At 41.6% G+C, this 57,671-nt stretch carries 58 protein-coding genes, 11 pseudogenes and 1 other annotated feature; of the genes and pseudogenes, 12 read left to right on the top strand and 57 right to left on the bottom strand.

Annotated elements, in window-relative coordinates:
- Positions 1 to 7: 7 nt before the first annotated feature.
- The 19 genes from JCM14505_RS04300 to JCM14505_RS04215 all read right to left on the bottom strand — a co-directional run bounded on the left by JCM14505_RS04300 (position 8) and on the right by JCM14505_RS04215 (position 13,400).
- Positions 8 to 622: a DUF4176 domain-containing protein gene (locus JCM14505_RS04300; protein WP_054653201.1), complete on the bottom strand. Its 615-nt coding sequence runs from the start codon at positions 620 to 622 to the stop codon at positions 8 to 10.
- Between the two features lie 592 nt (positions 623 to 1,214).
- The gene (locus JCM14505_RS04290) at positions 1,215 to 1,529 is read right to left on the bottom strand and encodes a hypothetical protein (protein ID WP_054653197.1); all 315 of its coding nucleotides are present in this window, start codon (positions 1,527 to 1,529) and stop codon (positions 1,215 to 1,217) included.
- 4 nt (positions 1,530 to 1,533) lie between these two features.
- A complete protein-coding gene (locus tag JCM14505_RS04285) occupies positions 1,534 to 1,920 on the bottom strand; it encodes a hypothetical protein (protein WP_054653195.1) in 387 nt (128 codons plus the stop codon).
- A complete protein-coding gene (locus tag JCM14505_RS04280) occupies positions 1,901 to 2,131 on the bottom strand; it encodes a hypothetical protein (RefSeq protein WP_054653193.1) in 231 nt (76 codons plus the stop codon). Before JCM14505_RS04280 ends, JCM14505_RS04285 begins: the two co-directional genes overlap by 20 nt.
- A complete protein-coding gene (locus JCM14505_RS08975) occupies positions 2,116 to 2,277 on the bottom strand; it encodes a hypothetical protein (protein WP_156249834.1) in 162 nt (53 codons plus the stop codon). Before JCM14505_RS08975 ends, JCM14505_RS04280 begins: the two co-directional genes overlap by 16 nt.
- A gap of 99 nt (positions 2,278 to 2,376) precedes the next feature.
- Positions 2,377 to 3,258 (bottom strand): alpha/beta fold hydrolase, encoded by an 882-nt coding sequence (locus tag JCM14505_RS04275; protein ID WP_054653192.1) that lies wholly within the window; start codon positions 3,256 to 3,258, stop codon positions 2,377 to 2,379.
- Positions 3,258 to 3,701 (bottom strand): hypothetical protein, encoded by a 444-nt coding sequence (locus tag JCM14505_RS04270; protein ID WP_054653190.1) that lies wholly within the window; start codon positions 3,699 to 3,701, stop codon positions 3,258 to 3,260. Before JCM14505_RS04270 ends, JCM14505_RS04275 begins: the two co-directional genes overlap by 1 nt.
- Positions 3,694 to 4,203 (bottom strand): hypothetical protein, encoded by a 510-nt coding sequence (locus JCM14505_RS08970; RefSeq protein ID WP_156249833.1) that lies wholly within the window; start codon positions 4,201 to 4,203, stop codon positions 3,694 to 3,696. Before JCM14505_RS08970 ends, JCM14505_RS04270 begins: the two co-directional genes overlap by 8 nt.
- Positions 4,204 to 4,213: 10 nt before the next feature.
- On the bottom strand, positions 4,214 to 6,049 hold the full coding sequence (locus JCM14505_RS10010) for an FtsK/SpoIIIE domain-containing protein (RefSeq protein WP_054653186.1): 1,836 nt from the start codon (positions 6,047 to 6,049) through the stop codon (positions 4,214 to 4,216).
- Positions 6,007 to 7,026 (bottom strand): FtsK/SpoIIIE domain-containing protein, encoded by a 1,020-nt coding sequence (locus JCM14505_RS10005; RefSeq protein WP_156249832.1) that lies wholly within the window; start codon positions 7,024 to 7,026, stop codon positions 6,007 to 6,009. The genes JCM14505_RS10010 and JCM14505_RS10005 overlap by 43 nt, the downstream gene beginning before the upstream one ends.
- A 115-nt stretch (positions 7,027 to 7,141) precedes the next feature.
- Positions 7,142 to 7,327, bottom strand: coding sequence for a hypothetical protein (locus JCM14505_RS04250; RefSeq protein WP_054653182.1), 186 nt, complete (start codon positions 7,325 to 7,327; stop codon positions 7,142 to 7,144).
- An 87-nt stretch (positions 7,328 to 7,414) separates the two neighbouring features.
- A complete protein-coding gene (locus tag JCM14505_RS04245; protein ID WP_054653180.1) occupies positions 7,415 to 8,185 on the bottom strand; it encodes a hypothetical protein in 771 nt (256 codons plus the stop codon).
- Entirely contained in the window at positions 8,166 to 8,300 is a 135-nt protein-coding gene (locus tag JCM14505_RS10410; protein WP_369395405.1) for a hypothetical protein, read from the bottom strand. The genes JCM14505_RS04245 and JCM14505_RS10410 overlap by 20 nt, the downstream gene beginning before the upstream one ends.
- Positions 8,240 to 9,346, bottom strand: coding sequence for a type VII secretion protein EssB/YukC (locus JCM14505_RS04240; protein WP_054653178.1), 1,107 nt, complete (start codon positions 9,344 to 9,346; stop codon positions 8,240 to 8,242). The genes JCM14505_RS10410 and JCM14505_RS04240 overlap by 61 nt, the downstream gene beginning before the upstream one ends.
- A gap of 1 nt (position 9,347) precedes the next feature.
- Positions 9,348 to 9,608: a hypothetical protein gene (locus JCM14505_RS04235; RefSeq protein ID WP_054653176.1), complete on the bottom strand. Its 261-nt coding sequence runs from the start codon at positions 9,606 to 9,608 to the stop codon at positions 9,348 to 9,350.
- Positions 9,592 to 10,104 carry a hypothetical protein gene (locus JCM14505_RS04230; RefSeq protein WP_054653174.1) on the bottom strand — a complete coding sequence of 171 codons (513 nt, stop codon included), beginning with the start codon at positions 10,102 to 10,104 and terminating at the stop codon, positions 9,592 to 9,594. The genes JCM14505_RS04235 and JCM14505_RS04230 overlap by 17 nt, the downstream gene beginning before the upstream one ends.
- On the bottom strand, positions 10,091 to 12,481 hold the full coding sequence (locus JCM14505_RS04225; RefSeq protein WP_054653172.1) for a polysaccharide biosynthesis protein: 2,391 nt from the start codon (positions 12,479 to 12,481) through the stop codon (positions 10,091 to 10,093). Before JCM14505_RS04225 ends, JCM14505_RS04230 begins: the two co-directional genes overlap by 14 nt.
- Positions 12,463 to 12,975: a YhgE/Pip domain-containing protein gene (locus JCM14505_RS04220; protein WP_054653170.1), complete on the bottom strand. Its 513-nt coding sequence runs from the start codon at positions 12,973 to 12,975 to the stop codon at positions 12,463 to 12,465. The genes JCM14505_RS04225 and JCM14505_RS04220 overlap by 19 nt, the downstream gene beginning before the upstream one ends.
- Positions 12,976 to 13,106: 131 nt before the next feature.
- A complete protein-coding gene (locus JCM14505_RS04215; protein ID WP_054653168.1) occupies positions 13,107 to 13,400 on the bottom strand; it encodes a WXG100 family type VII secretion target in 294 nt (97 codons plus the stop codon).
- Between the two features lie 182 nt (positions 13,401 to 13,582).
- Here JCM14505_RS04215 and JCM14505_RS04210 point away from each other — a divergent pair, with 182 nt between their 5' ends.
- From JCM14505_RS04210 to JCM14505_RS04205, 3 genes are all read left to right on the top strand, one after another.
- Complete coding sequence (locus JCM14505_RS04210) at positions 13,583 to 14,104, top strand: LysM peptidoglycan-binding domain-containing protein (RefSeq protein WP_054653166.1); 522 nt, start codon at positions 13,583 to 13,585, stop codon at positions 14,102 to 14,104.
- A 102-nt stretch (positions 14,105 to 14,206) separates the two neighbouring features.
- A complete protein-coding gene (locus JCM14505_RS10000; protein WP_263848953.1) occupies positions 14,207 to 14,332 on the top strand; it encodes a hypothetical protein in 126 nt (41 codons plus the stop codon).
- A gap of 223 nt (positions 14,333 to 14,555) precedes the next feature.
- Positions 14,556 to 15,005, top strand: coding sequence for a peptidylprolyl isomerase (locus JCM14505_RS04205; protein WP_054653164.1), 450 nt, complete (start codon positions 14,556 to 14,558; stop codon positions 15,003 to 15,005).
- Between the two features lie 532 nt (positions 15,006 to 15,537).
- Here the strand turns inward: JCM14505_RS04205 and recO are convergent.
- The 10 genes and pseudogenes from recO to miaA all read right to left on the bottom strand — a co-directional run bounded on the left by recO (position 15,538) and on the right by miaA (position 23,099).
- On the bottom strand, positions 15,538 to 16,368 hold the full coding sequence (recO, locus tag JCM14505_RS04200; protein ID WP_054653162.1) for a DNA repair protein RecO: 831 nt from the start codon (positions 16,366 to 16,368) through the stop codon (positions 15,538 to 15,540).
- 385 nt (positions 16,369 to 16,753) lie between these two features.
- Positions 16,754 to 17,664: pseudogene (gene era / locus JCM14505_RS04195) on the bottom strand (GTPase Era).
- A gap of 14 nt (positions 17,665 to 17,678) precedes the next feature.
- Complete coding sequence (locus JCM14505_RS09535) at positions 17,679 to 18,053, bottom strand: diacylglycerol kinase family protein (protein WP_056995400.1); 375 nt, start codon at positions 18,051 to 18,053, stop codon at positions 17,679 to 17,681.
- Between the two features lie 3 nt (positions 18,054 to 18,056).
- Positions 18,057 to 18,521 (bottom strand): annotated as a pseudogene (gene ybeY / locus JCM14505_RS09530) (rRNA maturation RNase YbeY); the annotation flags it as partial.
- Positions 18,522 to 19,487: a PhoH family protein gene (locus JCM14505_RS04185; protein ID WP_054653274.1), complete on the bottom strand. Its 966-nt coding sequence runs from the start codon at positions 19,485 to 19,487 to the stop codon at positions 18,522 to 18,524.
- A gap of 96 nt (positions 19,488 to 19,583) precedes the next feature.
- On the bottom strand, positions 19,584 to 19,775 hold the full coding sequence (locus tag JCM14505_RS08960; RefSeq protein WP_156249831.1) for a hypothetical protein: 192 nt from the start codon (positions 19,773 to 19,775) through the stop codon (positions 19,584 to 19,586).
- A 157-nt stretch (positions 19,776 to 19,932) separates the two neighbouring features.
- Positions 19,933 to 20,319 (bottom strand): hypothetical protein, encoded by a 387-nt coding sequence (locus JCM14505_RS04175; protein WP_156249830.1) that lies wholly within the window; start codon positions 20,317 to 20,319, stop codon positions 19,933 to 19,935.
- Positions 20,277 to 20,459 carry a hypothetical protein gene (locus JCM14505_RS04170; protein ID WP_054653157.1) on the bottom strand — a complete coding sequence of 61 codons (183 nt, stop codon included), beginning with the start codon at positions 20,457 to 20,459 and terminating at the stop codon, positions 20,277 to 20,279. The genes JCM14505_RS04175 and JCM14505_RS04170 overlap by 43 nt, the downstream gene beginning before the upstream one ends.
- Before the next feature lie 230 nt (positions 20,460 to 20,689).
- Positions 20,690 to 22,030, bottom strand: a complete 1,341-nt coding sequence (gene glnA / locus JCM14505_RS04165; protein WP_054653155.1) for a type I glutamate--ammonia ligase — start codon at positions 22,028 to 22,030, stop codon at positions 20,690 to 20,692.
- Between the two features lie 144 nt (positions 22,031 to 22,174).
- A pseudogene (gene miaA / locus JCM14505_RS04160) lies at positions 22,175 to 23,099 on the bottom strand (tRNA (adenosine(37)-N6)-dimethylallyltransferase MiaA).
- A 133-nt stretch (positions 23,100 to 23,232) separates the two neighbouring features.
- Between miaA and JCM14505_RS08685 the strand changes: the two are divergent.
- Entirely contained in the window at positions 23,233 to 23,409 is a 177-nt protein-coding gene (locus JCM14505_RS08685) for a DUF3042 family protein (RefSeq protein ID WP_082405619.1), read from the top strand.
- Between the two features lie 40 nt (positions 23,410 to 23,449).
- Here JCM14505_RS08685 and JCM14505_RS10405 read toward each other — a convergent pair whose 3' ends face one another.
- The 13 genes and pseudogenes from JCM14505_RS10405 to JCM14505_RS04100 form a co-directional block, all read right to left on the bottom strand.
- Complete coding sequence (locus JCM14505_RS10405) at positions 23,450 to 23,776, bottom strand: oxidoreductase (RefSeq protein ID WP_306455177.1); 327 nt, start codon at positions 23,774 to 23,776, stop codon at positions 23,450 to 23,452.
- Positions 23,748 to 24,491: an oxidoreductase gene (locus JCM14505_RS04155; protein WP_306455176.1), complete on the bottom strand. Its 744-nt coding sequence runs from the start codon at positions 24,489 to 24,491 to the stop codon at positions 23,748 to 23,750. The genes JCM14505_RS10405 and JCM14505_RS04155 overlap by 29 nt, the downstream gene beginning before the upstream one ends.
- A 63-nt stretch (positions 24,492 to 24,554) precedes the next feature.
- Positions 24,555 to 25,399, bottom strand: a pseudogene (locus JCM14505_RS04150) (MetQ/NlpA family ABC transporter substrate-binding protein).
- 3 nt (positions 25,400 to 25,402) lie between these two features.
- Positions 25,403 to 26,517, bottom strand: a pseudogene (locus tag JCM14505_RS04145) (5-methyltetrahydropteroyltriglutamate--homocysteine S-methyltransferase).
- Positions 26,518 to 26,883: 366 nt separating this feature from the next.
- Positions 26,884 to 28,034 (bottom strand): annotated as a pseudogene (locus tag JCM14505_RS04140) (trans-sulfuration enzyme family protein).
- 16 nt (positions 28,035 to 28,050) lie between these two features.
- The gene (locus JCM14505_RS04135) at positions 28,051 to 28,962 is read right to left on the bottom strand and encodes a PLP-dependent cysteine synthase family protein (RefSeq protein ID WP_054653153.1); all 912 of its coding nucleotides are present in this window, start codon (positions 28,960 to 28,962) and stop codon (positions 28,051 to 28,053) included.
- A gap of 308 nt (positions 28,963 to 29,270) precedes the next feature.
- Entirely contained in the window at positions 29,271 to 29,675 is a 405-nt protein-coding gene (locus JCM14505_RS04130) for a rhodanese-like domain-containing protein (RefSeq protein WP_054653151.1), read from the bottom strand.
- 28 nt (positions 29,676 to 29,703) lie between these two features.
- Positions 29,704 to 30,675 carry an ROK family glucokinase gene (locus tag JCM14505_RS04125; protein ID WP_054653149.1) on the bottom strand — a complete coding sequence of 324 codons (972 nt, stop codon included), beginning with the start codon at positions 30,673 to 30,675 and terminating at the stop codon, positions 29,704 to 29,706.
- A 26-nt stretch (positions 30,676 to 30,701) separates the two neighbouring features.
- Positions 30,702 to 30,920 carry a YqgQ family protein gene (locus tag JCM14505_RS04120; RefSeq protein ID WP_082405618.1) on the bottom strand — a complete coding sequence of 73 codons (219 nt, stop codon included), beginning with the start codon at positions 30,918 to 30,920 and terminating at the stop codon, positions 30,702 to 30,704.
- Between the two features lie 155 nt (positions 30,921 to 31,075).
- Positions 31,076 to 31,582, bottom strand: coding sequence for a rhomboid family intramembrane serine protease (locus JCM14505_RS04115; protein ID WP_054653147.1), 507 nt, complete (start codon positions 31,580 to 31,582; stop codon positions 31,076 to 31,078).
- Positions 31,583 to 31,585: 3 nt separating this feature from the next.
- The gene (locus tag JCM14505_RS04110) at positions 31,586 to 32,131 is read right to left on the bottom strand and encodes a 5-formyltetrahydrofolate cyclo-ligase (RefSeq protein ID WP_054653145.1); all 546 of its coding nucleotides are present in this window, start codon (positions 32,129 to 32,131) and stop codon (positions 31,586 to 31,588) included.
- Positions 32,132 to 32,196: 65 nt separating this feature from the next.
- Positions 32,197 to 32,346, bottom strand: a complete 150-nt coding sequence (rpmG, locus tag JCM14505_RS04105; RefSeq protein ID WP_054653143.1) for a 50S ribosomal protein L33 — start codon at positions 32,344 to 32,346, stop codon at positions 32,197 to 32,199.
- Between the two features lie 139 nt (positions 32,347 to 32,485).
- Positions 32,486 to 34,537, bottom strand: a complete 2,052-nt coding sequence (locus JCM14505_RS04100) for a peptidoglycan D,D-transpeptidase FtsI family protein (protein ID WP_225352263.1) — start codon at positions 34,535 to 34,537, stop codon at positions 32,486 to 32,488.
- Positions 34,538 to 34,680: 143 nt separating this feature from the next.
- Between JCM14505_RS04100 and JCM14505_RS09995 the strand changes: the two genes are divergently transcribed.
- Together JCM14505_RS09995 and JCM14505_RS09990 are read left to right on the top strand one after the other, a co-directional pair.
- On the top strand, positions 34,681 to 35,769 hold the full coding sequence (locus JCM14505_RS09995) for a YfhO family protein (protein WP_263848952.1): 1,089 nt from the start codon (positions 34,681 to 34,683) through the stop codon (positions 35,767 to 35,769).
- Positions 35,770 to 35,783: 14 nt separating this feature from the next.
- Positions 35,784 to 37,256 carry a YfhO family protein gene (locus JCM14505_RS09990; protein ID WP_263848951.1) on the top strand — a complete coding sequence of 491 codons (1,473 nt, stop codon included), beginning with the start codon at positions 35,784 to 35,786 and terminating at the stop codon, positions 37,254 to 37,256.
- Positions 37,257 to 37,309: 53 nt separating this feature from the next.
- On the opposite strand, the gene greA is transcribed toward JCM14505_RS09990, so the two are convergent.
- The 7 genes and pseudogenes from greA to JCM14505_RS04060 all read right to left on the bottom strand — a co-directional run bounded on the left by greA (position 37,310) and on the right by JCM14505_RS04060 (position 43,964).
- Positions 37,310 to 37,786, bottom strand: a complete 477-nt coding sequence (gene greA / locus JCM14505_RS04090; RefSeq protein ID WP_054653141.1) for a transcription elongation factor GreA — start codon at positions 37,784 to 37,786, stop codon at positions 37,310 to 37,312.
- Positions 37,787 to 37,859: 73 nt separating this feature from the next.
- Positions 37,860 to 38,507 (bottom strand): uridine kinase, encoded by a 648-nt coding sequence (gene udk / locus JCM14505_RS04085; protein WP_054653139.1) that lies wholly within the window; start codon positions 38,505 to 38,507, stop codon positions 37,860 to 37,862.
- An 8-nt stretch (positions 38,508 to 38,515) separates the two neighbouring features.
- Positions 38,516 to 40,940 (bottom strand): annotated as a pseudogene (pheT, locus tag JCM14505_RS04080) (phenylalanine--tRNA ligase subunit beta).
- A 5-nt stretch (positions 40,941 to 40,945) separates the two neighbouring features.
- The gene (gene pheS, locus JCM14505_RS04075; protein ID WP_054653137.1) at positions 40,946 to 41,992 is read right to left on the bottom strand and encodes a phenylalanine--tRNA ligase subunit alpha; all 1,047 of its coding nucleotides are present in this window, start codon (positions 41,990 to 41,992) and stop codon (positions 40,946 to 40,948) included.
- Between the two features lie 38 nt (positions 41,993 to 42,030).
- Positions 42,031 to 42,240 (bottom strand) — a binding site (T-box leader).
- 42 nt (positions 42,241 to 42,282) lie between these two features.
- A complete protein-coding gene (locus tag JCM14505_RS04070) occupies positions 42,283 to 42,597 on the bottom strand; it encodes a winged helix-turn-helix transcriptional regulator (protein WP_054653135.1) in 315 nt (104 codons plus the stop codon).
- Between the two features lie 13 nt (positions 42,598 to 42,610).
- Positions 42,611 to 43,102 carry an HD domain-containing protein gene (locus JCM14505_RS04065; protein ID WP_054653133.1) on the bottom strand — a complete coding sequence of 164 codons (492 nt, stop codon included), beginning with the start codon at positions 43,100 to 43,102 and terminating at the stop codon, positions 42,611 to 42,613.
- 97 nt (positions 43,103 to 43,199) lie between these two features.
- Positions 43,200 to 43,964, bottom strand: coding sequence for a TrmH family RNA methyltransferase (locus JCM14505_RS04060; protein ID WP_054653132.1), 765 nt, complete (start codon positions 43,962 to 43,964; stop codon positions 43,200 to 43,202).
- A gap of 63 nt (positions 43,965 to 44,027) precedes the next feature.
- Here JCM14505_RS04060 and JCM14505_RS04055 point away from each other — a divergent pair, with 63 nt between their 5' ends.
- The 3 genes from JCM14505_RS04055 to JCM14505_RS04045 are packed head-to-tail and all read left to right on the top strand — an operon-like array spanning position 44,028 to position 45,721.
- Positions 44,028 to 44,300, top strand: coding sequence for an acylphosphatase (locus tag JCM14505_RS04055; protein WP_054653130.1), 273 nt, complete (start codon positions 44,028 to 44,030; stop codon positions 44,298 to 44,300).
- Between the two features lie 56 nt (positions 44,301 to 44,356).
- The gene (yidC, locus tag JCM14505_RS04050; RefSeq protein WP_054653128.1) at positions 44,357 to 45,253 is read left to right on the top strand and encodes a membrane protein insertase YidC; all 897 of its coding nucleotides are present in this window, start codon (positions 44,357 to 44,359) and stop codon (positions 45,251 to 45,253) included.
- 57 nt (positions 45,254 to 45,310) lie between these two features.
- Complete coding sequence (locus JCM14505_RS04045) at positions 45,311 to 45,721, top strand: peptide deformylase (RefSeq protein WP_054653126.1); 411 nt, start codon at positions 45,311 to 45,313, stop codon at positions 45,719 to 45,721.
- A gap of 51 nt (positions 45,722 to 45,772) precedes the next feature.
- Here the strand turns inward: JCM14505_RS04045 and JCM14505_RS04040 are convergent.
- From JCM14505_RS04040 to JCM14505_RS04030, 3 genes and pseudogenes are all read right to left on the bottom strand, one after another.
- A pseudogene (locus tag JCM14505_RS04040) lies at positions 45,773 to 46,398 on the bottom strand (Pr6Pr family membrane protein).
- 20 nt (positions 46,399 to 46,418) lie between these two features.
- Positions 46,419 to 47,891, bottom strand: a pseudogene (locus JCM14505_RS04035) (HAMP domain-containing sensor histidine kinase).
- A gap of 17 nt (positions 47,892 to 47,908) precedes the next feature.
- Entirely contained in the window at positions 47,909 to 48,595 is a 687-nt protein-coding gene (locus tag JCM14505_RS04030; protein ID WP_054653124.1) for a response regulator transcription factor, read from the bottom strand.
- A 287-nt stretch (positions 48,596 to 48,882) separates the two neighbouring features.
- On the opposite strand from JCM14505_RS04030, the pseudogene JCM14505_RS04025 reads away from it, so the two are divergent.
- Both JCM14505_RS04025 and JCM14505_RS04020 read left to right on the top strand, forming a co-directional pair.
- Positions 48,883 to 49,762, top strand: a pseudogene (locus JCM14505_RS04025) (PPK2 family polyphosphate kinase).
- A gap of 427 nt (positions 49,763 to 50,189) precedes the next feature.
- Entirely contained in the window at positions 50,190 to 50,657 is a 468-nt protein-coding gene (locus tag JCM14505_RS04020) for an SLC13 family permease (protein ID WP_054653122.1), read from the top strand.
- A 1,152-nt stretch (positions 50,658 to 51,809) separates the two neighbouring features.
- On the opposite strand, the gene JCM14505_RS10400 is transcribed toward JCM14505_RS04020, so the two are convergent.
- From JCM14505_RS10400 to JCM14505_RS04000, 5 genes and pseudogenes are all read right to left on the bottom strand, one after another.
- The gene (locus JCM14505_RS10400; protein WP_369395434.1) at positions 51,810 to 51,944 is read right to left on the bottom strand and encodes a hypothetical protein; all 135 of its coding nucleotides are present in this window, start codon (positions 51,942 to 51,944) and stop codon (positions 51,810 to 51,812) included.
- A gap of 19 nt (positions 51,945 to 51,963) precedes the next feature.
- Complete coding sequence (locus JCM14505_RS04015; protein WP_369395388.1) at positions 51,964 to 52,755, bottom strand: Ppx/GppA phosphatase family protein; 792 nt, start codon at positions 52,753 to 52,755, stop codon at positions 51,964 to 51,966.
- Positions 52,755 to 54,899 (bottom strand): annotated as a pseudogene (locus JCM14505_RS04010) (RNA degradosome polyphosphate kinase). Before JCM14505_RS04010 ends, JCM14505_RS04015 begins: the two are co-directional and overlap by 1 nt.
- A gap of 156 nt (positions 54,900 to 55,055) precedes the next feature.
- Entirely contained in the window at positions 55,056 to 55,364 is a 309-nt protein-coding gene (locus JCM14505_RS10395; protein ID WP_369395386.1) for a hypothetical protein, read from the bottom strand.
- A gap of 609 nt (positions 55,365 to 55,973) precedes the next feature.
- The gene (locus tag JCM14505_RS04000; RefSeq protein WP_054653118.1) at positions 55,974 to 56,351 is read right to left on the bottom strand and encodes a hypothetical protein; all 378 of its coding nucleotides are present in this window, start codon (positions 56,349 to 56,351) and stop codon (positions 55,974 to 55,976) included.
- A gap of 650 nt (positions 56,352 to 57,001) precedes the next feature.
- Here JCM14505_RS04000 and JCM14505_RS08680 point away from each other — a divergent pair.
- On the top strand, positions 57,002 to 57,172 hold the full coding sequence (locus JCM14505_RS08680; RefSeq protein WP_082405617.1) for an IS66 family transposase: 171 nt from the start codon (positions 57,002 to 57,004) through the stop codon (positions 57,170 to 57,172).
- Positions 57,173 to 57,671 lie beyond the last annotated feature (499 nt).

Here is a 57,671-nt window from a genome sequence, read left to right as displayed (position 1 = left end):
TCAGTTTCTAAAAAAAATCATCCCAATCTTCAGTTTTATAGCCTTCAAATACTAGTTGATTAATAAATGAATTGCATAAGTAAATTGGATCTATTTCTAATCCAACCCCATCTGGCCATGGATAAGCAATATAATCAACAAACGTCCCGTCTTCAAACGCCACTCGTTGCCCCATAATTACACATAATCGTTCAGAAAAAGGTAATGTCTCATCCCCATTAATTACTGCTGGCTTAATTTCCACTACCGATCCAACTGGATAAATTTCCGTTAACCAAATATTAATCTCATTCAAAAACTGATTAAAAATTTCAGCCATCAGCGTAACTCGATTAATGGTAACTAGTTTTTGACTATTAAATGTCAACTTAAACCGACCAATTACCATCTCTTTGGTTTGATTTATCATTCCTAAAACGACTTCATCAAATAATTCAATTTGTTCTGCAAACAAGTCTGATAATTCATTTAAAATCTCCAATTGATCCTCATTTAAATCGAATCTTGTTAACTTTTCTTTTAGTTGATCTAACATTAATCGTTTCGATAATTGCCCATTAATATTAGATGTATTTGTTATTTGTTCTTCTTGACCATCTACATGACGTTTCGTAATAAACATTATTCACCTCATCTTATTAATTACTAGCTTTAGAATTTTTATACGCTGCTGAGTGAGTATATAACCATATCTTATCGATACTTAGTATTACAACAATCGCATTTAATGTTATTGTTAACCATCTCAAATAAATATTAGTTTGTCCTGCTAAACCCATTTTTTCATCTCCACTAAGCAATAGTAATATCCAAAATATTATTAACCCGGTTGTTATCTTGTAAAACCTTACCCCAGCCCTTGTTTTGGGACCAACTAACAATAATTTTAAATTTGCAAACGGTAAAAATAGAATCACTAATAACAGTCCACAACTACCAATTAAAAACCAAGCAAAAAAAATAAGCGTAATAAACCACTAATTCATAAATCATCATCACAATTGCGAAAAGCGCTAAGAAAAATTCAACCATTTCTATCATGGTATCTAAACGTTCTTTTTTCATTTCATCACCATTTATTTACCCGTAATTCCAAATTATCCCGCCAACTAATAATCACTTACTTACTCATCTGATCTCCCATATACCAAATTAATAATCAAACTATTACAAAATAAGCCACCAGTTTATTGGTGGCTTATTTTATCCTATTCCTAAAAATTACCAAATTCATTCGATAATGACTTAACTTTACTAGACACCCCTTCAGCTAATCCACCACGTAATCCGGCAGCTAAATTATCAAGGTTCCCATCATCCATAATATTTGCTTTTGTTTGAGTGGCAATTACTTGAGCATCTGAAATTGTTTCATCAAAGTTACTAGCAGCTTTCCGTTTATATTTAGGTGCAACGCTACCCGATATTACTGATCTCTGTAAAGATTTCCTTAATTCTTTTAATGCGTGCTGTACGGTCGCATCGGCTCCTTTACCTATGCCATTAAACATGTCAGAAATTAAGCTCATTTAACTACTTCTCCTTTCGTTTTAATGTCATTATTTGGTCTTCTAATTTGGCTTGTTTTCGCCGACTTGTAACCTTAAAGTCTTCCCATTCGTCCATTGTTTTACTAAATGCACTTCGATACCCTTCCATTAATTCCGAGTCAGCTTGTTCATATTTTTGAATGGCTAATTTCCGTAACTCAGCATCTTCTTCATCTGTCAGTAATGCAAGAGTGTTATCTAAAATCCCTTCATAATCATCATGAAGTTGATTTCGAACTGATACCATTTCTTCCAAGACATCTTTAACACGTTGATTTTCTTTTTGATACGCCTCTTTTTCACTCGCTAAGGCTGCTTGAACCTGCTGTAATTCTGATTTATCCATATTTCTATTTAACCGTAATTCCAAATTGTCCCGCTAACTCACGATCTTGTGACAACTTTCCTTCAATTCGGGCACTAAAAGTGCTCCCAAAACTATCAAAATTAGCTTGGATACCACTAATTTGACTTTGTTTATCGTTTAGTAATTCAACGTAATTCGTAACTAACGTTTCCCTAGTTGCACCACCAGCGCTTAAGGCTTCAATACATTCACCGGGGGTTAAATCTTTCCCCACACTATACGCCGCTGATTTGGCCGCTTGCCAAATGCTTCCTGCTTTTCCTTACCTTCATTATAGATTTGGTTAATTGCCGTCAATCCTTCATCGGCATGACTAATAATTGCATTTTTAATGCCATAAGCTGCGGCCGCTTCGAGCATAATAACCTTTGCGCTGCTAATTCCTTTTCCCGAACCATAATAAGCATTTAGTTTCGCTTCTGAAGTTAGTAATTTTTGACGAGTTTGTTGATACTTTTTTTACAAATTCACGATTTGTTTTACTATTAACCGTCTTTCCAGAAACTCGTAAAATATCACCATTTTTGTCAAATTTCCAGCCATCGATACTGTGATATCTAGTGCCGCTTTAACTGCCGCGATATCTAATGAAAAAGATGAAGCAATCGTACTTAACCCTTTATCTTTAAGTGATCCATTCAATAACTTATCGTTTACATCCTCAAGTTGTTTAACCAATTCTGAACCAAAATATGTTTTAGATTTAACATATTTGGCACTTCCAGTAAAATTTCCTGTAATGTTACCAATAATATCTTTTGGATTTCGATAATTCATAAAATCCATTGGGTGCGTTTTAATATATTCACGTTCCTTCTTCGTCAACATACTCCACGCATCCGGACCGTTAAAAGTTGTCGCGGATAAATGATGTTTAGCGGCGATATACATCGCCAACGTGCCACCCAATGAGTGACCACTCGTTGTTGGCGCCTTTACCCCACCATGTTGTTTAATTTGCTTATTAACCCGTTGATAAAATTTGTCTGCCGAAACCGATTGTGATTCACCCTTTATATCTGGTACTGGCCCCAGGCTCGATAACTTAGGTTCAAAAATTACTTTTGAACCCAATCCAACTGTTTCGATATCAGTTAAGATATCCTTCATATCACCTGAGTCCGTCCCGGCATATGATATCACCACATTGTTATAATCTGCTTTACCATTTTTAACCGGCGCCACCGCATAGGCTTGCATTCCGTTAGTAGAGTTATTTTCAATGTCAATGACCTTATAATTGTGGTTACCATACGTTTTAAAATTGTTAGGGACTCGATTACTAGCAATATCGTACGCTTTTTCATCAATATAATTATAATCTTTATCCGTATTAGCCATTAATCTTCTCCCTTAGATTTTTCACTGTCATATGTTACGCTCACGGCAGATAACGATCTATTTGCATCAAATCGCTTGATAATATTATATGATTCAGGAAAATCATCAGGCCATCCCAGCAAATCAGGACCACTTTTATCAAAATTCTTCTTTGAATACTGACCTATTTCAACAGCTTCTTTTTTTCCATTAATCCTTATATCACAACTATATGTTCCACCTCCAATAGAATTAGGTTTATATAATCTACTTACTTCCAAGGTCTTAATTCCTTCATAATGATGAACCAAATATTCCGCACACTTTTGTTGTACCCGCCGTTCTTCGTTGGATTCCTGTACTGCTTGTTGTTCTGCATGTCGTTTTGTAATAAACATTCCACTCACTCCCCAAATAACTACTAATCCAATCAAAATTGACAATATAATTCTACGCTTACTCATCTGACCACCTCGTAATCAATCGAGCTAGACTAATCTTTCGGCCAACAAACATATTTATCCCATCTTCTGGCAAAATTGATTCATTTGGTTGATAGTTAGCCTTTACTAATTGTTGTTCCACAATCCGCGATCCTAGCGATCCAGCCGAAAGATTCTTCTTCAATGCTTTTGCAAAATTGTTAAGTGACCGTGAGAACTCCAATTGATTAGTTTGGAAAATCAAATAAATTCCTACTTGCCAACATTGGCGTAACATCGTTTCAATGGTAGCTTGATCCATCGTTACTTTAGTTGAGAAATATTCAAATTTAGGAATATAGATGAACCATTTTTCTGTATTGCCACTTAATCTTCGTTCATTGATTTCTTTTTGTAATGCATTCATAAAGTTAGTAATTTCTTCCTCACCAACTACTTGCATCCGATCACTATCGTACTGTAATAAACTCCCATCAAAATCAATTAAATTAGCTACTACATCATCATATTGCTGCTGTAACATTTGCAAATCTTTAATAATAATTTTTTTCAGTTGTTGCTTCTTGAATTGGTGTTTCCGTCATTAAGACATAATAATGCATTTGGTCCGGAATAAATCCAATTGCTTCCGTTGTTTCATTCGACAATGCCACTGGCAAGGAGCCATTTTGAAGCATTTTAACTACACTTGATTGAGCCATAAAGAATTCTTCATCCACTACAACCGGTAACATTGGTACCCGTCCAGGTAGTTTACCGTGCCAAGCCTCCGTCATCGTCTCACCTAAGTCATCAATTGCTTTCACTGTTGCTAACGATTCCACTGCTTGCGTTGGACTATAAACTTGGATTGCTAACATTTCACCGTCTACTTCTAGTTGCCCACGTCCCGGAATTGGACTTTGTTTTAACGCGCTTCGTCCTAACATATCCCGCGGCGCATTTTCATCAACCATATAAAGCCCGATTCGTGTCGTGAGATTAGAAGTGATTCCAACCCTAAAGCTACTGTACCGATTAGCCGTTAAGATAGTATACATTCCAACCGCTTGTCCTTCCCGGAATAATTGGGTTAGAACATTATCTATTATTTCACGTTGTTTATCATTTTCGACAACCGTATCATACGCATCAACTGCAATCATAACTACTGGTAGGTGTTCACCAACTAATGCTTCATATTGCGATAAATTGGATACTCCTTTTTCTTGAAAGAGCGTTTTCCGTTGTTCAAGCATTGCCATTAATTGCTTCAGTAATTTATGTAATTTTTCTAAATTATCAAACCCAGCAATGTCACCAACGTGTGGCAATTTAGTTAATGGTAATAATCCATTCGTTCCAAAATCGAGTAGATAGAATTGCACCTGTTCTGGATTATTAAGACGCGCTAAATTGGTCACAATTGTTTGCAGCGCCATTGATTTCCCATATCCAGCTGATCCAATGATGACCGTTGAATTCATCTTAGTTAAATCAAATTTAAGCTCAGCTTGTTTTTGCTGACTAGGAATATCTAACTTTGCAAATGGAACCACTAAATTCCGATTTGCTTGCCATTCTTGTGACCAATCAATCATCGGGCTCACAATATGAGTTGCCAATGGTGGTAACCATGGCTTCATCGGCATCTTCACTTGTGCTTGCTTAGCATCCTTGGCGATTTCATCCACCACCGCTTCAAGTTGGGTTTGGATTTCACTTTCCTTCGGTTCATCAATTTCGGATAAATCCCGGGTTAATAATTCCGCTTGGCCGAGTTGATTAATCAACCAAAGCCGTTGATCCCGTTGGGCGTGCTGATTGTCCGTCGGATTGTATTCCGCACTCGAGTATGCCGATTGGAATAATTCGTAAATTTCGTTGTTCCCGACTTGTAAGTACGCCCGTCCGACTTGGGTAATCGAAGCCGCATCGGGGGTATGGATAATTTCCTTGGAATCAGCTGGATCCGAAACTTTGAGGGCAATCTTAAACCGCGAGTTGGACCAAATTTGTTCACTAACGATCCCGTTTGGTTTTTGGGTTGCCAAAATTAAGTGCACCCCTAATGACCGCCCAATCCGCGCCGTTGAAACCAACTCATCCATAAAGTCCGGTTCATTGGCTTTTAATTCCGCAAATTCATCTGAAATAAGGAATAAGTGGGGTAGCGGTTCGTGGGGGTAACTATCATCAGTTGGGTGTTCCTTTCCCTCCTTATACAGTTTGGTGTAGGCATTAATATTATTTACCCCAAACTGCCGGAAATAGCGTTGCCGCCGTTCAAGTTCAGCGTGGATACTCTTCAACGCCCGATCGGTACTGGCCCCATCTAAGTTCGTAATCATCCCCATAAGGTGCGGTAAGTTCGCAAACAAGTTCGCCATCCCCCACCTTTGTAGTCAATTGGGAGGAACCCAACATCTTCAGGGGCAAAGTTAACCGCTAATGACAACATGTACGATTGCAGTAACTCCGACTTCCCGGACCCCGTTGTCCCAGCGATTAACCCGTGAGGCCCATGGGCTCGTTCATGTAAATTAAGCTCCACCACATCGTCTTTGCCCCGCAAGCCAAGTGGGGCTGCTAAGGTCTTCGAGGTGTCAGCTTGTTGCCACCGTTGCATAATCGCCAATTCTTCCGCCCGCTTCACATGATACAAATCTAAAAACGTCACCGACTCAGGGATTGAATTTTGTTCCACTTCGATATGGTTTAAATTGGCTAAGCGCTTAATCGCATTGACCAGTGAATCCGCCGCTGGTTGTAAATGCGGTTCAAATGCTAAATCCATATAAACTTGATCTACATTCACCAGCGTCGCTAATTTGCTTGAGCGGTATTCAACTAAGGTCGTCACCGTTTCTGGCAATGCGTTGGTCGTTTCCTTCGCCCAAATTACTGTCACGCCGTAAACCGATAAGTCTTGATTTAAAAATTCGTTTAAATTATGCCCATTGAGCCAACTTTCCTCTTCGATAACTAAGACTAAGTGCGGTTTAAAATGATCGCCATCTTTTACCGCTCGTTCTTGTTGCGCTTGGCGGCGTTGCACTAATAACTGATACACGGCATTTAAGACCATGTCCCGCGTTTGGGCATTATGCACTAACCCCCGTAAATTGACTCCATCCAATTGAAAATGTGGTAACCAGCGCCACTCTTGCCAATATTGGTCATATTCTTCTTCATTAATTAGCGCTACCATTTGAACATCATGATAGGAATGCCAGCTCGCAATTTGGAAGAGCAACGTTTGTAAACTCGTCCGTAAACTAGCTTTGGGACCCGCTAACCCTAATGTTGTCTGGGCTAAATTAACTGTAATTGGTGCGTGCGTTAAGGTCTGGGCAGGCGCCAACACCTTTTGGGCCACGCGCCGTTCTAAAGCGGTTTGAACCTGTCCGGCTTTTTGTTGGTAGTCAATTTGGTACGAAGCCGGAATCGTCCCGTGCCCTAAACTAACCGTTAAAAAGTCTTCATGAGCTTAACCGTTCGTAAATTCGGGCATCATATTGGTTTACTAACTCAATTAACTGATCGATGGTTGGAAAATTGTATTGTAAGGCGGCTTGCTGTTGCGCTTTGACTTGTTGTAACTCACCCGCCATCCCAAGTAAATAATCACGATATGCTTGCTTAGCTTCGCGATTTTTATGGGCCACTTCTTTTTTTTCTGCGTAAAGTAATTGCTAACCGAAAAGCCAGCCGTTAAGACCGTCATTGAGCCCATGCCGAGCATCATGAATGAATTATAATTCGTAAATAATGACATCGCTCCATAAACTGCCACCATCTAACGGTGGAATAATCATTTGCATGACCGAATTTTTCGGCATGGTTTGGGCTTGCGGCGGATTTTCGACCTTAATTTTGTGTGTTGGTGGCCGTAAGAAGATGCGGGGACTCCGCCGAAAGTCTGGAAAATCAGGCGGGAATTCCTGCATCTCCCTGACCGGCGTCAAATGCTCCAAATTAACTTGGACTGCAGTTTCGAGTGGGGTCACCTTCCAAAACCGGTCCCGCCGTTCAATTAAGATTCCATCCAAATACAGTTGCGTCCCAATTGTAAATTCGCCATCCCAATCTGTAACTGCTTGCCGATTAACATAGGTCGTCGCCCCGTGCCCGACTAACGTTAATCGCCAAGTTGTGCCATCAAATTTAAATTTGGCCACGCCAGCCGTCGCCAAACTCAGGTCCCCCAAGGTTGCTTGGACCACCAGTTGCTTGGCGGTTGGTTGGACCAAGTACGTATTAATATGAGGTCGTGAAATGACTTTCAGTGCTGGTAAGTCAATCTGCTCCATTGGGGCTGGCTCATCATCTAGAAATAATTGCCCATGGTGCGTCGTTAACTCATGTTGGCCAACTTGTAACTGGTCATCCGCTGTTAAGACCCAATGTTCCAACTGTTGGCCTAACCCAAAGACATCCCAAGCCACCGGGACCGCATCCGTTAATTGATCATCAAAGCGGACCGTTGCGTCGGTATGAAGTTGCTTAATTGCCTTCAAATTCATTCTTGGCCCCTCCTAACTTATGAATGTACTGGTTAATTTGTTTCCGATAGGCATTCAATTGCTTTTGCTTCCTGCCCCCATCCATCGTCGTATCGTTTTTCGTTTCCGTATACAACTTGGCATAGGCATGCAAAATATATTCGTTATCCCCGATATTTTTTTTGCGATTGACAAGGCTTGCTTGTAATTACCACGACCAATCATGATCCAATAATTGAGTTGTAACTTAGATGACGATGGCGATAAGTGCTTTAAGACCACGGCCTTTTGATCCTTCGACAAGGAATCTTGATTGACATATGCCACCGCTAAAGCGTAGCGCGCCCCTTGTGGTAAACTTTGGGGCCGATAACGTTTCAATTTTTGGGTCGTACCATCGTAATCCGCCACTTGAAAATCATTTTGAGCTGCAATAATGGCCTTTTGTTTGGGAATGGTATGTAAACCCCAAACAAGCGTTAAACCTAATAAGATCACGGCTAAACTGCCGGCGACCCAATTCCCATATTTCATGAATTGATATTGCTTTTTCTTAATCGTGATTTCCGTTTGATGACTAATTTGCACTTGCGTATAAATTTGTTCATTCAAACTTTGTTTTAAGTCCAGAAGCGTCGTGGCGTTAGCTAATAGTTCAGCTAACGTATTATCAAGCGCACTCACCCCCGTCACCATTTCCGCATAATCAAGACTGGGATCCACCATCCATAATACTAACGCCCGAAGTTGATTAACTAACTGGTCTTCACTGGCCACTTCCGGTGCAATGGCTTGTTTTAACCCCCGATGCATGGCCACAATTTGATTGCCAATTACGTATAAATTATTCGGGTGGATTAATGGTTGCTGCCCATCCGCCTTCGTTTCAGTTAACCAAAATAATTGTGGCATCAATTCAAAGACGGCCGTCTTCGTTAATGATTTCAAATACCGCTTTAAACTGACTGCTTCTTTGGGAATTGTATAGGTAATTTCCACCTGATCATCACTTTGACTCGTGATTTCTCCGGCCAAATAATGCTCACTCGCTGGCAAAAACAGTGCTAATTCCGATAAATAGGCGCGTTGAAATTGATTATTCGCCAATCGCACCACTTTTTGGCGTTGTTCTGTTAGCTTACTAACTGTAAATGATTGGTATCCGTCATTGTATGTAGGCATGTTATTCTCCTTTTGCATTAATGATTAATTGATCACCATTACCCAATGGATATTGGTTAAGTTGAGCAGTCTCATCAATGACTAATTGCTTATTCAAGACTTGAATCGTAAAGCTGGTTGGTAATTCAACGCGAATACTGGCCAATGCTAAGGGCAGTTGCGTTTTCAATTCTTGGAACGTTAATTCCCGTGAAACTTGCAAATCAAAAATTTGATCCTGCCAGTGAATTCCCAGCCGGATAAATTTAACTTCTGTTGCCATCCTTTCCTCCTCGTTGTCGGTAATGCCCGAACTGGCGGCCAATTAAACTTCCGAGCACTAAACTTAAAATCAGTAACAGCCCGCCACCAAGCCAGCCCATAAGTTCGTGATGTTTTCTAGGCACGCTACTAGTTGCGACTGGTCCAGCTGGCTGAGCATCCTTAGTAAACAAATGCTTGGCTAACACTAATTGAGCTTGGTGCCATGATTGAGTTGGCGACTGATTGTTAGTTTTAAACGTCATCGCATCGGCTTGCTGACCGATTTGCTGCGCGGTTTTCATTTGTTGTTGGTTGGCTTGGTCGCGATCTTTGCCCCATAAGGTTTTGATTTCATAAGCTTGGGTCCCGTCACCATTAGTGCGACCATTATCATAAATCGCTTGATTGTTGACCGTTAATGAACCATCACCATCGGCTAATGCTGGGTTCGCTGGCCAACTAACTAGCACCAGCACCCCGATCAGCAATGCCAAACTGAATTTAATCTTCATCATCAAACTCTGCCTCATCCGTAACTAATTGGGTCGGTAATGGCTTGATAATTAACGCTACCCCGAGTGATACCACCACTAACAAGAACAGCCCGAACAGACTTGCCAACCCGATAATGCCACCGTTATACATCGCTAAGTAACCCGTTTGGATATTTTGTAATGGCGACCACCGATATAACCAGGCAATGATACTACCAGCCCGGGTCAGAATTCCCAAGAATGGCGATAACATTACATATAGGGCCAGTAAAATCGTTACCATGGCCGTCGCTACCATCCGCGAATAACGACTTAAAATCATCACCCATAGACTTAGCGCCATCACAAATAAAATAGTGTAAATCGTCCACGAAATTCGATCCGACAGTCCTGCTAATGAAGCCGTTCCTAAACCAAGAATGGTTCCGACTAAAATCGTCGCTAATAAGGTCACCCCGAGCGCTGGTAAATTCAACCAACCGCGGGAATGAGTAACTAACGCGTTTTCGCGGGTTAAACGCCGACCTGGTAAATACCGACTAATTCCTAAACCAAGTAATAATGAACCAATTGTCCCAATCACCGTCATAAAGAACGGTAAAATTGACGTTTGCCGCGTGGCGCCGAAGTTACCTTCCGCCCGTAATGGGTTCGACAAGAAATTATAGACTTGCGCATTATCAGCTTCACCATTCCGCGCATTTTCCATTACACGATTAAAATTATCCGCAAACGTTTGATTATCGCGGGCTGAATTTTGGGCATCATTCACGTTACCATTTAACGTATTCCGAATTCCATCCGTCGTTTGCTTCAATTGGTTCGTTGCATCCGTAAGGGATTTAACCGTCTCACCTAATGCCCCGTTCTTTTCTTTGGCATTTTGATTAATTTGGTCCGTACTTTGTTGAATTTCATTTTGCAAGTCTTGATATTGTTTGGCTAAATCATTCGTTTTTGCATCTGCATCCGTTGCTTCATCATCATTAGTCACCGGATTAGCTCCGACTAACTGTTGGGCATGTTGATACCATTGCAAAATCTTCGCCACGTTTTGGGAATAACCATCTTCTCCCGCATCTTGTAACTTTTGGTAATATGGTTCATTCTTCAACGCACTAATCTGATTTAACTGATCATTAATTTGTGCATACGCATGGGCAATCTTAGTCGCCTGCTCATCCGGCTTGGCGGTCATCCCAACATTGTTAAAGTTCTGCTTCACTTGGTCAATAATCGTTTGATACGTCGCTAAGTCATCACTACCGGCGTAACGTTGACTAATCATTTTAGCCGCCGCAATCGTATCTTGCATTTCCCGGTCAGCTAACTTCGCTCCGGCATCACCAGCACCAATTGTTCCCGTATTTTGCACCGTGGCCGGTTGGTTTGATTGACTAACGAGCCATTGATAACTCCCCGTCCCACCATAACGGACCTTGATGGTAATTCCTTCAATCTCATTGGACTGATCAAATGTAATCGTATTGCCATCGATGACCGGCGTACTACTACTATCACCATCCGTAATATCAGCCGCTAAAATTTTTGCCGTTGGCTTCCCATCGGTTGCTTTAAATTCAATTTTATTTTGCCCCGTCAAATTCCGGAACGTAATCATTTGAGTCGTATCCGCCACATTTTCCATGGCCGCATTGCCGTTACCAATCCCAAATGAGGTCCCGGCTAACTGATTGAAGGTTTGCAAAATCTTAACTGCTTGTTGATACTCATTCCAATTCACGCTCGTATTTTTCGGTTGAGCGGTATAAACTGGCAAATTCGCCACTTGCGTTTGCACCATTTGAGTTAATTGCGCATTTAACGATCCACTCGCATTGCCACTAGCAATTAACTTGGCATTTTGACTTTCCGAATTATTCTTAGCGACGCCATAAGTATCTTGTAAGGTCGTCGCCATCCCAGCTAAGGCGGTTTCATCCGCATTAATTTCATTTACGACTGCTAATAAATTCCCCGTGTCTTTAACGGGATTCGTGATCTCATTCAACACCGTTAACATGTCATCAGGAATCGTATTTAAATTTAAGGTTTGTTCTAACGTCGCTTGACTATCCTTAACCTGTGACAAGGTTGCTTGTAATGATTTCAATTGAGTTGCCGTCGCTTCACTCGTACTATTCACGCTGTCGCCTAAACTGTTAAGTGTTTGTCCCACTTGGTCGGAAAATTCTTGCATCGATTGCGTATCTTGTTCCCCCGCTTGATTTAAGGAATTAGCGGTTTCAAACAACGAATCATATTGATTGGCTAACCCGTCAAATGGTGCCTGCACTCCGTTCGTTAAACTAGCCACTTCGGCGGACCGACTATTGGCTTGTGATAACATTGCAATTTGAGCATTCCGTAAATTACCAATTAAGCTCGCAAAGTACATTCGCACCACCCGTTGATTAAAGTAAGCGACGAGTTTTGTAATTTGGGCACTAATTTGTTGATTGGTAACTTCATTCTGCCTTTCCGTACTTGATACGTAATTCCGGCTTTGGCAGGCGTGGTTGAATTCAGATTTAATAAGCGCGTCGAAAAATTTTCGGGAATGGTAATCACGACATCAAAACTGCCCTTATCAAATCCATTCTTCGCTTCGTCGGCTGACGCGGTGGTCCAATCCCGTTGGGTATCTTCCTGGATTAACACCGTAAAATCTTTTCCCAAATTATAGAACTTCTGATTAAACGTAGCCCCATTATCATTGTTGACTAAAACATATTTCACATGCTTCGCCTTGGTTTGATCATTTTGGCGGACCACATTTGGATTATGTGGCACCAACCAAATTAACATGGCCATCACAATCCCCACTAACCCAACAATTAAACTCCCACCGAAAAGTGGTTGTCGGATCAATTTAACTACTTTATCTTTCAAACTAAGTTACTCCCCTTTCAAAAAAAGGCCCCTTACCTGGCGCGAAACCACATAAGAGACCTTAATGAATTATGCTATAAATATGATTCGCTTAAACTGGTTATCGACTAAATTAAGCTCAATCGCATTTATTATGACAAACCAAAGGCCGAACGATCTTGGTTATCCCGATCTTCAGTCGTATTGGCGTAATTATTTAATTGTTGATTAATTTGCGTTAACAATTCAATCATTTGTTGGACATTTGGTTTCAATTGTTCAAATTGATCCATGTACCCTTGGAACGCTTGCCCGCGCCATTCGCTGGCCATCGTCCCGTTTTCCGTTGAAATCCGACTCAGTTGGTTTTGGATTTCGTTGGCTGCATTGCTATATACCTGTGCTGATGCCCGTAATTGTTCCGGCGTAACCGAAATTACTCCCATGAATAGTACCTCCAAAAGTTTATTTATTTTCACAAGTTTGATTCTAACATCGTTGTTTTTAAATGTAAACTTTTTTAAAAAAAATGTTTCAATTAATTTCTAATTCCAATTGATAAGTATTAAATGTCTTGTTAAAGTAATAATGTAATTACGTATCTTTAACGATGAAAGGAATCCTACTTATGCGACCAAGTATTTCAATTACTTTGGGGGTCATCAGTTTAGCTTTACCATTTAGCTTCACAACTGCTACCCATGCGGCTACTTATTACACAGCTCAACCTGGTGACACATTATCTTCAATTGCCCAAGAAGCTGACGAAGCTTTAGCTCAATTACTCACTGATAATCATCTAACGGAACAAAGTCCGCTCAAGATTGGTCAACGCATCATTTTAAATACCAGCAATTCCCATCATTCCAATAAAAGTGGCAACAAACAACTCCGAGCTGCTAAATTTATTACCAACCTTAATGATGATGACGAACAAGCGGCTAAGGAATGGATTGCTCAACGAGAATCGGGTGGATCATATACGATTCAAAATGGGCAACAGTACGGTAAATATCAATTAAACCGCGCTTATTTAAAAGGTGATTTGTCACCGGAAAACCAAGATCGTGTGGCTGACGAATACGTTCAACAACGTTATGGGTCTTGGCAACAAGCCAAGCAATTTTTCTTACAAAATAATTGGTACTAATTTAGAGGTGTTTTATGAATAAAAAGCCATTTTTACTTTTAGCAATGATTGGATTTACCACACTTTCATTAGCCGGTTGTTCCAAAACGATTGCCGTTTCGGATGGTCAAAAAAATTACCGAACATGACTATTACGAAGCCGCTAAAACGACTGCTCAAGGGAAACAAACCTTCCAAGAATTAATTCTCAATGCAACATTAGAAAAACAATACGGAAAAAAAGGTTAGTCAAACAAAAGTTGAGCGCCAATTTAAAGCCTATCAGCAACAATATGGTGACAGTTTCAAAACAGTCCTCGCAAGTCAAAATTTAACTGAACACTCACTTAAGCAGCAAATTCGCAACAACTTATTACTGCAAGCGGCTGTTAAGGACCACAGTAATTTTTCAAAAGATAATCTGAAGCAAGCCTGGAAAAATTACCAACCACCAATTAAAACGAAAGCCATCTTGGTTAATAGTCCGGCCCAAGCCCAAGGAATTATCGATAAACTTAACCGGAGTCATGGCAACAAATTAGCCACTTTCAATCATTTAGCTCAATCTAACTCGGCTAACTCACTTTCTACCAACAAAAACACCATTACCGTTGATAATAATCAATCAACTGTCCCTGCTGAATACAAAGCAGTTGCGGGGCAATTAAAAACGGGTGAATATTCTATTAAACCTGTTAAGACTGATAATGGGTATTACGTAATTTACATTCTTAATCACCCAAGCAAAGGTAAGTTAGCTAACCACACTGCCGCATTGAAGCAACAAATTGTGAATGACAACTTTAAAAATCCACGTTTCATGCGAAAAATGACTAAACGACTATTAACCGACGCCAATGTTAAAATTAAGGATCCAGCGTTTAAAAACGCCTTAAATGATTTGACGAATAATTCCAAGTAACTAAAATAACCTCCGAAGTCAGCCTTTCATGCTAACTTTGGAGGTTATTTTTCTCAAAATTATTCTAACTAAAACTGTAGTAAGCTAACATACACAAGGATTTGCGCCAGTTTAGACAGCTTACTATATGTCTTCATTTTCAAAACCGCGCTTAGTATAATCAAGCCAGGACAACGTCGTCCGAGTGACCATGGTCGGGTCCGGATACCACCTCGCAACTAATAAATGAACAAAAGGAGGTGAATCCGTTGAATCTTGATCAAAGGAGGACGCGGTATGTGGTGGCTAATCGGGTTTTGGCTCGTGCAACGCTTGGATGCTATTATCCGCGCGGTTGGACTGTCATACTACCTGATTAAAAAAGCTAACCATGATTTTCGCAATCATGATTAGCTAAACCATCAAAATCCGCGACCAAAGTCACGTTGGGGTAATCATGACTACCACTCATGGTTGCCCTTTTCATTTGCAATTATAGAATAATCAGTTTGAAAAAGTCAATTTAAATTGCGCATCCCTATTAATTTTATAATTAATGCCTTAACTCCTCCGTTTGATCTAATGATTCCTGATTATCAACGGCTTCATTACGTGCTAACTGCAACGATTGACTCCACTGATCCATGGATTGGATGAATCGTTTACTCTTCAATCGCAGCCCGACTTGATCATCATAAATTTTATCTAATGCCCACGAAAGTTGCTTTTTAACGGCCGGTTTCACGTTGATTTCACCTACTGTTTGCAAGTTTAACTGGGCAAAGAACTTTAAGTATCCAACCACACGTTGATCGAGGCGTAAACGATGTTCATCAAGTTCATAGTGTTCAAAACACAACATTCCACCATAACTTTCCGAATAATCGAGGGTTCCTTGTTGACGACCACAAATGACACACCGATCCCAAACTGGGGCGACCCCAAAGAATGGTAATAGTTGCACTTCTAACACATTGGTAATGATCTGCGGATCTTTGCCAGCGTTCATTTGATCGAGCGCTGCTTCAACTTGTTTAAACCAGCCTCCAATTCCGCGTCCCTCATTAAATGCTTGATTAACTAAATCTAGTAAATAAGTCGCATACGCATTGGCATCTAAATCCGCCACAATTCCTTGCCATTGATGGGTTTCGCCGGCACTAACAATGTAGCTTAACCCTTCATCGCTTAATAAACCTACGTATTCTCCACGGGTGAATGGAAGAATATCCGCCGCCATTTTAAACCCTTTTCGTTGGGCGCCCCGGACGAAAAACATTACCGGCCCGCGCGCATCCGTCAAAATTTTCACTAATAAATCCCGTTCCCGAAATGGCTTTCGGCTCATCACGATACCGCGGAAGGGTTGATTAACTTTCGGCATGTTTTCGCCCCCTTTCAGATGATTAAAACTGGGAAGCACTGCTTAGCGTTTCCCAGTTTTATTTTTTTTCGGCAGCTCCGTCATTATGCTCCACCGGCCATTCTATCCGATTAAGTCGGTTTCTAGTGACGATTGCATCGTCCCGGCGGAAACTGTTCCTTCTTCGGCAACCTCGTTGTTATGCTCCGGCAGTTGTCCGTCCGTCTAAGCTTGTTCCCTCGTGATGATTACATCATCACCACGCGAACTATGCTTTGCTAATGCAGCTCCGTTGTTATGCTCCGCCGGCCATTCTGTCCGCTTAAGCCGGTTTCCTGGTGACGATTGCATCGTCCCGGCGGAAACTGTGCTTAATGCTCCGAATGGCTTCGGCTACACATCGTTTTTAGTAATCAGTTTGGCGGTAACCATAATCCTTTAACATCGCGTTTTTATCCCGCCAACCAGGAACCACTTTTACCCAAAGTTTAAGGTAGACCTTATCACCAAGCAAGCGTTGAATATCCATCCGCGCTTCGGTCCCAATTTCTTTCAACATGGCCCCCTTCTTCCCAATGATAATCCTTTTTGGCCGGGCCGTTCAACAATAATATTGGCGTCAACTTCGACCGTTTCTTCGTCATTGCGCTTAATTGAGGTCACATCAATGGCAACAGAATGCGGAACTTCTTGGCGCGTCTTCAAGAAAATCTTTTCCCGAATCATTTCTGCAATCACAAATCGTTCCGGGTGGTCACTAACTTGATCACTAGGGTAATATTGGGGACCTTGTGGTAAGTTAGCGACGAGTTCATTCAATAACCCATTCACATTATTCCCTTGCAAGGCTGAAATTGGAATCACCTTTTTAAAGTTTAAGGTATTGTCATATTGCGCCACAATGTCTGGTAATTCATCCGGATGCACTTGGTCAATCTTGTTAATCACCAAGTAAATTGGTTGCTTGACCTTCTTCAAGCGTTCCATGATGAAATTATCCCCCGCACCCCGGGCTTCCGTGGCACTGACCACAAATAACACCGCATCCACTTCATCCAAGGCTGACAGGGCCGAACGTTCCATAAAGTCCCCTAATTTCGTTTGGGGCTTATGAATCCCTGGCGTATCAATGAAGACAATTTGGGCGTCATCCGTCGTATAAATCCCTTGAATCTTATTCCGGGTCGTTTGGGCAACATGACTCATAATCGCCACTTTTTGGCCCACTACATAATTTAATAGGGTCGACTTTCCAACATTTGGACGACCAATAATCGCCACAAAACCTGAATGATAATTTTCGTTAAATGAATCCATTAAATACTCCTAATTTAAAACTTTGCTACTAGATGCGGGATAAAAATAATTAAACCGCTGATAGCTGCGACGATTGCCAACAGCCAAACCATCCCCGCGGCCATATCTTTAGCCGCTTTGGCTAACGGATGATACTCCTGATTCGTGGTTAAATCAATGACCGCTTCCAAGGCGCTATTCATAATTTCCGCACTAATTACCAGGCCAATTAACAATAAGACCACCACCCATTCCCACCGGGTCAAGTGGCACCACCAACTAGCTATGACCACTAACGTTCCAATTACTAAATCAAAGCGCACGTTCCGTTCATGACGAACTGCATATTGAAGACCGTCACCAGCATGGCGCGCCGCTTGGAACCAATGCTTATTCTTCGTTGTTTGCATCACGGTTAACCCATACGCCGTTAAGATTTCATCTTGCAATTTAAACATGGCTCCATTGTCATCTGGCCGTTCATGATCGTAACCATTTAAATGTAGAAAACCATGCACTAACATATAGCCAAGTTCCCGTTCAATGGAGTGATCTAAAAATAGCGCTTGGTCACGGACTTTATCAACGGAAATAAATAAATCCCCTAATTCTTCTGGTAATTCGGCTTTAATTTCGGCTGGAAGGTCTAACGTTTCATCATCTTCAATCGCAAAACTAATCACATCCGTTGCCCGGTCAATATTCCGATATTCCTTATTAATTTCCCGAATTTCGGGGTTCCGAACATAAGTTACTGACATCTCAGCTTGCTCACTAATTGATAGCTGTTGCGCCGCAAACTGCAACAAATCCAGCGTTTCTTGTTCTTGGGCTTTGGTCAACACACCATCCGTGTGATCGTAAATCATAATTTCCATTTATTTATCCTCATGTGGCGTTTCATACGCCGTAATAATTTTGGCCACGACTGGATGCCGGACAACATCATCAGCCTGAAAGCGAACGAATTCAATTGCATCAATGCCCTTTAAAATTTGTTGCGCACTAATCAAACCACTCTTGGCTCCATGGGGTAAGTCAATTTGCGAAACATCCCCATTAACAACCATCTTGGAGCCAAATCCCAGCCGGGTTAAAAACATCTTCATTTGGGCATTCGTGGTATTTTGAGCTTCATCTAAAATTACAAACGCATTATCTAACGTCCGCCCCCGCATGTAGGCAAGAGGCGCAATTTCAATGACCCCACGATCCATTAAACGTTCAACATGATCCGCCCCTAAAATACTATTCAAAGCATCGTAAATTGGCCGCAAATATGGATCAACCTTTTCCTTCAAGTCACCCGGCAGAAATCCGAGACTTTCCCCGGCTTCAACCGCGGGCCGCGTTAAGACAATTCGGTCAACCTCACCGTGTTTTAAACTTGCCACGGCCATCGCCACAGCCAAGTAGGTCTTCCCCGTCCCAGCCGGACCAATTCCGAAGGTAACATCGCGGTGTTTAATGGCGTGCACATACTGACGTTGTCCAAACGTTTTGACCCGAATCGGATTACCTTTACGATCTTTGACAATCGTTTCCTTATACAAATCGCCAAAGTACTCCAACGTTCCCCGATGGGCCATTTTCATCGCACTCACAACATCGGCACTATTAAGTTTAATTTGTTGATCAATTAAGGCGGTTAATTCTGTTAGAATAGCTTCCGTTAAATGAACCGCTTCGGTTTCCCCCGTAATTTTAATTACGTCCCCAAATGGGTTAATTACGACTTCCATGCCTTCTTCTAACATCGGCACAAACTGATCTTGAATCCCCAACAAACCAACTTGATATTCTGGTCGTGATAACTTGTAGTCAACTGTGATGTTTTCCGCCACCAAACAGGCCTCCTCACACATTATTATGGTTAATATTTTACCGCCTTAAGCCCGTAAAAACAACTAACGACCTAGGCTCACTAGGTCGTTTAAGCATTACTTAATATTATATTTTTGCATCTTTTGATCAAAAATATCTGTTACCGCTTGCCGTAAAACTGACTTTGCATCCGCCGGTAGTTCCCCCGGTTGCTTAGCAATTGCATATAAATCAGGGTGTTCATTGGCAATCCGTTCAATCGTCTTCGTCGTCGCATGCTTCCGGACAATCTTCGGAATCCGTTCCACGTACCATCCGGTAACAATGCCAAAATCTTGTCCATCGCCACTGAATCAACTTGGGTCGTCTTAGGCTTGCCGGTTAAGATTTGCAACTTATCTTTAACACTAAAATCTTTAAAATTCATCATTCATTACCTCTTTCGTTGGTAACTATATTATACCGCTAATCTTGCGGAATTTGTTGCTCACGCACTTGGATATAATTTTCAAAGGCCGTGGTAATTGCTTCGTCACGCATGCCTAAATCAACCCACAAAACTTTCCAAATTAACCGGTACGCATGTTGAAAGTCACTTTGGCGATGGTTGTAATAGGCACTCGCTAAGAATTGTTGCATCACTAAGTATAATTTAGCTTGGTCATCAACGCGCGCTACTGGCTTGGCCGCCTTAATTTTATTCATCCGTTCATCATCCATAACAACGAGGTGGGTCCATTGTTGTTGAGCGCTAAATAACAGGGCCCAATACAACACACGAATCCCTTGGTTAAGTTTTTCATCAGCAGTCACGTGATGGTCAACCGGCCGTAAATCGCCCCACCCCAGCATTTTCGCCAGGTAGCTAAATTAATATTTAATTGCATCATTGTATTCATCTTGCGCGCCGTGGGACCAACCATTACATCATATCCTTCTAATTGCGCGCGGTCTAACCGAATGGTGGCTTGGAGCATCTTTGTAATATCCATCTTCTTATCCCCCTCTAAATTGCAAAAAGCCCGACTAATGCCGAGCTTTGATTGTTTTAAATAAATTGGTCGTTGTCACTGAAGTTAGTCATATTTTCGACGGCAACTTAGTAACTACGTTCACCGAGCAAGCGACTAGGACTAACTGGAAACGAACCTCGACGTATCCTACGTCAAGCCCCGTTTCCAAGTTAGCCTATCGTCGCTTTTAATGCTCGGTTCACGACCTATTAATAATTAGACATATACCGGTTTTGTTCCCAACGTGAAACGGCTTGGCGGTATGAATCATATTCAACCGTCTTGGCTTCCATGAAGTTCTTGTATAAGTGATCCCCTAAGGCTTCCTTAATTACTTCATCCGTGGCCAAGCTCTTCAACGCATTGTGCAACGTGTCTGGTAACGTCTTAATTTCGCGCTTAATCCGTTCTTCTTCCGTCATGTGGTAAATATTTTCATCCACACTTGGCGCTGGCGTCAATTCGCGCTTCAAGCCGTCTAACCCGGCTGCTAAAATGGTGGCAATCGCTAAGTATGGGTTCGCAGCCGGGTCAACCGACCGTAATTCCAACCGCGTTCCCATGCCCCGTTCACTTGGGACCCGTACCATTGGGCTCCGGTTGTGCGCCGACCAAGCAACGTAGACTGGCGCTTCATATCCTGGTACCAAACGCTTGTATGAGTTCACGATTGGGTTGGAGATGGCCGTCACACTGCGCGCATGATCCATCACCCCAGCTAAGAAGTGGTAAGCCGTTTGGGATAATTGCAAGGCGTCATTTTCGTCATAGAATGTATTGCCATCTTGGTTAAATAATGACATGTTCATGTGCATCCCAGAACCATTAATTCCTGATAATGGCTTTGGCATGAACGTGGCGTGGAAGCCATATTGCTTGGCAATATTCTTAACCACTAATTTGAAAATTTGAATATTATCAGCTGCTTCAAGAGCATCTGAGTACTTGAAGTCGACTTCATGTTGACCAGGGGCAACTTCGTGGTGCGCGGCTTCCACGTCAAAGCCTAACTTTTCTAAGGCTAAGACAATGTCCCGCCGACAATCTTCCCCACGGTCGGCTGGTGAAAGGTCAAAGTAATTTTCTTGATCGTTAACTTGGAGCGTTGGTTCACCTTTTTCATCAGTTTCAAATAAGAAGAATTCTGGTTCAGGACCGATGTTAAATGCCGTAAAGCCAGCTTCTTCCATTTGCTTCAAGACCCGCTTCAAGTTGTTCCGTGGATCCCCCATAAATGGTTCCCCATCCGTCTTGTAAACGGAACAAATCACTTGGGCCACTTTCCCATGTTCAGCCCCCCATGGTGAAATCATCCAGGTACTCATTTCTGGATGTAAGTACATGTCACTTTCTTCAATCCGCACAAACCCGTCAATTGATGATCCATCAAACATCACCCGGTTGGCGAGTAACTTATCTAGTTGACTAATTGGTAAATCAACACTCTTCATTGATCCAAACAAATCAGTAAACATTAACCGTAAAAAGCGGACGTTTTCTTGCTCTACTAAAGCGTGCACTTCCGCATCTGTATAAACATGCTTTGTCATAAATTGTACCTTCATCTTCAAATTTTCAAATTTTATTAACCGCGTGACGATTAACAATTGCCTATAACTTTATCAATCAAAGCACTAAAAATCAATTAAATTAAGTAACTTTCATTAGTTAATAAGTAAATTCTAAGCAACTGTTTATTTTCTTAACCAAGATGTTAGATCAGCTTCAATTTCTTTAGTTGTATTTTGACCACTAACCAAGTCGTACCAATGCGTATTAACTTGATTGCGGAACCATGTTAATTGCCGTTTAGCATAATGACGCGAATCAAGTTTAATTTGGTTAATCGCATCAGCTAAGCTCACTTCCCCAGCAAAATAAGGCATTAATTCGCGATAGCCGATTCCCTTGCCACTTTGCCAATCCATGCCCCCTTGCTCATAGAGCCACTTTGCCTCATCCAATAGTCCTTGTTCCATCATCAGATCCACCCGGTGATTAATGCGGTCATATAACACCGAGCGCTCCGTATTCAACCCCACCACATAGTAATCATCGAGGGGGGCTAATTGTGGTTGATCCGAAAATAATTGGCCCGTTTTTTTCAATGACTTCTAACGCCCGAATCACCCGGCGTGTGTTCATCACTGGAATTTTAGCCGCCGCTGTTGGATCAACTTGCTGCAATCGATTCCACATCGCTTCCGGACTTGTGGCTGCTAATTGGTCCCGAAGTCGTTGCCGAATCGCCTCTGATTCCGCATCAAACTGATCATTTCCTAAACTCAAATTTTCCATTAAGGCTTGAAGATAAAAGCCAGTCCCCCCAACAATAATTGGTTGTTTGCCCCGCGCAACAATCTCGTTAATTTTCGCTTGAGCGAGTTCTTTAAACTCAGCAACCGAAAAGCGTTCATGGGGGTCTTTGATATCAATTAAATAATGGGGTGCAACGGCTTGTTCCGCTGGGGTCGCTTTCGCCGTTCCAATATCAAGGTGCCGATAAATTTGCATCGAATCACCCGAAATAATTTCTCCATTTAAATGTTGGGCCAATTCTAACGACAACGCCGTTTTTCCCACTGCCGTTGGCCCGACAATTGCAATTACTTGCGCCATAAATTTATTGCCATCCTTTATTTTACATTCTGTTTCGATTATACCAAGGGCATTGATTTTTTTGACTAGAAACTGGAAATCATTCCTAAAATTTTGCATAATAAAGGTAGCAAATTAAAGGGGGATGTTAATTATGAAGAGTTTTACTAAAGGTTTCTTAACGGGAACGTTAGCTGCCGTCGCCGCCGTTGCTAGCGGAGCACTTACTTTCCACAAGAAAGTTATCGAACCAATCGAACAAGAAGAAGCTAAGTTGGATGAAAACCAACGCAAGGCAACGCGGAAGAATCGTTCTGCTCACCAATTCTAATCAAACAATAAAACGGACTGGGTCATCCAGTCCGTTTTTTTTAGTATCCTTTCGTTCCTCGTTCGTAGGAGTGATTGTATGGTGCAAAATCATGATCATGTAACACATGCGCGGCGTGAACCAACCAGTTTGGTTCGCGAATTAAGGTCCGCCCAATTTCGACCAAATCAACTTGATTAGTTTGCAATAAATGTTCCGCTAAGGTTGGGCTATCAATCAGCCCCACTCCCGTCACCGGAATTGAAACAGCTTGCTTAATTTGCGTCGCGAACGGAATTTGATACCCGCCATAAACAGGGAAATTTGGCGCTAATGGTAGCAAGCCCCCCGTTGACACATTAATGGCTTTTACACCTAGGTGTTCCACACCATTGCGCAATTTGTTGGTAATCGGCGATGGAATTTTGGTGATCCGCATAGGCCGTTACTGACAACCGCACCCAAATTGGCAAGGACGTCACGGCTTGAATCGCAATGACAATTTCCTTTAAGAATTCGAAACGCTTTGCTAACGAACCACCATAGCTATCCGTCCGCAAATTCGTAGTTGGTTCCAAGAATTGATTAATTAAATACCCATGCGCGGCGTGTAACTGAATAACATCATAGCCGGCTTGGTCGGCTCGTTTCGCCGCATCCGCAAATGATTGCACCGTCGCCTTAATTTCATCTAGGCTTAACTCATGTGGTGTGGCAAATGTACCTTGCTCATCATAAGGCACCGCACTCGGAGCAACTGGCTGAGCTTCATCAGCCGCTTTCCGGCCCCCATGCCCAAGTTGAATCCCCATTTTAGCCCCTAGCGCATGAACTTCGGCCACGAGCCCGGTTAAGGCTTGCGCTTGCTCATCATTCCAAATGCCGAGATCATGACTGGTTAACCGGCCAACCGGGTCCACCGCGGTTGCTTCTTGGATAATCAAGCCAACGCCACCAATTGCCCGCGCCCCATAATGCGCATGATGAAACGCCGTTGGTAACCCATCTTCCTTAGCGACATCATACATACACATTGGTGGCATGACCACCCGATTTTTTAAGGTCACACCCCCTAACGTAACTGGGGTTAATAATTTTGCCATTTAACTTCACCTTCCTTTGCCTTTGATTGTATCAAAAACCAGGTCGGTTAACCGGTTTCATGCTTAATTTTCAAGGTATGATAATGGTTTATTAACCTCAACCTTCGTACCATGGAATCGCTTCGTTACCCACGCTTGAATCTGTTTGGCATGGTACAACTTAACTAATTTCAAGTAACGCTTGTTATGCGATTGTGCTTTGGCCGTGGCCATCACATTAATATTATCCTTGGTACTTTGATTAACTTGTTCATGATAAAGCGCATCTTTTAAAACATTTAAATGCCCTTCTTGCGCAATCGTATTCCCAATCACCACGCATCCGTCGATTTCAACACCCGCGGTCCAGTGGTATCATCAATTTCCAAGAATTTGAAATGATGCGGATTAGCCGCAATTTGATTCGTTCCACTCGTGGAGGTAAAGGTTGCTTTGAGCTTAATTAAACCGGCCGCCTGCAAGAGCGCCAGGGCCCGCGCCGTATTGGCTGGATTATTAGGAATCGCAATTTGGGCGCCATCCGGCAGGGCTTTTAATTGCTGGTACTTATCAGAATACAAGCCCATCGGTTCTAAATACGTCGTTCCCAGCGCTGCTAACTGCTTTTTAGGATGTTCATGATTGTAATTTTCTAAATAGGCCCATGATTGAAAAGCATTCACATCAATTTCCCCGTGCGCGGTTGCGTCATTTAACTGTACAGGATTCGTAAATGATTTAACCTTAATCTTCAAGCCAGCTTGCTTTGTCACCGGACTTTTCGCAATTTGTTGCCACGTTTCAACATCCCCACCAAGGGAACCGACCGTAATCGTTTGTTGGTCTTGGTGATGTTGTAGTCCCCAGGCACCTCCACCAATTACCGCGACGGCTACTAAACTAAGCCACCATTTCGTTTGCTTTTTCATTAACTATTCCTCCGTGGACCAAATTTGCTTGGCCGTTTCCACCACTAGTTTAATTTTGTTCCATTGGTCAGTGGCCGTTAATTGATTCCCCTCTTCCGTTGAGGCAAAACCACATTGCGTGCTTAACGCTAACCGCTCCAGTGGCACATATTGACTGGCTTCTGTCACCCGCTGAATTAAAGTCGTAGGGTCTTCTAAGGTTGCTTGCTTACTCGTGACCAACCCTAAGACGACCGTTTTGTCGCCCGTTACCTTGGCCAGGGGCGCAAAATCCCCCGATCGATCATCATCAAATTCTAAGTAATATGCATCCACATTTAACTTTCCAAATAAGTCATCAGCCACCGCGCCGTAACCACCGGCGCTCGCCCACGTTGAATGATAATTACCCCGACAAACGTGGGTTGAAAGCCGCAAATCACTCGGCCAGCCAGCTAAGACCGCATTATCTAAGGCTAAGAACTTGGCCTGCAGTTCGGTCCGGTCAAATAATTCTTTGCCGGGACCTTGCCAGAAATCCTCATCGACTAACGTGCCCCACGTACAATCATCAAGTTTCAAATCGCGACAACCAGCTTGATAGAGGGCTTGAATTAAATCGCGGTAGGTTGAATTAAATCCGTTAATAAGTCCGTTTCATTGGGATAGACTGCTTGTAATGCCTCGACATTCTCCTGATCCCGAATTAATTCAAAGTAGCATTGCGCCGGGGATGGAATACTTTGCCGGGGCGTAATGCCAGCAGGCGTGACCGACTTTAAGAATTCAAACGCCGCTAAATCTGGATGTTGTCCTGTGAAATGAATTGGTCCGGTCACCGTGGCCGCATCACGACGCGTTTCCTCATCGTGAAAGAAATACCCGTGGGCAGCTTGGGTGTGGTCAATTCCGCCAAAGCCCCAAAAGGTATCTAAATGCCAATACGACCGCCGAAATTCACCGTCAGTCACCACCGTTAAGCCGGCCGCCACTTCTTGTTTAACTAATTCCGTGATTAATTGATCTTCAACCTTCGTTAGGTCCGCTTGGTCCAAATTTCCCTGTTCAAATTGCAAGCGTGCTTGCTTTAAGGCCGCAGGGCGTAAAAATGATCCGACAATATCAAAATGACTACTCATGATTAATTCCTCCTAAAATAAAAACACCCCACAACGAACCAACTGGCTCATTGCGGGACGTCCAAAATAAACGTGTTACCACCCGAATTTGAAAATCTGGTCACCCAAATTTTCCTTACTAGGTTCACGAAAATGTAAACCCGGACGTGAATATCGATCGTCACTCGGGGTCAGCTAACTTAACGCTCGCCGACACCAAACGCTCCCAGACCATCTTCACGAGGCGACATCCGCACTAGTTCTCACTTACCTAGCTCACTGGACCGGGTCAACCTTCGTTACTCATCTTTTCTCAGCGTTTTCTAATTAATTTTTAATTGTAATCATTTTAGCACGTTAATCAAACATGTCAACCATTAAAATAAATTAATTTTCACCATCGAGTTGCGTTAAGCCCTGCTTTAAATCAGCAATTAAATCTTGCTCATCTTCAATCCCTACTGATAACCGAATTAATTCATCCTTAATCCCGTTGGCTAAGCGTACCTCCCGTGGAATGGCTCCATGCGTCATCACAGCCGGAAATTCAATCAGACTTTCAATTCCCCCTAAACTTTCGGCTAAATCAATCAACTTAAGACTTTCTACAAATTGTTTGGCGGATAGTCCTGGCTTCAATTCAAATGAAATCATCGCCCCAAAATCCCGCATTTGGTTACGCGCTAATTCATGATCAGGAAAATCAGTTAGGCCAGGATAAAGAACCTTGGCCACCCGTGGATCATGCACTAAAAAGTCAGCCACCGCATGGGCGTTTTCATGATGAACTCGCATCCGAGCCCCCAGCGTTTTAATTCCTCGCATCAATAACCACGAATCATCTGGTCCTAGAACCGATCCAATTGCATTTTGTAAAAACGCCAAGCGTTCGGCTAGTTCTAACTTATTAGTTACTGCAATCCCGGCCACCACATCAGAATGGCCTCCCAAGTATTTAGTGGCTGAATGCACAACAATATCAGCTCCCAAGGTTAACGGTTGCTGATTATAAGGGGTTGCAAACGTATTATCAATGATTGTCTTAAGGTCATGCTGCTGCGCAATTTTAGTGATAGCTTTAATATCTGTTAACTTTAATAACGGATTGGTCGGCGTTTCAAAGTAAATCGCTACCGTATTAGGTGGATGGCCGCTTCCACGGCAGCTAAATTTTGCGTATCAACCACCGTAAATTCAAAGCCAAACCGTTTTAAAACTTGATTAATTAACCGAAACGTTCCGCCATAAACATCATTGCCAACGACAAAATGGTCACCAGCTGAAAACAAAGAAAAGACCGCATGAATCGCCGCTGATCCTGAAGCAAATGCAAAACCAGCCACACCTTGTTCTAATTCAGCCATTAATTTTTCCAACGACGCTCGCGTCGGATTACCAGTTCGCCCATATTCCCATTTCACTTCACCACCAAGTTTCCGTTGATGAAAGGTTGACGCACGATATATCGGAGTTGATACTGCTCCCGTTGTTGGATCTTCACTATTACCACCATGAATTAATTGAGTATTAAATTTCATCTTTATTTGCTCCTCGTTAATCATAAATTCCTTCACTTAAATACCGTTCACTTGAATCCGGTAACACCGTCACAATGTTGGAACCCTCCGGCAATTGCTTGGCTACCGCTAAACTGGCAGCCACCGCCGCGCCAGATGATGATCCCATGAACAAGCCCCATTCTTTAGCCGCACGTTTCACCCAGCCAAAGGCCGCGTCATCAGAAATAGTTTGCACACTGTCAATTGGCAAACCGGCAAAAAATGGCGGTTCCATTTCCACCCCAATGCCTTCGGTTCGATGCGGACCCGCTGGTTGCTGAGCTAAGATTGATCCTTGCGGTTGCACCGGAATTAATTTTGCCGTCGGATACACCGCATGAATTGACTTGGCGACCCCCGCAAAAGTACCACCCGTTCCAGCACCAATCACCACCGCATCAATCTTTTTACCAGCTAAATCAGCCATAATTTCTGGGCCCAAAGTTGTTTCATAGGCTCGTGGATTATCCTCATTCAAAAATTGGTTTGGGACGTACGCATGCGCAATTGTTTGCGCGAGCGCTTGGGCCTTTGCCGTGGCCCCTTGCATCCCAGCCTCATCAGGGGTATTAATGACTTGCGCCCCTAACGCTTTCATCAACGTTTGTTTTTCAAAACTAAAGTGTTGTGGAACCACTAAAATTGTTGCTAATCCAAGTTGCCGTGCTGCTAGGGCAATGCCAATGCCCGTATTCCCAGCCGTTGGTTCAATAATTGTAGTGTGCGCATTAATCTCCCCTCGGCTCCACGCCGTTTGTAATAAGAATTGTCCCAAACGATCTTTGATTGATCCTCCTGGATTAAACATTTCCAATTTAGCATAAATATGACTTTGCTTTGGGACTTCAATTGGCAATTCCAGTAATGGTGTGTGACCAATTAATTCCCCCACTGAATGAATTAACATTTATAACTACTCCTTTCCAAATCCAAACAAAAAGGCGCTGAACAAAATTACTTGTTCAACGCCAATGATTATGACCCACTTAAATTGCTCTTTAATAAAAAGAAACGCTACCCAAAGAAGCGGAGTACAATCGATTGACGTACTTCGCAACAACATACTGAACTGTTCATACTAACTTGGTTCATCATGATAGGTTTCCTTTCATAAGATTGTTCTTAATAATAAATGAATTAACTGCCATTTGCAACTGATTTACTTACTTTTTATCAAAAAAAACGAAGCTACCGATTAGTAACTTCGTTTGTAACTTAATTAAACTTAGCGGCTTTAGTCTTCCCCGTCCACTTGGTATAACCACCATCTAAAATGTAGAGGTGCTTGTAACCACGCCGCCCTAAGAAGGCCACCGCACTCGTACTTAACGTCATCGTGTCGTCATACAAGTAAACATCACGATCTGGGCGTAAGTCCCGGTATTGTTGCTTTAGGAATTGGTAAGGTAAGTTTCGCGCCCCTAAAATATGACCTTTATCAAAGGCATCTTTTTGGCGCAAATCAATCACTTGCGCTTTATGCGAGCCGGCTTGGAACGTTGCTTGATCAATTACTGTCGCGTAATGCGTCCGGCGATAGCGACCAATCAGGTACGTTACTAGCCAAAAGACCAAAATAAAGGTTACTAAAATATCAAAACCAATTAAAAATGAGTTCATAATCCTTACCTCACCTACAATTTATTAACTAGTCCGCAAACTTAGTTGCTAATGAAGCGGCCCCAATTACCCCAGCATCGTTACCTAATTGAGCTAACTTAACTTCCGTTGACGTCCGCACCGTTGGGAAAGCATACTTTTGGAAGTTAGTCTTAACCCGATCTAACAAGAAGTCACCAGCGGCTGAAACCCCACCACCAATTACAAATGATTCTGGGTTCAACGTGTTACTAAGGTTAGCCGCGGCAAACCCAAGGTAGAAACAAACCTTATCTACCACCGTGTTCGCTAAGTAGTCACCTTCCTTGGCGAGGTCAAAGACCATCTTAGCCGTAACTTCTTCCCCATTGTCAACGGCGGCCTTTAATGGGCTGTCACCTTCGTATTCTTCCGTCGCATCTTGAGCTAAGTGCACAATCCCCGTCGCTGAAGCATATTGTTCTAAACAACCCTTGTTACCACACGTACAAAGGTAACCATGATCTGGTTCCACAATCATGTGTCCAATTTCACCAGCGGCCCCGTTAATCCCGTGGACTAATTCACCGTTGGCAACGACACCGCCCCCAACACCAGTTCCAAGCGTCATGAAGACCACATCATCACCATCATTTCCGGCACCTTTCCAGGCTTCCCCAAGCCCGGCACAGTTAGCATCGTTATCAATGGCAAATGGTAAGCCCGTGCCCGCTTCAATTTGTTCCTTGACGTTTTGCGTGGTCTTCCAGTTTAAGTTGTAGGCACCGATAACCGTTCCTAATTCCCGGTTAACCGTTCCCGGCGTTCCCATTCCGATTCCGATAAATTGATCCTTATTCATCTTGTAAAGATCTAAGTGGTGGTTGATGGATTCGATGATGTCAGGGACAATGTGGGACCCTTCATCCAATACATTGGTCCGAATTGACCACTTTTCTTGAATTTCACCTTCTGCTGTTAAAATTGCAAACTTAATCGTCGTCCCACCAAGGTCAACCCCAATTAACTTCTTGTTCGTCATCTTCTCTCATCTCCTAAATAAATCAATTAATTTCGTGCCGCTTCCTCGCGATGTTCCTTTCGCAAAACTAACTTCGCTTGTAAATAAACATCCCGTTCAATCACACCCGCTTGGAATAAATTATCAAGCTCAATCGCCATTAATTCAATATCCCACAGTCGTTTCCCAACATACACAAAGACATTAAATCGCTTTAATAATTGTTGGACGTCATATAACGTCCGCAATGGTTGTTGATTATCCATAATTTATCACCATCCGAACCATGATCATTACGGCAAGTATTAATATCATACCACTAAGAAAACGCTTTATCGAGTGATTTGCGAGATTATTTTTTGATTCTACGAAAGCAGTTGCCAAAAAGCCCGCCACCAAGCCCCCAATGTGCCCCCACACATCAATTCCTGGGACTAAAAAAATCAAAAACTAAATTAATTACCACTAACCATGAATATTGTTTGGCTAACTGGCGTAATAACAGTTGGTTATGGCGTTCCGCTCCAAGAAAGATAAATGTTCCTAATAAGCCGAAGATTCCAGTACTGGCTCCCGCCGCAATCGTGTGTGGCGAGATGCAGGCGCTTAATAAGTTTCCCCAAATCACACTAATCAAGAAAATACTCAAAAACCGCCATTTTCCCAATATAGTTTCCACTTGTTGTCCTAAGTAATATAACATTAGGCAGTTTAAAATCAGATGGGTTAAACCAATATGTAAAAAGCCTGCCGTTAATAACCGCCACCATTGTTGGGCCTGTCCCAGTAATGGTGGGTAATTAGCTCCCCAATGGATTAACACATATGGATTTTGCGAGCCGCCCGTTAGAGTGATGCCCGCATAAATAATTAGCATTAATCCCACTAAGGTTATCGTTACCGGCACTTGTCGCCACAGTTTTTGCATTTCTTATCCCCTTTCTGTCGTCAATACCGTTTGAATCTTCACATCAAAACTTTCCGTTGGCCAAGCCCCCGCTGGTTGAACTTGCCAGGGAAGCGCCAGCGCCACCGTTGCTCCTTGAAAAGTAGCTAAGTAACGATCGTAATAACCGCCACCAAACCCTAAGCGAGCGCCATCTTTGGTAAACGCCACCCCAGGTACCACGATTAAATCAATCGCCGTTGGGGGCACAATTTCGCCCGTAATCGGTTCCATCACACCAAAGTTCGTCCGTTCTAATTGTGTCGTTGACGTTAACACCCGCATTTGCATTTGACGGTGGGGCAATGTTTGTGGCACCACCACTTGTTTACCGGCTGCCCACGCAGCAGCAATGATCCCAGTCGTAGCTAATTCAAACGGTTGATTTAACGTTGTGGCAATCACGGAAGCTTGGTGCCAACTGGGTAGTTGCAATAACTGACTAATTAACTGAGCTGTCTCCATGGATTGTTGATTAGCCTGTTGCTGCATTAAGGCCATGATTTGTTGTCGTAAAAGCGATTTTTGCATGCTTCAATCCTTTCTTGATGACACAAAAAAAGCCGGGGACAAACCCCAGCTCGTTTGGAAGCGAATTACTTCGTTTCGCGGTGTAATTGCACCTTACGTTCCCGTGGACAGTACTTGTTTAATTCAAGACGGTCTGGGTTGTTACGACGGTTCTTGCTCGTTAAGTAAGTCCGTTCGTGGCATGAAGTACATTCTAAAGTAATGTTAACCCGCATGATGTTACCTCCATAATTTTTCATTCACTGGTTAGACGTGATTTCTACGTAACCTTAACTTGTACAAGTTTATCATCAATTTTACGTTTTGACTAGTCCTTTCTCAAAATCTGTTAAGGAAATTAACTTGACAGTCAAATTAGTTGCGCGCTTTAACCATGTCCCAGTAGGCATTAAAGATATCTTTGGCCATATCAATGTTGGCCCCACTATTATCATTTGTCGCTCCATCAATCGCTAAGGCCACGACCACTTGTGGTTTATCTGATGGTGCATACCCAGCAAAACTCAATGTGGTCGTTTCATGACCTTCCGAGAAGGTTTCCGCCGTCCCAGTCTTCCCAGAAACGGATGGCGAAACGCCGGCTAATTGACGCGCCGTGGTATTGCTACTAGTTCCGTGAGTTACTTGATAAAGGCCATCATGAACCACATCAAAGTAGCTTTGTGGAATTGGTAAGTTCGCTTGCACTTTCGGTTTCGTGGTCGCCACAACTGCTCCGAGGCCACCCGTAGCGGTTGTTTGCCGGATCTGTTGGACTAAGTATGGTTGCATCCGCTTCCCATCATTAGCGATGGTCGACATGTATTGGGCCAATTGCATCACCGTATATTGGTCATAGTTCCCATAGGAAAGGTCTAAGGCACTCCCAATATTAGCTTGTCCACTGGCCCCTTCTAATCCGCGGGCTTCGTTTGGTAAGTCAATGCCGGTTGGCACCCCAAGCCCAAACATATTGTAATACTTCCGCATCTTCACAAAGATATCCGGATTCATCGATAGTTGGGCGCCCGGATGGTAATCAAACCCGGCAATCTTCATGACAATTTGCATCATGTACGAGTTTGATGAATAACCTAAAGCTTGCGCCGCCGTTAACGGAATACTACTCTTCCCTGACTTATTAAACCAGGATGACTTGGCCGGCGTTCCGGCGACCTTAATTGGGGAATCATACAACGTATTATTTTCCGGGGTAATCACTTTTTCCATTAGCCCGGCTAATACCGTTGCCCCTTTCACCACCGATCCCATCGTCATCGACTGGGTGATGGCTCCCGTCGTATCTAAGGTTTGATCCCCAGTCTTTGGATTCCGATCAATCCCCGCTAAGGCATAAACCGCCCCCGTATTTGGATTCATCACCACTGCATAGGCCCCATGCGAATAAGCAATCCCGGCAGCTCCGTAATGTTGTTCCAAGATTTGTTGGACCTTTTGCTGGAATTTATAGTCAATCGTTAAGACTAAACTATCCCCCGCCTTACCAGGATACTTAACCCGTTCTTTGGTCACGCGTTGACCATTCGTCGTAATCGTCGTGGTAGCTTTCGTCCCGGCTAACACGCCTTGGTATTGTTTTTCCAACAAGCTAATCCCCACGCTATCATTGCGGGCATACCCTTGAGCTAACAGCGATTTTAATTCATCACTTGGTAACCCATTGGTTGAGACTGTCCCTGTTAACGACTTAACTGCATCACTTTGATAATCGCGTCGCCAAGCTGTCCCAACCTTAATCCCTGGTAATTGGGCAATGTGTTCCCCAATTTGCGCAATTTCATCATCCGTCACATCATCACGCTTTAAAATTGTGGTCGATAAAGTATACGAACTATTCATCATTGCATACAATTTAGCCCGATTTTTCTCCGCTGCACTTAATTGGTACTGCTTAGCATGCTGTTTCAAATACTTCATCGCCAACTGATATTGTTGCGCCGAGGTCGTACTTTCGGCTGGATGAACTAACTTTAAAATAGCTCGATAATGAGCAGGATCAGCTAAGTAATAGGCCCGTTGATCAACTAGTGACAAGTTATCCGTATCAACTTGCAAATACTTACTTAATCGATTCGCTAACCGGTAAACATCTTGACTGCTGGTCCCGGAATTTTTAGTGTAAGTAATGGAACGTTGCGCATCATTACGAACTAAAGCGTGTCGATTGGCATCATAGATTAATCCCCGTTGCACATTGGCGGTCCTAGTTGTGGTATTTGAACTTCGCACCGCTGATTGGTAGTAATTACCATGAATGATTTGCATGTAGAAAAGTCGAATCACGAGCATCCCCATTAAGGCCACCGTAATCCACAATAAAACATGTAAACGCGTTGGCAAACTAGACAAGTTGCCAGCTTTAGGTGGCTTGGGGCGTGATCGAAAGTTAAAACGCTTCAACTTCACAATAAGCTCCTTATGATTTAATCCAATAATAGTCTATTTTACCGCAATTAATCTGATAATGGTAATTTGCGTGAAATAAATTTCACCGTTCCCCATAAAGCAAGTATAATGAACAGGTGACTTGCGATAAAGGAGAATGATAAATGAGACTGCCACGCTTTCGTTGGTCCCACGCTAGTAGTTGGGCCAGCTTTTTAATCCCCATTATTTTAATGGGCAGTTACTTTTGGGGCCGCCAAATGGCTCCCTTTGGTCCCCATAGCATTTTAACCGTTGACCTCGGTCAACAATATGTCGATTTCTTTGCTTATTATCGGCAGGCCCTTTTGCACGACCCGAGCAGCTTACTATTTAGTTGGCAAAAGGGATTAGGAGGCGAAATGTGGGGGACCAACGCTTACTATTTATTAAGTCCGCTTAACCTAATTTTACTGGCTTTCCCCGGGCGGAGTTTAAGCAGTGGGATTTTGATCCTCACCTTATTAAAATACGGACTGGCCAGTTTAAGCATGCACCACTTAATTACGCACCAACGTTTACAAGGACCTTGGCGCGCCTTAGCATTTAGTGTTCCTTATGCCATGTCTGGGTGGATGATTGCTAACCAATTAAACTTATTGTGGCTCGATATCCTGTGGCTGCTACCGCTAGTGATTAATGGTTTACTGACTTTACTAACTACTAACCGGCAGCGGCCCTATTGGCTGGCTTTGACGATTACCATCATCATTAATTACTACATGGCCTATATGGTCGCCTTATTTACCCTCGGCTTTGTCCTCTGGCACCTCGCGCTCGTCAAGCAATCCTGGCGGCAACGGTGGAAATTAATACTTAAATACATCACTACGTCCCTCCTCGCCGTCGGAACCAGCGCCGTAATCTTATTACCAACTATTTATGCCCTCACGATTAGTAAAGGAACCTATCACGCAACCAATTGGCATTGGCGCCTCGAATATAATCCAATTAAATTAATTGGTAAATTAATCCCGGGCACGTTTAATTTTGATCAAATGCCGACCGGCCAACCTAATTTTTACGTTGGGATGTTAATGCTGATGGGGGCGCTCCTTTACTTTTGGCGGAGTCGCGATCGCTGGAATGCCAAAATCATCGCTGCCCTTTGGTTAATATTCTTGCTGGCTTCGTGTGTTATTGCCCCCTTTGATTTAATTTGGCACTTGGGACAATTCCCCGTTTGGTATCCGGACCGCTTTAGTTTTTTTTAATTAGCTTTTGGCTTGTGTGGCTCGCCGCCCGCACCTTAAAACCAGGGCTGCGGTTAACCGGACTTGACATCGGCATCTTGTTCATTCTGCTCAGTTCCTTAACCGCCTTTTGCTTATCACCCCTGGCTAATTCAATGACCTACCTCAAACCGGAGTTCATTTGGACAGGCTATGTCATTGGGATTTTAAGTTTAATGGCTCTCTTACTAACCGATCCACAAGTTAAATTTTTCTTCATTCTCGTTGCGGTGGCCGATGTCACCTTCAATGCGACGTTAACCCTGAATAACCTATCGTATATTTCGCAAAGTGATTTTGCTAATTATACGCAAGCTTTGCAAACTACTAGTCGCCAACAACACCGACTTGATGAAACTTGGTATCGGGTTGCCAAAACGGTTTCGCGAACCAAAGATGATCCGATGCAAGCAAACATTAACAGTGGTGATGAATTCAGTTCAACCTTACCACCACAAATGGCAAAATTAATGACTCATCTTGGTCAGCCAGCCGGTGACGGGGTCATTTCCTATATTAGTGGCACTAGCGTCACTGATTCACTCTTAGGCATGAAATATTTGTGGCAACCAACTACTAAGCAGCCTTGGGAAACTAGTGTTGATTTACCCCGCCCAGATTGGCACCATCAACCACGTGCTTTGCAAACCAGCTTTAAGGTCACTCGTAATCCATGGACCTTACCACTCGGCTTTGGGGCTCAAGATAACCTTTTAACCCAGCCCGTCAAGACTGGGGATCCAATTCGTTACCAAGAACAACTCTATCAACGCCTAGCTGGTACTAATCAATCGTTCTTCAACGTGGCTAATTTTAACCAGGTGAACTTTAAAAACCTACCACCAACAACGCAAATTACTGGTAGTATGTTAGTCAAACAAAATCCCCACCAAGCCGCCACAATGACCTTAATCGTTCAACCGCGCCGGGGACAAAGTTCATATTTAACCCTCGGCAATCAAATCCTCGAACATGCCGAAATTCGGGTTAATGGTCGCCGGTATGACTTACCGAATTCATCCCTCGGCACGATTGTCTTAAACGTAGCCGGACCGAATGAAACGAAACCCGTCAAAATCATCGTTAGACTTAAAAATGAATCGCTGTGGCTCCAAAACATGAGTCTGTACCAACTCGACCAACTTAAATTCCGCCACGCCGCCCAAAAATTACAACGTGCTCCCTGGCGATTAACCCACGCTACTAGTAATTATTTAACGGGGTCGGTCAAATTAGCCTCTCACCAAACGATGCTCATGACCACCATCCCCGCCACTCCCGGCTGGCATGCCTTCGTTGATGGTCATCCGCGGCCGTTAATCAAAGTTGCCAATGCCTTTTGGGCGCTCAAACTATCTCCGCAGCAACGTCACCAAGTCACCATGATCTTCATTCCGCCCTTCTTAGGCTTGGGAATGCTAATAACTTTAATTAGTCTGTGGCTTGGCCGCCGTTATCTAAAGCCTTAAAAAAGACCGCTCACCATTCGCAAACGCGAATGACGAGCGGTCTTTATTTTGAATTATTTAACGTCTAAAATTTCAACGTCCATTGAACCACCAGCTGGTAATTCAACTGACACCTTTTCCCCCACCTTGTGGCCTAATAAACTCTTAGCCATTGGTGATTCGTTTGAAATCTTTCCTGACATTGGATCAGATTCGGATTCCCCCACAATCGTGTAGCTTTCCGGTTCTTCATCAGGTAATTCCTTGAACGTTACCGTCCGCCCTAAGGTTACTTCATCTGAAGCCACATCATCGTTATCGATGATTTCAGCGTATTGTAACATGTTTTCAATTTGTAGAATCCGTCCTTCCACAAAGGATTGTTCATCCTTAGCTGATTCGTATTCTGAATTTTCAGATAAGTCCCCGTAACTCCGGGCAATCTTAATCCGATTAATAACTTCTGGGCGCCGTACCGTCCGAAATTCTTCTAATTCCGCTTCAAGCTTGGCTTTCCCTTCTAAGGTCATTGGAAATGTCTTGTCAGCCATTTGTGTCTTGTTCCTCCTATGTTCAGTGTTGACAGTGATTAAAACCTTACCACTATTTGACTTAATCCGTCAACTATTTTTCAAATTGATGTCCACGGTTAACTAAGATATCCCGCACCTTGGTGGCTAACAAGTCAATCGCAACTTGGTTTTGTCCTCCTTCTGGCACGATGATATCGGCGTAACGCTTGGTTGGTTCAATAAATTGGTGATACATCGGTTTCACCGTCTTTAAGTATTGGTTAATAATGGAATCTAATGACCGGCCCCGTTCAACCATATCCCGTTGAATCCGACGAATAATCCGAATATCATCATCGGTATCGACGTAAACCTTGATGTCCATCAAGTCTCGCAACCGTTGATCATCTAAAATTAAAATCCCTTCTAAGATAATAATTTCTGGTGGATCGATGTGAATTGTATCCTTCGACCGCGTTGATTCAACGTAATTGTAAACTGGCATTTCAATTGGTTGATTATGCCGTAATTGATTTAATTGTTCATACAATAAATCATAATCAAACGCCAAGGGATGGTCATAATTAACCGCCTTGCGTTCTTCCATCGTCATATCGCTTTGATCATTGTAATACGTATCTTGCGTAATAATTTGCATTGATTCGCCATTTAATTGATCATAAATGGCTCGGCTCACCGTGGTTTTTCCACTCCCGGAACCACCTGTGACCCCAATAATAATTGGTCGCTTGTTATCCATAATTTCTCCTACCGTACTTCAGCGTTAACGGCCGCTTCTAACGCCGTCACTACTTTTTCAAAGGCCGCGTTAACTTGATCTTCGGTTAACGTTGCCGTCGCATCTTGGTACGTTAACGTGTATGCCAACGACTTCTTGCCCCCTGGTAAATTCGTTCCTTGGTAAACGTCAAATAACTTCACATCAACTAAGAACTTCCCAGCATTGTCATTAATTACGGCCAAGATGTCCGCATTCGTGACTGTCTTATCAACAACAAGGCCATATCCCGCGTCACACTTGGGTACTTACTAATTGGGGTGTAGTAGTTCGTGTCGTTAACGAGCGTCATTAATTGACTTAAATCAAGTTGGAAGACGTAGGTTTCATTAATCTTGTATTCCTTGGCCGTTAACGGATGCACTTGACCGATAAACCCAACTAATTGGTCAGCAACATAAATATCCGCCGTCCGACCTGGGTGCATGTCAGCGCGCGTTTGGTTGGCAACAAACTTTACGTCGGTCAGCTTCAAGTTGCTTAATAATTGTTCAACCATTCCCTTAACGCTAAAGAAGTCTACCGCCACCGGCTTACTTTGCCACGTAGCTGGCGTTAAGTTTCCGGTAATAGCCGCCGCTAAGTATTCTGGTTCATTTGGTCGTTCTTGACCAGCCACTGGCAAGAAGGCCCGACCTTGTTCATACAGCGCAACATCCGTATTCTTACGAGCCACATTGTAGGCAACGTCTAATAATAAGCCACTAATTAAGTTCATCCGCGCCGTCGTGTGTTCGGAACTCATTGGGTAGTCTAACTTAACTGGTGTTTGATCCGTTGCTGCCAACGTAAATTGCGTGGCTTGCTGTTCCGTTAATAAGGAGTAGCTAATGGCTTGGTTTAAGCCCAGCCCTTCCATGACCCGCCGCGCCGAGCGAATGAACGTTTGACTTGGGTTTAAGCCCCCCAGCGTATCTTGCGTCGTTGGTAAGGTTTCTGGAATATTGTCATAACCATAAATCCGGGCAATTTCTTCATACAAGTCCGCTGGCAAGCTAATATCCCACCGCCGGGCCGGTACGAGCACTTCAAGTTCATCCCCAGCCACGTTCGTCTTAAATTGTAACCGATCAAATAACTTCACAATTTCAGCCGTCGTTAAGGCCGTCCCTAAGACGTGGTTCACCCGCGTCGTCGTAATCGTAATTGGCGTTGGCGCTACTTGTGGTTCACCAACTTGGCAATCCCCTTGGTTGCGTGACCGTGCGCTAATTCTTGTAACCAGAAGGCGGCTTCGTCTAAGGCTTGCGTTACTAATTCCGGATTAATGCCCCGTTCAAACCGCATCGAAGATTCACTGTGTAAGTCTAGCCGCCGCGATTGCTTCCGCACGTGAATTGGTTCAAAAATCGCTGCTTCTAGGGCCACACTCGTCGTTTGATCATCAACCTTGGTACTTTCGCCACCCATGGTCCCGGCTAAGGCCACTGGTGTTTGCCCATCAGCAATCACTAAGTCGCCAACTAACAAGTCCCGTACTTCCCCATCTAAGGTCGTGAACTTAGTTGGCGCCGTAATTTCTTGCACATTTAATTGCTTGTCCGTTAACTTATCAAAGTCAAAACTGTGCAATGGTTGGCCATACTTCAACATGATGTAGTTCGTAACATCGACCACGTTATTAATTGGCCGCACACCGGCATTCCATAACCGCCGTTGCAACCATAATGGACTATCCGCAATTTGTAAGTCCTTAATGACCCGAATTTGGTACGTAGATGCTAACCTTGCATCGGCCACGTTCACTTGGATTAAGTCCGTGGTGTTTTCCGTGCCGGTTTCCGTTAATTCATGCATCGTAAAGTTGGCTGGCAAGTCGTACATCGCGGCAATATCATTGACATTGCCGTACATACTAAACATGTCACCCCGGTTCGGCGTTACATCGGTCGCAATAATCTCGTCATCAAGACCAAGGTAAGGATAAACTTCATCACCAACCACGGCGTCATCCGGCATAAACCAAATCCCTTCGTCATAATCCTTGGGCGCAACTTTTTCACTAAAGCCGATTTCTTGCAAAGCACAAAGCATCCCGTTCGAAACTTCGCCCCGAATCTTGCCTTTGCGAATCTTTTGATTGTCCGCAATCCGTGCCCCAGGCAAGGCCACAATGACCTTCTTGCCAGTCGCCACGTTCGGCGCTCCACACACGATTTGGACCGTTTCATCCGCGCTGATTTGCACTTGGCAAACATGTAAATGATCAGAATCCGGGTGATCAACTACTGATTCCACGTATCCAACCACTAACTTCTTTAAGCCTGCGCCAGGAGTAAAGACATCGTCAATTTCAACTGCCGTCCGCGCTAATTTTTCAGCTAATTCCGCTGGCTTAATACCATTTTGAGCTAGCGGTAAGTATTGATTTAACCATTGATATGATAAATTCATCCGTCTTATCCTTTCTGATTGAATTGCGTTAAGAAGCGCACATCATTTAAGTAGAAGTTCCGAATATCTTCAACCCCGTACTTCAACATCGCAAACCGGTCTGGACCTAACCCAAAGGCAAAGCCACCGTAAACTTCCGGATCAACCCCGGACATCTTTAAGACGTTTGGATGCACCATTCCGGCTCCGAGGGCTTCAATCCAACCAGTGCCCTTACAAATGTTACAACCATCACCATGACAATTGAAACACGTAATATCAGCTTCCACGGATGGTTCCGTGAATGGGAAGTAACTTGGCCGTAACCGGACATCTAAACTATCACCAAATAAGTTTTGGGCCACCGCTTTTAACGTTCCTTTTAAGTCGGCCATCGTGATGTGTTCCCCAATCACAATCCCTTCGACTTGATGGAATTGGTGAGAGTGAGTCGCATCATCGGTATCCCGCCGGTAAACTTTACCGGGCGAAATCATCTTCAACGGACCCTTGCTAAAGTCATGTTGTTCCATCATCCGCGCTTGCATTGGTGACGTTTGGGTCCGCATTAAAATGCTTGGCGTGATGTAGAACGTATCTTGCATATCCCGCGCCGGGTGATCCTTAGGTAAGTTCAACTTTTCAAAGTTGTAAACTTCTTCTTCAACTTCACTCCCCGTCGCAACTTCGTAACCCATTCCCACAAATAAATCGATTAATTGATCAATAATTTGTTGAATCACGTGCGGTTGTCCTTGCATCACTGGTGAGCCAGGTAACGTTACGTCAACCGTTTCATGGGCTAACTTAGCATTTAAGACGGTCGTTGCTAATGCCGCTTTCTTTTCATCTAATTGACTTTGAATTGCATCCCGCACTTCATTGGCTAATTTCCCAGCTTGGGGGCGTTCAGCAGCGGATAAATCCTTCATCCCACGTAACACACTCGTGATTTCCCCTTTTTTACCGAGGAACTTCACCCGCACGTCATTTAAGCTCTTTTCAGCATCGCTAGCTTCAATCGCTGCGAGTGCTTGGGCCTTAATTTCGGCTAATTGTTCTTGTAAACTCATTTCTTCTCCTTACTGGGGATACAAAAAAAGCCCCGTCCACAAGGGACGAGGCTTCGCGGTACCACCCTAGTTCTTGATTCCATTTTGGTCTCAAACACTTATTGATTGGTAACGATAATCAATCGGGTATGGTTAGTACCAACTCCGGAAGTGAAATTCACTAACTATGATTTCAATTAGCTCGCAGTTAACACTAATTGTCCCTGATAAACCAATGCTTAGTTACTAGTTTCCATCAACGTTTTTAAACATAGATAATTCTAGCGAACTGCATCGGGTTGGTCAAGGTTTTACCGCCATTTTTCACTCCAAACATGCACCGCGTCCATCACTGGCGCTAAATCTTGGCCTGCCGGCGTCAACCGATAAGCTGGCCGCGCGTTGGATTCTTTCACCACCCGCTCAACAATTCCTTCATCTTCTAACTCTTTTAACCGTGCACATAGTACCCGATCACTACAAGCAGGAATTTGGGATGCTAAGTCTTTAAAACGGGCTTGTTCTTGGTGTAGTAAAGCTTCAATAATTAAACCATTCCACTTTTTGCCCAACATTTCAAAGGTTTTCGCAAAATGTGGACATAGACAAAATCCTGTTTCTTCCATTCTTACCTCTTTCCTAACTTAAGCGCCGTATGCGCCGGGCGTGTAATTTACGACGCCACGGGATAAAGAATTCCCGTTGCGCTTCATATTTATCAACCGTCGACACAATTAAACCTTCCCAATACTTGGGAGCGGCTAAGGTCGAACCAAACATATGCTTTAAAATAATATCTTGTTCACACGGATTCAAGTCCGTTAGCTTTTCCGCATTCCGCAATGCGACCCGCGGATGAATAAAGGCATGCGTCCCCAAGTCAAATTTCGTTTCGCGCCAATCATAATAGAATAAATCGTGTAATAACCCAGCGCGCGCCGTACTAATGTAATCTAAATGCAGGCGCTTCGCAATCCGGTAACTATCATAAGAAACCGCAATTGAATGCGCTAAGCGATCTGAATGATGATGTTGGGTATAATTAGCAAGCCGTTGGACTTCGGGAGTTTGTAATAAATCATTGACCAAGGCACAATATTGCGCATCTTGTTGCCACTTGGCTGCTTTCATGGTCACGTCTCCTTTTTCATGCTTAATTATTACTTTTATTATACCAACAATTATCATTTTTGACTGCGATTAAGCATGAATTTAAACTATTCTTTAACTACTCCACAACACTGAACATTAAAATCCCAGCCGAAACCGCGACATTTAAGGATTCAGCTTGGCCCGGCATCGGAATATAAACATTTTTCGTTGTTAATTGTAATAAATCCGCTGCCATGCCTTGCCCTTCATTGCCCATCACGATTGCTAGCGAATCAGTCTTGGGAATTGCTTGGTAACTAATGGCCTCCGGATTTAATTCACTTCCGTAGACCGGAATTTGATTGGCTTGTAAGGCTGGAATAATGGTTGCTAAATCACCAGTTAATAATTGCAAATGGAATTGACTCCCTTGCATCGATCGTACTACTTTCGGACTAAAATAATCCGTTGTCCCCGTCCCGGCGATTACCCCCGCGAAGCCAGCTGCATCGGCCGTCCGGACCATCGTCCCTAAATTCCCGGGATCTTGAACCCGGTCAAGTAATAACCACTTTCCTTGTGTGGGCACCGTTGTTACCGCCGTCACCGGTAAGTCAACGATGGCGGCAATCCCTTGGGGAGTCACCGTCCCCATCACTTGGTGCATAATTTCGGGGGTCACTTCAACCACATCGGCCACCTGTGCTACAATATCGGCGTGGCGTTGTAATTCATCGGACGTCCCAATTAACGTTTCAATTGGTTGCCCGGCTTTAACAACTTCTTGAACTAGATGCCAACCGTCTAATAAGTATTGGCCTTGCTTTTGGCGGCCCTTTTTCGTACTTAGTTTCTTCCAATCTTTGACACGTTGATTTTGACTTGATGTAATTCGTTCCACAATCATTTTCCTCATCTAATTAATCTTATCTTTCTATCTTAATGAGAATGGAGGCGTTTGACAATGATAACCTATCAAATAATCGTTACCGGCCACGTCCAAGGGGTTGGTTTTCGCTGGAGTTGTGTCCAATTAGCCCAACAATTACAACTCACTGGGACCGTGAAAAATCTAGTTGATGGACGGGTCGAAATTCACGTAACCGGTAACGGAATCACCATCCACCAATTTTTAAAAACCATCCAAGCTGGGATTAACCCTTATGCGACCGTTACCAATCTAACCACTAAATCGGAGCCGCTCCAAGAATTCCCTAACTTTACAATCGTTTATTAAGCTCATTTATGGTAAGATATTGATTGTAATTTTGTTAGAATTGAGGAAGAAATTAAATGAAATTAAAGCAACTTACTACGCTCTCCGGCATCACACTCTTAGGGCTCGTGCTGAGCGGGTGTGTTCGGACCGATAAAAATGGGCATCCCTATGGAATGGTTTATAACTACTTAGCCAAACCGATGCAACACTTCATGGAATGGGTGGCCAATTTAGTTGGCGGTAATTACGGTTGGGCAATCATCATTTTGACGATTATCATTCGGCTCATCTTATTCCCAATTATGTTCGACCAAATGAAGAAGTCGACCTTAATGCAAGAACGGATGGCCAAAGTCCAACCACAATTAAAGGCGTTACAAGAACGGCAACGCGCCGCCAAGACGCCGGAAGAACAAGCAGCGGTGAGTCAAGAAATGATGAGTTTCTACCGCAACAACAACATTAGCTTGACCGGTGGGATTGGCTGTTTACCATTATTAATCCAGTTACCAATCTTTGCGGCCCTCTACGCAGCGATTCGGTACTCACCCGAATTATCTAGCTCAACCTTCTTTGGGATTCAATTAGGTCATTCGAGTGCCATCATGGCCATCTTAGCCTTTGTCGCTTACTTAATCCAAGGTTACTTATCCTTACTGGGAGTACCAAAGGAACAACAACAAACAATGAAAACGGCGCTGTTGATGAGTCCAATCATGATTTTGTTCATTTCTTGGACCTCATCAGCCGGCCTTGGTTTATACTTCTTTATCGGGGGGATTTTCGCCATCTTCCAAACGTTAATCATTAACATTTACCGCCCACACTTGCGGAAGCAAATCGATGCGGAAATGGCCAACCAACCGGTCGTAACACCAAGCACGGCCAAGGATATTACCGCCGACGCCGAAGAAACTAAGGTTGAACAACCCAAGTTAAATCGCAACGCTGGTAAGCAAAAATCAGAATAATTAATTCAACCCGGGCGTGAGTGAATCACGTCCGGGTTTTCAGAAAGGAAGTTTTTTATGCAGCAACCAATTTGTAAAGATCAACTAATTCTCCGTCAACCGGGGCGCCCAGCTACCTTGGCTGATGCACCGCTCGCCCAAAATTTAATGGATACCCTCATTTTTAATCAAGACCGCTGTGTCGGAATGGCCGCTAATATGATTGGGCAACCAGTCAATATCATCGCCGTTAAAACCGGCCCGCTTCAATTATTAATGTTAAATCCCATCATCACCAAGCAAAGCCAACCTTACCAAACGACTGAAGGATGCCTAAGTTTACTCGGTGAACGACCAACTAAACGGTTTGAACAAATTACCGTCCAATACCAAGATTTAACCGGTCAAACGCAAACGCTACCGGCGACCGGTTTCTTAGCCCAAATCATTCAACATGAAGTTGATCACTGTCACGGCATTATCATTTAAAGAAAAACCATCCAGCGACTTAACCGCCGCTTGGATGGTTTTTTTTGCTAATTAATTATTTTTGGTTCCGATGTAAGTTTTTAATCCCATTAACACGTAACCTAACAAAGCATAGGCAATCGCAATTACCACACAATAAATAACGACTGGTTGTACCCCATACTTATCAATGTTTAGAAAATAATATGGATATGGACTATCAACTGCCCCCGGAATGGCTAACTTTAACCATTGTCCATTGATGATGGCAAAAATCAGATAAGCAATTGGGACACTCATCCATTTAATTGGATCTAAGCGATCATAACTCCGACGACGGTCAAACATTAACGTATCCACAATCATCGCTAAGGGGGCAATATAATGAACTAAAAAGTTCCGGACATTCCAAAAATCAGCGGGCGCACGCGTGGTCCTAACATAAAGTGATAAACCAAAAAGGTTAAGGTGATACACATCATTACCCCACCTTTAATTCGTAACAGCGTCCGATGATTATTGACACTACCATCCTTAAATTCGGCATAAACTAGGTAAAACATAAAGCCAAAGACCAGGATATTGGACAAAACGGTGTAATACAGTAACATCCCCCAACCATCCTTGGCAATTTGCATACTAACCCCGATTACCCCAGCTAATCCAGCCACTAATCGGTACGATTGTGTTTTTGACATTAATTCACTTCCTTCTCAAATTATTCGTCGATTGCTTCAACGATTGGTAATTGAATCGTAAAGACTGAGCCCGAGCCAAGCGTACTTTCTAACGTAATCGTCCCATGGTAACCCTCAATTAACCGTTTAGCAATGGCTAAGCCTAGGCCGTTTCCACCCTTTTTCCGACTGCGTGCTTTATCAACCCGGTAGAACCGATCAAAGACTTTATCAATCTCGTCGTCAGCAATTCCTTCCCCATAATCTTGAATCCCAATTTCAACAAACTTCGCACTGCGCGATAATGAGAAATCTACTTCCGGCCGATTCGTGGAGTATTTCACGGCGTTATCACCAAGAATAATTAAAATTTGTTCTAAATGATCATGGAAAATTGGCGAGATAACTTCTTGATCCAAATCATCATCAATAATAAACGTAAAATCAGGATGAATCATCTTAAAGTTGTTATAAACTTGCATTACCACTTCCTTCACGGGGGTTGTCGCGTCCCGGAAGTTTAATTCCACTTGTTCGGCACGACTCAAATCAAGCATTTCTTGGACTAAATTATTCATCCGTTCCGTTTCCTTTAATGACGCTTCAATCGAGTCATTTAAGACTTGCGGATCATCTTTCCCCCAGCGTTGTAAGAGTTGCATATGACCTTGCACAATCGCCACTGGCGTCCGTAATTCATGTGACACATCACCGACGAATTGCGACTGTTGATCAATGTATCGTTGCATCCGATCTAACATTTGATTGAATAAAATCACTAAATCAGTTAATTCATCATTACTATCCGGCACTGGCACCCGGGCATCTTTAGTTGGATCGTCACTAATTGCTTGCACCGTTGAGCGAATTTCATCCAACGGCCGTAAAAAGAGCCATGATAAAGCGTAGCCAAAAATCCCACTAAAGATGACAACTAACAGTAACGTTAACCCCACCACAATCAATTGATGGTGATAGCGTTGATAATATTGATTTAAGTTGTTTTCGACTTGGACATACCCAATGATGCGGCCGTCTTTTAAACGAATTGGTTGCCGACCAATTAAAATCTGATGGCCATTCAACTTCGCTGTACTTTGCCACTTCACTAGCGTTGGTTTAAAGTTTGTATGCACTTGCCCAGATTGATACAAAACTTTTCCTTGTGGTGAATAGACAGCTAATTCAATTTGCTGTTTCCCCAAGCTTTGCACTAACGATTGATGAAAAAATGATTCCTTGGCTGGGAGCGTTTGTGATTGCAATTGATCCGCCAATTCTTCTCGCACACTAGTTGCCGTCAACGCTTGATTTTGATTGACCAACGTTTTTTTCAACATTCGTCATCGCCATATTTAACGCTTGTTGTTCTTGATGCATTAAATCAGATGTAAACGAAGTAAAAATGATAAACGTTAAGCCTAACGAGATAAGTAAAGAGCCCACGGCAGTACCGAGGCCCATTTTAAGCGTAACGAGAAGAACCGCCGTGAATTTACTGGTGTTTCATTCATTGCGGTCACCTACTAACTTAGGAACGAATAACGTACCCAGTCCCGCGCACAGTTTGAATGTAACTAGGGTCGCCGGGCCGGTCAATCTTATTCCGCAAGTAACGGATGTAGACATCAACGACATTCGTTTCCCCATCAGCATCATAGCCCCAAACTTGACTCAACAATTCCTTCCGGGACATCACGACATTAATGTTTTCCATCAAGATGAGCAATAATTCATATTCCCGCTTGGTCAAATTAATCACTTCATCATCACGCCGCACAATCCGGTTTTCCTTTTCAATGACTAAGTCCTTATAAGTCACCTTGGTTTGGTGATCACCTGCTTGGTCTTCTTCAATGCTAATCCGCCGTAAGAGCGCCCGGACCCGGGCCAGTAATTCTTCAATGGCAAATGGCTTCACGATGTAGTCATCAGCCCCGTGATCAAGACCAGAGACCCGATCAATCACTGAATCCCGCGCCGTCATAATGATAATTGGCGTATTCTTCGCTTCCCGCACCCGCCGTGCGACTTCCAAACCATTCAATTCCGGCAACATCAAATCTAATAAGATAACATCATAGTCTTCATTTAAGGCGGCTTCTAACCCTAACCGCCCATTTAAGGCCACTTTAGTTTCATAACCTTCGTGTTTTAATTCTAATTCGACGAAGTGAGCTAAGTTCTCTTCATCTTCAACAATTAATACTCGACTCATTTGGTCATACTCCTTCACACTAATAATTAAATCATTGTTTATTTTATCATATTCCTTTAACCTAGCGGGAATAGTTATAATAATTATCCAATCAAAATATAAGTTTACCATGTATTATACATATTAACTACATTTATAAATTTGAATATTAATAACTCGATTATACTAAATGATAATTTCAATCGTTTCCCTTAATATATCTACTAAATCTGATATTTTAATTTACTAAAAATTCTTGCTTTGTATAATACCCGCGTTATAATAATCAACAAATGGAGGTACTTAAAATGGAAGAGCAATATAAATTTGTTAAAGGAGATTTAAAATTAGCTGATACTCCAACTAAAATAGATCAACCTTTATCACTAAAAAAAGGCCAAAGAAATCGTTAAAAAAAGAACGTAAAATGATTTCTAAATTACAACCAATGTTGTATGCTCAACATAAATATGGGGTCGTAATTGTCTTACAAGCTCTTGATGCTGCCGGTAAGGATAGTTTAATTGCACATACCTTTTCGGGATTAAACCCCGCTTGGTTTGATGTTGTTAATTTTAAACAACCAAGTTCTATTGATTTAGATCATGATTTCTTATGGCGAATCAACCAACAACTTCCCCCACGTGGAATGTTAGGAATTTTTAACCGCTCTTACTATGAAGATGTTTTAATTTCACGAGTTCACCCAGAAATTCTTCTCAATGAAAATCTTCCGGGAATTAACAATTTAAAAGATTTAAATGAGGAGTTTTACGAATATCGGTATCAAGATATCCAAAATTATGAAAATTACTTAAATCATGCTGGTTATGTTGTAATTAAAATTTTCTTGCACATTTCAAAAGAAGAACAACTGCAACGATTCCTCGATCGAATAAATACACCAGACAAACAATGGAAGTTCTCAGCTTCAGATGTTCATGAACATAAATTTTTTTTAATCAGTATATCGATGCTTATCAACGTGCAATTAATGCTACAGCTACTGAGGAAAATCCTTGGTACGTTATTCCAGCAGATGATAAATGGAATTCACGAGCAATTGCAGCAACCATTATTCGCGAACGACTTGAACAACTTCCTCTCGCCTTCCCAGAAATTGCTAAGGAAGACAATGCCAAATTAAAGGCAGCCACTAAAGAGTTAAAGAAGGAAGATAAACATTAACTTATCTTTGACTTGTAACCATTTATGACTGGGTCTGGCTAATCTAGCTAGACTCTTTTTAATTAGGAGATTTTCATGAATCATATTTTAACATTTTGCAAAAAACAAGTAGTCCTAAGCATTTCTTTCATTTTAGCTATCTTGTCATGTTTTATCACTCCCCCCAGCAAAAGATATCTATCATATATTGATTATCGAACCATCATGCTTTTATTTTCATTTATGTGTGTAATCTCTGGACTACGCCGATTAGGTATTTTTGATAAAATGAGTAATTATCTTTTAACAAAGGTTAAAAATGAAAAAAAAGCGTTGCTATTGTACTGGTCCTAATGAGCTTCTTTTTGGCTATGTTCCTAACTAATGATATTACATTAATCACCCTCGTACCGTTAACGATTATCATTTTTCATCTGAAGCTACCGAAATGAAACGCGAACAAAAGAAATTATTAGTAATTACATTAGTAATTGAATCATTGGCAGCAAACTTTGGTGGAATGTGTATGCCATTTGGTAGCCCCCAAAATATGTATTTATACTCTTTTTTTAACATGTCAATGCTGCACTTTTTCTCAACAATGCTTCCCTTTGCTATCCCTGGAATTATCATTCTAATTATTTTAGTTAGCTTTATTAACTATGATAATAGTATTGAAGATCATAAAATTAACAATCTTCCAGAACCACATTCATCCACCGCCGGAATTCATAAGTTAATTATCTTCTTAATTCTTTTCGCAATTGCAATCGCATCCGTTGCACGACTAATTGATTACCGAATTGCGACTATTATCGTGCTAGCAATAACATGCATATTAGATATTAAAGCTTTAAAAAAAGTTAATTATATTCTCTTATTTACCTTTATTTTTTTTCTTCATTTTTGTTGGTAATATTAGCAATATTCACTTACTTGAATCGGTCATCAGAAATTCAATTAGACAACATGAAGTTTTAGCATCCATATTAACCAGTCAAGTAACTAGTAACGTACCAGCAGCGATTCTAATTTCTAAATTTACGATGAACGGAACTGGCATACTAATTGGGACTAACATTGGTGGAATGGGGACCCTAATTGCATCAATGGCAAGTTTAATCACTTACCAGTTATTAGGTGCCAAATATCCAGATACAAAAGGAATGTTCATTAAGTACTTCTCATTTTATAATTTTATTCTTCTAATTTCCTTTTACTGTTACTACTTGATTATTCATTAGAAATCACAACCGCCCATAAAATAAGAATGTACAAATGTTATAAGGTAAGCACTTCCCAACGAATCGTATTTAATTTGAATTATGCACCTTCTAAAATTCAAGGTCTATGTCAAATCCTGTTGGTAGACCTTAATATCGAGGATTAGAGGTTTTTGGCTTCTGATCCTTTTGTGCCATAAGCCAAAAACCTGTTAGTAGATTACCACTTTTGGCAATCCACCAACAGGTTTTTTTTGTAATAGTTAAGTGGCTCACCTGAAATCCAAAACTAGAAATCAGCTGGATTCTTATTTGTCAACCACATGTAATTATGATGTACTTACGTTATTACTGATTATTATTCTATAATTTTTTTTAGTTTCTTCTTGAATAGCTCGATTATCCAATTATTCAATTTGTGGATATTCCAAATTTAAATTTTCCAATCGTAGCCGAATTATTTTAGCAAAAATTACTCGATTTAAGAATCGTTGCTTTTATTCTTCCTTTAAAATGTGGAAAAACTTTAATTATTTGATAACCACAATGATTTAAATATTCTTCGTAATTCCGGATATCTTGATAACGTATAATATAAAAATCTTTATTTATATCATCTAGAGAATGAAGATTGGGTAAATGTTCATCCAATAAAATTTTAGGATGTACATATGTAAACTAGCACATCTTAATAGTACGATCGATTAAAAATACCAATCTCCCCACATACCAGTAATTGTTGATTGACACGCCACAAAAACATGACTTAAATCAACTGACATTGGCCGTTTAAAATTCACCACTGTTGTAGATATTAATTTAAATTACCATCAGAATGTTCAGATTTAATCACGCTTAATTTTCTCCTTTGACTGTAAAAATTCATATAATAATCCTTCGCGTAATCCATGATTAGAAAAGATTACTTCTGGTAATTTTAATTCTTGCAAAATAACCATTAATGGAATCCAACCACCTATAATGACATCCGCCCTAACTTTAGCTAATCCTGGGATATTTTTTTCTCTGCGATTGATTTAAAGACAACCCATGCGCCATGATATCAAAAATTTCCTGTTTTGGTAAATGCATCCCGTGCAATTCTAATAGTTCACTATTTACAGTGGTTAATTGACGCCGCCTAATTTTGGCAATGGTTCGGTTGCTTCCACCAATGACGATTAATGGCCCTTTTATATCATGATTTATCCACCCAACTTGTGCAAATGATGCACTTACTTGATTCATTGCCCGAAATAAATCAGATGCGGATATTTGGTCATTCAATTTAAAGGTTTGGCTTAAATTTACTGATCCCCAAGGAATGCTAATACGATGCTTCATTTTACCATGTTTCACATCAATTAATTCAGTACTTGCCCCACCAGTATCCATAATCAAACCCTTAGAGATAGGAAGTGTATTGCTAACTCCTAAATAATCAAGATACGCCTCTTCATCGCCCGTTAAAATTCGCAATTTAAGACCTACTTCATCTTTAACACGTATTAAAAAATCAGCCTGATTAGTTGCTTGCCGTACTGCCGCTGTTGCTACAGCTACAACATGACAGTCTGGTAGTTCCTCATAAATCATTTTAAATTTTAGTAATGCGGCCAATGTCCGCTTAATTGGTACTTCTTTAAGAGTCTTTTCAGGACCCATATTTTCCGATAAACGAACAAATTCCTTTGCTTGGTGGGTTAAATAAAACGTCCCATTCGCATGGAGATGGTTAATTCGAAGTCGAACTGAGTTAGAACCAAGGTCAATAACTACAAAATTACTCATCACTTTCCTCCAAAAAAATTGGTTTGATTATGATTTGTTAATGGCTTAAAGGTTTGAGTTTGCTGTTGCACCTTATATGCTTGATCTCGTTGCTTAGCTTCATTAGCTTCTAGCATAAAAATATGTTGGGCAGACCTAGGTGCCTGATTTCGTCGATTAATTCGCCGATATTTTTGGTCATGTAAAATTCGTGTCTTAACATTATCATTCCACAACGTATAAAACATTGATAACACTCGATCGTGCAAATCGTTTTCTAAAATTGGAAATAAAATTTCGACTCGTCGATTTAAATTTCTAGTCATCATATCCGCACTAGATAAATAAACATCATCCTTACCATTATTAAAAAAAGTGATAAATTCGGCTATGCTCTAAATAACGTCCCACAATTGAATGAACTTGAATATGGTCACTAATTCCTGGAATATCCGTCCGTAAACAACAAATTCCCCGCACTAATAAATGCACGTGAACGCCAGCAACACTTGCTTCATATAATTTGGCAATTATTCCTTTATCAGATAACGAATTCATTTTCATTTCAATTAGCGCTGGATGACCTGCTTGTGCATTTTGAATTTCTTTATTAATTTTATCGGTAATCACTTCACGAATTTGATGTGGTGACCGATAAAGTTGGTGCATCCGTTGATTCGTTGCGTAACCAGACAACGTGTTAAAAAGCTTTGATGCATCACTTCCAATTTCTCGATTACATGTCAACAGTCCCATATCCGTATAGAAACGAGCGGTCGAATCATTATAATTTCCTGTACCTAAATGAACATATCGACGGATTCCGTCTTCATCACGGCGAATTACTAAAGTAATTTTTGAATGAGTTTTCAAACCAATTAATCCATAAATTACATGGCAACCCATCTTTTCTAATTGTTTGGCCCAGTAAACATTATTATCCTCATCAAAGCGGGCTTTAACTTCAACTAATACCGTCACTTGTTTCCCATTTTGAGCTGCTACCCCAAGATTATGAACAATCGGTGAATGTTTAGAAACCCGGTACAATGTCATTTTTATCGCTAGAACTTGATCATCCACAGCCGCTTGATGAATGAAATTAACTACACTATCAAATGAATCATATGGATGTTGTAATAAATAGTCACGATCTCGAATTGCTGCAAAAATATCATGATGACGATTAAGGGCCGGTAATTGATACCCTTTAAACGGTTCATATTTTAACTCATCATGAGCCTCAATTAACCCTGGTAATTTTTTTCAAAAAGGTTAAATCAATCGGCCCATTAATTTCATAAATACTTTCTTCAGCAACTTGTAACTTTTTAACCAACCGCCGACTTAGTTTACTAGTCAAGCTCCCCGCTATTTCTAAACGAACCACCTTACCATGTTCGCGTGCCTTTAATTGATCTTTAACTGCTAGCAATACGTCCGAAGCATCTCGTTCAGCAATATCTAAATCCATGTCCCTAATTACCCGAAATACTAGCGTATGTTTGATTGTATAACCAGGGAAGAGTTTTGGTAAGAAGGCCATAACGACATCTTCTAACAAAATAAAACTATTCACTTCAGTTGGTAACTTAATAATTCGATCTGTGACTCCGGTCGGCACCCGAACACTTGCATATAAATTTTTATTATGCTCATCTTTTAGTAAAACACTAATATTCAACGAATTATTACTAATAAACGGGAAGGGCCGGGATGAATCATCCGCCATTGGTGTTAAAATTGGATAAATTTCATCATCAAAATATCGCGTAATGAAATCCACTTGCTTATCCGTTAACTTACCCATTGATTTAAGCTCAATTCCTGCTGCAGATAACAACGGGATTAATTGATTCTTATACGTATTATATCGTTTCTTCACCGCCATATGTTCAGCTTCATTAATCGCTGTCAATTGTTCTTTCGGTGTCATTCCGCTCATATCCATTGTTGTTATTCCAGCATCGGATAATTTTGTCAACGAAGCCACCCGAACCATGAAAAATTCGTCAACATTACTTTGCGTAATCCCCAAAAAAATTTACTCGCTCCAACAAAGGATTACTTGTGTCACGTGCTTCTTGCAAACAACGGTTATTAAAATCAATCCAACTCAATTCTCGATTTGTATAATATGCTGGTTTATCAAAATTTTCTGTCATCATTTTGACCTCTGTTGTTTTAAAATTGCTTGAATGCCATAAACTTCTTGGAAAAATTTAGCTTTATGTTCAAACGACCATTGTTCTAACGTCAAATCTTGATTACTTTTAACAGTAATAATTAATTGCATATCCTGTAAAGAAACACTTATATTATCAATTTTTTTGTTGATGAGAATCATCAAGTGCGTCTGCTAATCTAATGATTGCCACTAATTTAGCAATAGTTAATTGAATATCATTATCTAGATGTCGATAATGATATTGTTGTGCTGCTGGTGATTTTGAACTATGGTATCGTGACATTTCCGTTATAATCTGATTTTCTTCATTTGATAGACCAATAATCGGATTAGCTTCCAAAATATAGGCTGAATGATCATAATGGTGACTAGCGCTAATAAAGTTTCCAATATCACTTGTATAACACGCGATTTGTAATAGTAACTCATCCCGCGCTGGCAACCGATGCAATTTTTTTTCAGTTGCCGAAATAAGTGCGTAGCGAATTTGGCTACTTGACTAGCATGGTCTAAATTAGTGTGATAACGTTCAGCCATATTAATTACAACAGTCATGATAATCTGTTCGTAATTACTTTTAATTAAACCTTGTTGTTTCGATTGTTCAAGCATCAATCCCTCTGTTAACCCGTCTCGAGTAACAAAAAGCTGGGCAGGTTGGATATATTGAAAAATTTGATGAATTAAAACTACACCAAAAAAGAAATAATTTACGTAACCATCTGTAATATGATATTTGTCAATTAAATACTGATTTGGTTCACCAGTGACGTCTTGATAACATGTTTGTAATTTATCGAATGTAATTTGTTTAAGTTGCTCATCTGCCTGTAAAAAAGTTTGATTCAAGGTATCAGCTCCTTGAATTAGTAAACTAGCCGATGTTTGACTAATTAATTCAACACGTAAATATTCCAATTTCGTTTGTAAATAATCAAGAATCACTTCCAATGGATTAATTGCAGAATTAGACATTGAATCAATAATTGCCTCTAATTCCTCACGACTAATATCAACTCTCCACGTTCGTACTAATTCACGTTGTACGAACTTAGCTAAGGTTATCGATTGTGACTCTAAACCCATCAAAAAAAACTGTTGGCGTCGTGATTTGATTGGTATGCTGTAATAGATTTAACGCTGCAGTTGCTTGGAGATAAGCAACTTGTTGTAGGTCAAGTAATTCTACACATAACCCAGTTTTCGTTTTGATTTGGTCGCAAATATATGTAGCTTCGATTAAATTTATTTTTTGATAATTCCACCAAAAATTATAATCGCTTACGCCATAATCAGCCATCAACTGTTGTCCAGCCTTAATTGTAGATATAATTTTTGGTAACTCGTTTTGATAATCAGCAATTGTCGTAAACGGCGCCGAAGTTAAACTTTCAAATATCATTTGATGTTTTAAATCAATTAATTGCATTCGCAAATCTGTAGCAGATAAATAAAAAATGCCGTTAATTTTTCTGCCATAATCTCCCCTCCTATGCAATTTCTTTTATTATAACGCTGTTTTAGTTATGATTTCCTATTTTAGGACTAACTCCCGAATTTGTAACAAAATTAATTCCTTTGAAAAATCGTAAACACTACCTAACGAAACGTATTTAATTTCAATGATACACCTCCTAAAATTCAGGTTCTACGTCATACTGATAGATAATATTTAAGTCAACCATCAAGCAATAGCAAGTAGCCTTGGTATACTCCCCTTAAAGTAGACAAGGAATTATACAAAATTCTGTAACTGCTTTAGGGGGAGTTTTTATGTCTAATCGAACAAGTGAATACACATTAGAAGAGCGACTTAATGCTGTATTAAAAATCATCAAGTTTCTAATGAGTTAGGGATTAAATTTGGCGATAGTAAATTAGATCAACTTTCAGAAGATATTGAATACGACGAAGTCGTTAAAGAAATACGTATGCGTGTGGTTCGGTTCGTCATCACCATAAAAAGGACGAACCTAGTAAACGACAAGAATATTTGGATAGTTTAGAACAAATTATAGATCTTCATAAATTAAGCAAGCAATATTTAATATGTCCTGACTACCAATAAATACTAAATCAATGGCTAATGCAGTAATTAATGGTACAGTTAGGTTTATGGAGATAATTTATAATCGATTGGTTAATGAATTAAGAAAAGAAAACGTTATTCATATGGACGAAACTCCCTTTCGTGTTTTGGAAGACGACAAAGATATGAGTTACTTTTGGACCGCTAGGTCGACTCAATAATTTAATCGTCACAATATTACTCTGTTTCATTATTCTGCAACTAGGTCTGGAAAAAAATATTAAAGACATTGTTGGTGACGATTTTAGCGGAACTATTCTATGCAACGGTTATCCTTGTTACAGTAACAATCCCGTTGAACAGAGCATTCGACCAACTACGATAATTCATAAGAATAGCTTGTTCGCTAAATTCCAAATGGTGCTAAGGCAAATTTGATAATTTATACGATTATTGCTACTGCTAAACAAAATAATTTGAAAATCTTCGATTACTTGAAATACGTTTTTGATTAGTACACTAAACGTGTTTTACCAAAAGTCGAAGACCTTTTGCCGTTGAATGAAAATATTCAATCACTATTTCGCACATAATAGTAACGGGACCACCTGAAATCCAAAACGGAAATCAGGTGGCCCCTTATTTGTCAATTACGTGTGGTTATGAACCTACCTTCAATGAACGTTTAGAAATTGTTCATTATACTTTAGCTAATAATAA

The organism is Limosilactobacillus equigenerosi DSM 18793 = JCM 14505 (assembly GCF_001311375.1).
Lineage (GTDB): Bacteria > Bacillota > Bacilli > Lactobacillales > Lactobacillaceae > Limosilactobacillus > Limosilactobacillus equigenerosi.
The sequence above is the reverse complement of the archived record's forward strand: the minus strand, read 5'-3'. Positions and strand labels throughout refer to the sequence as shown.

What these genes read in the sequence shown, in the direction of transcription:
- pheS (WP_054653137.1), bottom strand. Translation starts at nt 41,992, where the DNA reads ATGAGTTTACAAGAACAATTAGCCGAAATTAAGGCCCAAGCACTCGCA.
- JCM14505_RS04155 (WP_306455176.1), bottom strand. Translation starts at nt 24,491, where the DNA reads ATGGCAAAATTATTAACCCCAGTTACGTTAGGGGGTGTGACCTTAAAA.
- JCM14505_RS04275 (WP_054653192.1), bottom strand. Translation starts at nt 3,258, where the DNA reads ATGGCTAATACGGATAAAGATTATAATTATATTGATGAAAAAGCGTAC.
- JCM14505_RS09995 (WP_263848952.1), top strand. Translation starts at nt 34,681, where the DNA reads ATGAGACTGCCACGCTTTCGTTGGTCCCACGCTAGTAGTTGGGCCAGC.
- JCM14505_RS04240 (WP_054653178.1), bottom strand. Translation starts at nt 9,346, where the DNA reads ATGCCTACATACAATGACGGATACCAATCATTTACAGTTAGTAAGCTA.
- JCM14505_RS08970 (WP_156249833.1), bottom strand. Translation starts at nt 4,203, where the DNA reads ATGTTACAGCAGCAATATGATGATGTAGTAGCTAATTTAATTGATTTT.
- JCM14505_RS04300 (WP_054653201.1), bottom strand. Translation starts at nt 622, where the DNA reads ATGTTTATTACGAAACGTCATGTAGATGGTCAAGAAGAACAAATAACA.
- JCM14505_RS04235 (WP_054653176.1), bottom strand. Translation starts at nt 9,608, where the DNA reads ATGGCAACAGAAGTTAAATTTATCCGGCTGGGAATTCACTGGCAGGAT.
- JCM14505_RS04290 (WP_054653197.1), bottom strand. Translation starts at nt 1,529, where the DNA reads ATGAGCTTAATTTCTGACATGTTTAATGGCATAGGTAAAGGAGCCGAT.
- JCM14505_RS10000 (WP_263848953.1), top strand. Translation starts at nt 14,207, where the DNA reads ATGGTCAAAAAAATTACCGAACATGACTATTACGAAGCCGCTAAAACG.
- JCM14505_RS04015 (WP_369395388.1), bottom strand. Translation starts at nt 52,755, where the DNA reads ATGAGTAATTTTGTAGTTATTGACCTTGGTTCTAACTCAGTTCGACTT.
- JCM14505_RS04070 (WP_054653135.1), bottom strand. Translation starts at nt 42,597, where the DNA reads ATGGAAGAAACAGGATTTTGTCTATGTCCACATTTTGCGAAAACCTTT.
- JCM14505_RS04170 (WP_054653157.1), bottom strand. Translation starts at nt 20,459, where the DNA reads ATGGATATTACAAAGATGCTCCAAGCCACCATTCGGTTAGACCGCGCG.
- JCM14505_RS08680 (WP_082405617.1), top strand. Translation starts at nt 57,002, where the DNA reads ATGGCTAATGCAGTAATTAATGGTACAGTTAGGTTTATGGAGATAATT.
- glnA (WP_054653155.1), bottom strand. Translation starts at nt 22,030, where the DNA reads ATGACAAAGCATGTTTATACAGATGCGGAAGTGCACGCTTTAGTAGAG.
- JCM14505_RS04270 (WP_054653190.1), bottom strand. Translation starts at nt 3,701, where the DNA reads ATGAGTAAGCGTAGAATTATATTGTCAATTTTGATTGGATTAGTAGTT.
- JCM14505_RS04230 (WP_054653174.1), bottom strand. Translation starts at nt 10,104, where the DNA reads ATGATGAAGATTAAATTCAGTTTGGCATTGCTGATCGGGGTGCTGGTG.
- recO (WP_054653162.1), bottom strand. Translation starts at nt 16,368, where the DNA reads ATGCCGAAAGTTAATCAACCCTTCCGCGGTATCGTGATGAGCCGAAAG.
- JCM14505_RS04110 (WP_054653145.1), bottom strand. Translation starts at nt 32,131, where the DNA reads ATGCAAAAATCGCTTTTACGACAACAAATCATGGCCTTAATGCAGCAA.
- yidC (WP_054653128.1), top strand. Translation starts at nt 44,357, where the DNA reads ATGAAATTAAAGCAACTTACTACGCTCTCCGGCATCACACTCTTAGGG.
- JCM14505_RS04120 (WP_082405618.1), bottom strand. Translation starts at nt 30,920, where the DNA reads ATGGATAATCAACAACCATTGCGGACGTTATATGACGTCCAACAATTA.
- JCM14505_RS08975 (WP_156249834.1), bottom strand. Translation starts at nt 2,277, where the DNA reads ATGCTCGAAGCGGCCGCAGCTTATGGCATTAAAAATGCAATTATTAGT.
- JCM14505_RS04020 (WP_054653122.1), top strand. Translation starts at nt 50,190, where the DNA reads ATGAAACGCGAACAAAAGAAATTATTAGTAATTACATTAGTAATTGAA.
- greA (WP_054653141.1), bottom strand. Translation starts at nt 37,786, where the DNA reads ATGGCTGACAAGACATTTCCAATGACCTTAGAAGGGAAAGCCAAGCTT.
- rpmG (WP_054653143.1), bottom strand. Translation starts at nt 32,346, where the DNA reads ATGCGGGTTAACATTACTTTAGAATGTACTTCATGCCACGAACGGACT.
- JCM14505_RS04215 (WP_054653168.1), bottom strand. Translation starts at nt 13,400, where the DNA reads ATGGGAGTAATTTCGGTTACGCCGGAACAATTACGGGCATCAGCACAG.
- JCM14505_RS04115 (WP_054653147.1), bottom strand. Translation starts at nt 31,582, where the DNA reads ATGCAAAAACTGTGGCGACAAGTGCCGGTAACGATAACCTTAGTGGGA.
- JCM14505_RS10010 (WP_054653186.1), bottom strand. Translation starts at nt 6,049, where the DNA reads ATGGCGAACTTGTTTGCGAACTTACCGCACCTTATGGGGATGATTACG.
- JCM14505_RS04175 (WP_156249830.1), bottom strand. Translation starts at nt 20,319, where the DNA reads ATGCTGGGGTGGGGCGATTTACGGCCGGTTGACCATCACGTGACTGCT.
- JCM14505_RS04065 (WP_054653133.1), bottom strand. Translation starts at nt 43,102, where the DNA reads ATGAAAGCAGCCAAGTGGCAACAAGATGCGCAATATTGTGCCTTGGTC.
- JCM14505_RS04045 (WP_054653126.1), top strand. Translation starts at nt 45,311, where the DNA reads ATGCAGCAACCAATTTGTAAAGATCAACTAATTCTCCGTCAACCGGGG.
- JCM14505_RS09535 (WP_056995400.1), bottom strand. Translation starts at nt 18,053, where the DNA reads ATGCAAACAACGAAGAATAAGCATTGGTTCCAAGCGGCGCGCCATGCT.
- JCM14505_RS04225 (WP_054653172.1), bottom strand. Translation starts at nt 12,481, where the DNA reads ATGTACTTTGCGAGCTTAATTGGTAATTTACGGAATGCTCAAATTGCA.
- udk (WP_054653139.1), bottom strand. Translation starts at nt 38,507, where the DNA reads ATGGATAACAAGCGACCAATTATTATTGGGGTCACAGGTGGTTCCGGG.
- JCM14505_RS04030 (WP_054653124.1), bottom strand. Translation starts at nt 48,595, where the DNA reads ATGAGTCGAGTATTAATTGTTGAAGATGAAGAGAACTTAGCTCACTTC.
- JCM14505_RS04135 (WP_054653153.1), bottom strand. Translation starts at nt 28,962, where the DNA reads ATGTTAATTCATTCAGTGGGGGAATTAATTGGTCACACACCATTACTG.
- JCM14505_RS08685 (WP_082405619.1), top strand. Translation starts at nt 23,233, where the DNA reads ATGAAGAGTTTTACTAAAGGTTTCTTAACGGGAACGTTAGCTGCCGTC.
- JCM14505_RS04245 (WP_054653180.1), bottom strand. Translation starts at nt 8,185, where the DNA reads ATGAATTTGAAGGCAATTAAGCAACTTCATACCGACGCAACGGTCCGC.
- JCM14505_RS04125 (WP_054653149.1), bottom strand. Translation starts at nt 30,675, where the DNA reads ATGACGAACAAGAAGTTAATTGGGGTTGACCTTGGTGGGACGACGATT.
- JCM14505_RS04055 (WP_054653130.1), top strand. Translation starts at nt 44,028, where the DNA reads ATGATAACCTATCAAATAATCGTTACCGGCCACGTCCAAGGGGTTGGT.
- JCM14505_RS04130 (WP_054653151.1), bottom strand. Translation starts at nt 29,675, where the DNA reads ATGAACTCATTTTTAATTGGTTTTGATATTTTAGTAACCTTTATTTTG.
- JCM14505_RS04000 (WP_054653118.1), bottom strand. Translation starts at nt 56,351, where the DNA reads ATGCAATTAATTGATTTAAAACATCAAATGATATTTGAAAGTTTAACT.
- JCM14505_RS04210 (WP_054653166.1), top strand. Translation starts at nt 13,583, where the DNA reads ATGCGACCAAGTATTTCAATTACTTTGGGGGTCATCAGTTTAGCTTTA.